At 37.0% G+C, this 57,671-nt stretch carries 46 protein-coding genes and 3 pseudogenes (2 of these 49 cut by a window edge); 33 read left to right on the top strand and 16 right to left on the bottom strand.

Annotated elements, in window-relative coordinates:
- A protein-coding gene (locus IEV17_RS13600) for a hypothetical protein (protein ID WP_004663671.1) crosses the window boundary here: on the top strand, window positions 1-620 show its 3' end. It extends 817 nt beyond the left edge of the window; 620 of the gene's 1,437 nt are visible here — the last part of the coding sequence; the start codon falls outside the window, past its left edge; its stop codon occupies window positions 618-620.
- 132 nt (window positions 621-752) lie between these two features.
- The gene (locus tag IEV17_RS13595) at window positions 753-1,811 is read left to right on the top strand and encodes a DUF6160 family protein (RefSeq protein WP_004663669.1); all 1,059 of its coding nucleotides are present in this window, start codon (window positions 753-755) and stop codon (window positions 1,809-1,811) included.
- A 149-nt stretch (window positions 1,812-1,960) separates the two neighbouring features.
- Here IEV17_RS13595 and IEV17_RS13590 read toward each other — a convergent pair whose 3' ends face one another.
- Window positions 1,961-2,887: a tRNA-dihydrouridine synthase gene (locus IEV17_RS13590; RefSeq protein WP_004663666.1), complete on the bottom strand. Its 927-nt coding sequence runs from the start codon at window positions 2,885-2,887 to the stop codon at window positions 1,961-1,963.
- Window positions 2,888-2,967: 80 nt separating this feature from the next.
- A complete protein-coding gene (locus IEV17_RS13585) occupies window positions 2,968-3,777 on the bottom strand; it encodes a cytochrome C assembly family protein (protein ID WP_004663665.1) in 810 nt (269 codons plus the stop codon).
- Between the two features lie 147 nt (window positions 3,778-3,924).
- On the opposite strand from IEV17_RS13585, the gene ffh reads away from it, so the two are divergent.
- On the top strand, window positions 3,925-5,331 hold the full coding sequence (ffh, locus tag IEV17_RS13580) for a signal recognition particle protein (protein ID WP_004663664.1): 1,407 nt from the start codon (window positions 3,925-3,927) through the stop codon (window positions 5,329-5,331).
- 157 nt (window positions 5,332-5,488) lie between these two features.
- Window positions 5,489-6,076, top strand: a complete 588-nt coding sequence (locus tag IEV17_RS13575) for an RBBP9/YdeN family alpha/beta hydrolase (RefSeq protein ID WP_004663663.1) — start codon at window positions 5,489-5,491, stop codon at window positions 6,074-6,076.
- Here IEV17_RS13575 and IEV17_RS13570 read toward each other — a convergent pair.
- Both IEV17_RS13570 and IEV17_RS13565 read right to left on the bottom strand, forming a co-directional pair.
- Complete coding sequence (locus IEV17_RS13570; protein ID WP_004663662.1) at window positions 6,046-6,789, bottom strand: pantothenate kinase; 744 nt, start codon at window positions 6,787-6,789, stop codon at window positions 6,046-6,048. The genes IEV17_RS13575 and IEV17_RS13570 overlap by 31 nt on opposite strands.
- Before the next feature lie 14 nt (window positions 6,790-6,803).
- Entirely contained in the window at window positions 6,804-7,556 is a 753-nt protein-coding gene (locus IEV17_RS13565) for a biotin--[acetyl-CoA-carboxylase] ligase (protein ID WP_004663660.1), read from the bottom strand.
- 29 nt (window positions 7,557-7,585) lie between these two features.
- On the opposite strand from IEV17_RS13565, the gene IEV17_RS13560 reads away from it, so the two are divergent.
- Window positions 7,586-8,386, top strand: coding sequence for a sulfite exporter TauE/SafE family protein (locus tag IEV17_RS13560; RefSeq protein WP_004663659.1), 801 nt, complete (start codon window positions 7,586-7,588; stop codon window positions 8,384-8,386).
- Here the strand turns inward: IEV17_RS13560 and IEV17_RS13555 are convergent.
- Both IEV17_RS13555 and IEV17_RS13550 read right to left on the bottom strand, forming a co-directional pair.
- A complete protein-coding gene (locus tag IEV17_RS13555; RefSeq protein WP_004663656.1) occupies window positions 8,383-8,925 on the bottom strand; it encodes a GTP-binding protein in 543 nt (180 codons plus the stop codon). The genes IEV17_RS13560 and IEV17_RS13555 overlap by 4 nt on opposite strands.
- A 14-nt stretch (window positions 8,926-8,939) precedes the next feature.
- Window positions 8,940-9,905: a hypothetical protein gene (locus tag IEV17_RS13550; RefSeq protein ID WP_004663654.1), complete on the bottom strand. Its 966-nt coding sequence runs from the start codon at window positions 9,903-9,905 to the stop codon at window positions 8,940-8,942.
- A gap of 346 nt (window positions 9,906-10,251) precedes the next feature.
- Here IEV17_RS13550 and IEV17_RS13545 point away from each other — a divergent pair, with 346 nt between their 5' ends.
- From IEV17_RS13545 to drt2, 10 genes and pseudogenes are all read left to right on the top strand, one after another.
- Window positions 10,252-10,947 (top strand): GntR family transcriptional regulator, encoded by a 696-nt coding sequence (locus tag IEV17_RS13545; protein WP_004663651.1) that lies wholly within the window; start codon window positions 10,252-10,254, stop codon window positions 10,945-10,947.
- Window positions 10,948-10,957: 10 nt separating this feature from the next.
- A complete protein-coding gene (gene smc, locus IEV17_RS13540; RefSeq protein ID WP_004663649.1) occupies window positions 10,958-14,407 on the top strand; it encodes a chromosome segregation protein SMC in 3,450 nt (1,149 codons plus the stop codon).
- Between the two features lies 1 nt (window position 14,408).
- Window positions 14,409-15,398, top strand: a complete 990-nt coding sequence (locus IEV17_RS13535) for a cell division protein ZipA C-terminal FtsZ-binding domain-containing protein (protein WP_004663647.1) — start codon at window positions 14,409-14,411, stop codon at window positions 15,396-15,398.
- A 71-nt stretch (window positions 15,399-15,469) separates the two neighbouring features.
- Window positions 15,470-16,489: pseudogene (gene ligA / locus IEV17_RS13530) on the top strand (NAD-dependent DNA ligase LigA); the annotation flags it as partial.
- Window positions 16,490-16,563: 74 nt separating this feature from the next.
- Window positions 16,564-18,501 carry a BRCT domain-containing protein gene (locus IEV17_RS13525; protein WP_004663644.1) on the top strand — a complete coding sequence of 646 codons (1,938 nt, stop codon included), beginning with the start codon at window positions 16,564-16,566 and terminating at the stop codon, window positions 18,499-18,501.
- A gap of 392 nt (window positions 18,502-18,893) precedes the next feature.
- The gene (locus IEV17_RS13520; protein ID WP_004663642.1) at window positions 18,894-21,593 is read left to right on the top strand and encodes a class I SAM-dependent DNA methyltransferase; all 2,700 of its coding nucleotides are present in this window, start codon (window positions 18,894-18,896) and stop codon (window positions 21,591-21,593) included.
- Between the two features lie 3 nt (window positions 21,594-21,596).
- Window positions 21,597-23,525, top strand: coding sequence for a DEAD/DEAH box helicase (locus IEV17_RS13515; RefSeq protein WP_004663639.1), 1,929 nt, complete (start codon window positions 21,597-21,599; stop codon window positions 23,523-23,525).
- A 3-nt stretch (window positions 23,526-23,528) separates the two neighbouring features.
- Complete coding sequence (locus IEV17_RS13510; protein WP_004663637.1) at window positions 23,529-23,816, top strand: hypothetical protein; 288 nt, start codon at window positions 23,529-23,531, stop codon at window positions 23,814-23,816.
- 4 nt (window positions 23,817-23,820) lie between these two features.
- Window positions 23,821-24,735 (top strand): GIY-YIG nuclease family protein, encoded by a 915-nt coding sequence (locus tag IEV17_RS13505; protein ID WP_004663636.1) that lies wholly within the window; start codon window positions 23,821-23,823, stop codon window positions 24,733-24,735.
- Between the two features lie 389 nt (window positions 24,736-25,124).
- A complete protein-coding gene (drt2, locus tag IEV17_RS13500; protein WP_004663633.1) occupies window positions 25,125-26,525 on the top strand; it encodes an antiviral reverse transcriptase Drt2 in 1,401 nt (466 codons plus the stop codon).
- Window positions 26,526-26,794: 269 nt separating this feature from the next.
- Here the strand turns inward: drt2 and IEV17_RS13495 are convergent, their stop codons facing one another.
- Window positions 26,795-27,274 carry a hypothetical protein gene (locus tag IEV17_RS13495; protein ID WP_004663631.1) on the bottom strand — a complete coding sequence of 160 codons (480 nt, stop codon included), beginning with the start codon at window positions 27,272-27,274 and terminating at the stop codon, window positions 26,795-26,797.
- A 93-nt stretch (window positions 27,275-27,367) separates the two neighbouring features.
- Between IEV17_RS13495 and IEV17_RS13490 the strand changes: the two genes are divergently transcribed.
- The 5 genes from IEV17_RS13490 to IEV17_RS13470 all read left to right on the top strand — a co-directional run bounded on the left by IEV17_RS13490 (window position 27,368) and on the right by IEV17_RS13470 (window position 32,854).
- Window positions 27,368-27,574, top strand: coding sequence for a helix-turn-helix domain-containing protein (locus tag IEV17_RS13490; protein ID WP_004663628.1), 207 nt, complete (start codon window positions 27,368-27,370; stop codon window positions 27,572-27,574).
- A 293-nt stretch (window positions 27,575-27,867) separates the two neighbouring features.
- On the top strand, window positions 27,868-28,911 hold the full coding sequence (locus IEV17_RS13485; protein WP_004663626.1) for a CBASS cGAMP-activated phospholipase: 1,044 nt from the start codon (window positions 27,868-27,870) through the stop codon (window positions 28,909-28,911).
- A gap of 2 nt (window positions 28,912-28,913) precedes the next feature.
- Window positions 28,914-30,164: a CBASS cGAMP synthase gene (locus tag IEV17_RS13480; protein WP_004663625.1), complete on the top strand. Its 1,251-nt coding sequence runs from the start codon at window positions 28,914-28,916 to the stop codon at window positions 30,162-30,164.
- Window positions 30,165-30,224: 60 nt separating this feature from the next.
- Window positions 30,225-32,336 (top strand): ThiF family adenylyltransferase, encoded by a 2,112-nt coding sequence (locus tag IEV17_RS13475; RefSeq protein WP_004663623.1) that lies wholly within the window; start codon window positions 30,225-30,227, stop codon window positions 32,334-32,336.
- A complete protein-coding gene (locus IEV17_RS13470) occupies window positions 32,333-32,854 on the top strand; it encodes a Mov34/MPN/PAD-1 family protein (protein WP_004663620.1) in 522 nt (173 codons plus the stop codon). The genes IEV17_RS13475 and IEV17_RS13470 overlap by 4 nt, the downstream gene beginning before the upstream one ends.
- Window positions 32,855-33,062: 208 nt before the next feature.
- Here the strand turns inward: IEV17_RS13470 and IEV17_RS13465 are convergent, their stop codons facing one another.
- The 6 genes and pseudogenes from IEV17_RS13465 to IEV17_RS13440 form a co-directional block, all read right to left on the bottom strand.
- Window positions 33,063-33,305: a hypothetical protein gene (locus IEV17_RS13465; RefSeq protein WP_004663618.1), complete on the bottom strand. Its 243-nt coding sequence runs from the start codon at window positions 33,303-33,305 to the stop codon at window positions 33,063-33,065.
- Between the two features lie 149 nt (window positions 33,306-33,454).
- A pseudogene (locus IEV17_RS13460) lies at window positions 33,455-33,571 on the bottom strand (IS5/IS1182 family transposase); the annotation flags it as partial.
- Window positions 33,572-33,660: 89 nt separating this feature from the next.
- The gene (locus IEV17_RS13455) at window positions 33,661-35,031 is read right to left on the bottom strand and encodes a site-specific integrase (RefSeq protein WP_004663616.1); all 1,371 of its coding nucleotides are present in this window, start codon (window positions 35,029-35,031) and stop codon (window positions 33,661-33,663) included.
- Complete coding sequence (locus IEV17_RS13450) at window positions 35,031-35,567, bottom strand: hypothetical protein (protein ID WP_004663614.1); 537 nt, start codon at window positions 35,565-35,567, stop codon at window positions 35,031-35,033. Before IEV17_RS13450 ends, IEV17_RS13455 begins: the two co-directional genes overlap by 1 nt.
- A 5-nt stretch (window positions 35,568-35,572) precedes the next feature.
- On the bottom strand, window positions 35,573-37,594 hold the full coding sequence (locus IEV17_RS13445) for a hypothetical protein (protein WP_004663613.1): 2,022 nt from the start codon (window positions 37,592-37,594) through the stop codon (window positions 35,573-35,575).
- A 5-nt stretch (window positions 37,595-37,599) separates the two neighbouring features.
- Window positions 37,600-40,500, bottom strand: a complete 2,901-nt coding sequence (locus tag IEV17_RS13440; protein WP_004663612.1) for a hypothetical protein — start codon at window positions 40,498-40,500, stop codon at window positions 37,600-37,602.
- A gap of 116 nt (window positions 40,501-40,616) precedes the next feature.
- Here IEV17_RS13440 and ligA (IEV17_RS13435) point away from each other — a divergent pair.
- Window positions 40,617-41,627 (top strand): annotated as a pseudogene (gene ligA / locus IEV17_RS13435) (NAD-dependent DNA ligase LigA); the annotation flags it as partial.
- Window positions 41,628-41,660: 33 nt separating this feature from the next.
- On the opposite strand, the gene IEV17_RS13430 reads toward ligA (IEV17_RS13435), so the two are convergent.
- The gene (locus tag IEV17_RS13430) at window positions 41,661-42,191 is read right to left on the bottom strand and encodes a TetR/AcrR family transcriptional regulator (RefSeq protein WP_004663606.1); all 531 of its coding nucleotides are present in this window, start codon (window positions 42,189-42,191) and stop codon (window positions 41,661-41,663) included.
- 149 nt (window positions 42,192-42,340) lie between these two features.
- Here IEV17_RS13430 and IEV17_RS13425 point away from each other — a divergent pair, with 149 nt between their 5' ends.
- Window positions 42,341-43,261: an alpha/beta hydrolase gene (locus IEV17_RS13425; RefSeq protein ID WP_004663604.1), complete on the top strand. Its 921-nt coding sequence runs from the start codon at window positions 42,341-42,343 to the stop codon at window positions 43,259-43,261.
- 63 nt (window positions 43,262-43,324) lie between these two features.
- Here the strand turns inward: IEV17_RS13425 and IEV17_RS13420 are convergent, their stop codons facing one another.
- Complete coding sequence (locus IEV17_RS13420) at window positions 43,325-44,380, bottom strand: SDR family oxidoreductase (protein WP_004663601.1); 1,056 nt, start codon at window positions 44,378-44,380, stop codon at window positions 43,325-43,327.
- Between the two features lie 352 nt (window positions 44,381-44,732).
- Here IEV17_RS13420 and ftn point away from each other — a divergent pair, with 352 nt between their 5' ends.
- Window positions 44,733-45,197 carry a heteropolymeric bacterioferritin subunit Ftn gene (ftn, locus tag IEV17_RS13415; protein ID WP_004663600.1) on the top strand — a complete coding sequence of 155 codons (465 nt, stop codon included), beginning with the start codon at window positions 44,733-44,735 and terminating at the stop codon, window positions 45,195-45,197.
- A gap of 52 nt (window positions 45,198-45,249) precedes the next feature.
- Here the strand turns inward: ftn and IEV17_RS13410 are convergent, their stop codons facing one another.
- Window positions 45,250-45,828: a peroxiredoxin gene (locus tag IEV17_RS13410; protein WP_004663596.1), complete on the bottom strand. Its 579-nt coding sequence runs from the start codon at window positions 45,826-45,828 to the stop codon at window positions 45,250-45,252.
- A 195-nt stretch (window positions 45,829-46,023) separates the two neighbouring features.
- On the opposite strand from IEV17_RS13410, the gene IEV17_RS13405 reads away from it, so the two are divergent.
- From IEV17_RS13405 to IEV17_RS13360, 10 genes are all read left to right on the top strand, one after another.
- On the top strand, window positions 46,024-46,746 hold the full coding sequence (locus IEV17_RS13405; protein WP_004663594.1) for an alpha/beta hydrolase family protein: 723 nt from the start codon (window positions 46,024-46,026) through the stop codon (window positions 46,744-46,746).
- A gap of 288 nt (window positions 46,747-47,034) precedes the next feature.
- Complete coding sequence (gene bioA / locus IEV17_RS13400; RefSeq protein ID WP_004663592.1) at window positions 47,035-48,330, top strand: adenosylmethionine--8-amino-7-oxononanoate transaminase; 1,296 nt, start codon at window positions 47,035-47,037, stop codon at window positions 48,328-48,330.
- Window positions 48,317-49,471 carry an 8-amino-7-oxononanoate synthase gene (locus IEV17_RS13395; protein WP_004663590.1) on the top strand — a complete coding sequence of 385 codons (1,155 nt, stop codon included), beginning with the start codon at window positions 48,317-48,319 and terminating at the stop codon, window positions 49,469-49,471. Before bioA ends, IEV17_RS13395 begins: the two co-directional genes overlap by 14 nt.
- On the top strand, window positions 49,468-50,220 hold the full coding sequence (gene bioC / locus IEV17_RS13390) for a malonyl-ACP O-methyltransferase BioC (protein WP_004663586.1): 753 nt from the start codon (window positions 49,468-49,470) through the stop codon (window positions 50,218-50,220). The genes IEV17_RS13395 and bioC overlap by 4 nt, the downstream gene beginning before the upstream one ends.
- Complete coding sequence (gene bioD, locus IEV17_RS13385) at window positions 50,217-50,858, top strand: dethiobiotin synthase (protein WP_004663583.1); 642 nt, start codon at window positions 50,217-50,219, stop codon at window positions 50,856-50,858. Before bioC ends, bioD begins: the two co-directional genes overlap by 4 nt.
- A 235-nt stretch (window positions 50,859-51,093) precedes the next feature.
- A complete protein-coding gene (locus IEV17_RS13380) occupies window positions 51,094-51,759 on the top strand; it encodes a hypothetical protein (RefSeq protein ID WP_004663581.1) in 666 nt (221 codons plus the stop codon).
- 162 nt (window positions 51,760-51,921) lie between these two features.
- Complete coding sequence (locus tag IEV17_RS13375) at window positions 51,922-53,709, top strand: ABC transporter substrate-binding protein (protein WP_051063529.1); 1,788 nt, start codon at window positions 51,922-51,924, stop codon at window positions 53,707-53,709.
- A gap of 10 nt (window positions 53,710-53,719) precedes the next feature.
- Window positions 53,720-55,534 carry an ABC transporter substrate-binding protein gene (locus IEV17_RS13370; protein ID WP_004663579.1) on the top strand — a complete coding sequence of 605 codons (1,815 nt, stop codon included), beginning with the start codon at window positions 53,720-53,722 and terminating at the stop codon, window positions 55,532-55,534.
- Window positions 55,535-55,601: 67 nt separating this feature from the next.
- A complete protein-coding gene (locus tag IEV17_RS13365; protein WP_004663578.1) occupies window positions 55,602-57,620 on the top strand; it encodes a M3 family metallopeptidase in 2,019 nt (672 codons plus the stop codon).
- A gap of 12 nt (window positions 57,621-57,632) precedes the next feature.
- Window positions 57,633-57,671 carry the beginning of an ABC transporter permease gene (locus tag IEV17_RS13360; protein ID WP_004663577.1) on the top strand. The gene runs 900 nt beyond the window's last position, so the window shows 39 of its 939 coding nt (coding positions 1-39); it begins with the start codon at window positions 57,633-57,635; its stop codon lies off the right edge, out of view.

Genomic DNA, 57,671 nt, shown 5'->3' with positions numbered 1-57,671 from the left:
AGGATAGTAATAGTGAAGATCGTGCAATATTTTGGCTAGAAAATAATTTGTTAAAGTATAAACAATTTATATTTAAAGATGCTAAAACGACATGTATTCCAGATATACAAAACTGGCAGAAGTTAACCGTAAACATGACCTATGATCAAGTCCGAACAATACTTGAGTGTGGTGATGGTACTTTACAGATGTTATATACTACTTCTGATGATGCTTCAGCTTTACAGTCTGTTTATACATGGAAAAATGTTTTAATGGATGATAATGGTAATGTACCAATCGGTGGGATTTCTTCTCAATTTGGTTTTGTTGGGGGGAAATTGCAGGAAAAAGAATACACCAATTATACTCAACCATTTTCAACCTGTACTCCAACTGAGATGGGATTAAATAATATTTCAATAGGTAAAAGTTGGACAAGTGCAGAAAATCAGCAAGCAATGGGCTGTAATCCTTCATTAAGTTATGCGTTGGTTAATATTAATGGTGGGGCTGTTAAACAGTATTCATGGGGAACTTTAGTTAAAGATACTGTTACAACTCGCGCGTATGTATCTGTGGATGCTGAAGGCATCGTTAGAGGAAAATATATCAGTCTTACGCCGCCAACTGGTAAGTAAATAGGAAGCTGACTTTTGTTTGTATTGCAGAAGTCAGCTTTATTTTATCAGCTATCGGTTTTATGTTGTGATTTGTTCAAACTATGTTAATCTAGTGAACATATTTTAAGCATTTGTCTATGGATCAGGGCAATGGGAAAAAACAAAAAATTAGGATGTTTCACATTATTATTGTTATTTACGCCATTTACGATGGCAATGCAGCCACTTGATGATCAAAGTTTGTCAATTGCAACTGGGCAAGATGGTCTTAATATTGGTGTGCAACTTTCAAAAATAGACTTTAATCAAATAGCTATTATTGATACGGATGGTTTTGCAAAAAAAGGTGAAACCGCGTTAACTCAAGCGGCATTAGTTATGGCAGCAAATCCTAATGCTGTGACTCCTACTCTGGGTGTGGATTTCGTTCAAACATTTAATGCTAATGGTACTATTCAGAATAATACATCACAGTTATTGCAAGCTGTTATTGACACTGACAAAGGTAATAGTGGTGCATTTGCGAATATTGCAATTAAATTTGGTAGTGGTGTCAATGGTATACGTATACGACCATTATCAGTTTATTTAGTACCGCATGATCCTGTAAATATCGATGCTATTTCAACAATAAATGCTTCAAACTATGTAAGAAAGTCTATATTTACAACAGGTACGACTTTAAAGCCGAATATTAAGGAATTATTGCGTACTAGCAATATTGACATTGAGTTCATGCCTAATAATAAGCCAACAATGAATTTTCAATTGGGTAGTGCTCCTCAAAGTCATATGTTGATGTTTGGCGGTGCGATTAAATCAATTTGTGGACCAACTACCTTAAACCCAGATGGTTGTTCAATTAATTTAGTGTCTGGAAATACAGGTGCTAAATTTAATTTACAGTTGACTGCCAATGATACTGACCCAACGGATACAACCGCTGGTTTTTCTTTAAGTGGGTTTTATGCTGGAATTGAAGGGAAAACGGGGACAAATCCAACGGAAACAGGTAGTGTTGTTTTTGGTAATATTGGTAAATCTGAAAAATTTGATGCTTCTATAAATAATCTTTGGCTAGGAGATACGATTCCTACTGGAAGTCTAGATTCTAATACGTTTAATGGCCTACAGAATGGCTCAATGGGGAATTGGGGAATTAAAGGTGCGAATATTACTGATCTAAAAGTGAAAATAAGTGGTTTATAGCTCTTTTAGTTAATATCATTTATGTTTTGATATTGTTTAATTTATTTTTTTATTTAAATAATCAAACAAGGTTAGTAAAGGAAATTTTCTCTATCTAACCTTTCATAAATGTTGGTATATAATTCAAGATGAAACTAATAATTTTTAATTCAGGTATTTAAATGGCTGATAATTAATTCCAGCTGTTTCTCTTTTTTTACTTTAGCCCAAAGCTCTTGAGCCTCTGGATAGGCTTTGGTCATCATACCTAACCATTGCTTATAACGACCGATCATTCCAATTTCAGTTTTGTACTGGCCACTTAAAAAGCGTTGCTGGAGTTGCACTAACTCTGGCCAAGAAAGGATTGCTTGATCACTATTCTCTCGAATACATAAGGTTAGATCTGGTGTAGTCACAGCACCTCGACCAATCATAATATCATGGCAATCTGACTGCGCTATACAAGCTTTGGCATCAGTATTATTCCAAATCTCACCATTCGCAATCACATTGATGTCTAAAGCTTCGACGATTGGCTGAATTTTTTCCCAATAGGCAGGTGGAGTATAGCCATCTGCTTTAGTACGCGCATGTACGGTAAGCCAATTTGCGCCAGCATCTTCTATCGCATGTGCATTATCTAAAGTGTGGTTTTCATCTAGATAGCCCAGACGCATTTTAGCTGAAACGGGTATATGTGCAGGTACAGCATCACGAACTGCTTTAACTAAGAGGTGTACGGTTTCAGGTTCATCCAATAGAACAGAACCGCCACGATGACGATTAACGGTTTTAGCGGGACAACCAAAGTTAAGATCAATTGCTGGAGCACCGAGTTCAACAACTTTCGCTGCATTTGCTGCTAACATTTCTGGATTATTGCCAAGAAATTGAACATGAACTGGTGTACCAGCCGCAGTTTTACCTGAGTTTTTGAGTTCAGGACAAAAACTATAATAAATATGATCTGGAAGAATACTATCGGTAATACGAATAAACTCGGTTACGCACCAATCAAAACTGCCAACATGAGTGAGTACATCACGCATGATCGGATCAGTTAGACCTTCCATTGGAGCGAGCACAAGTTTCACGATTATTATTACCTAATTAAAAGAATACAGCGTTATACGCATTTTCAGATAGGCTGTCTAGTTTATTATGAAGCTAGATATTAACGTCCCAAAATCATTTCTAAAACGAACTTACTGCCGATAAAACCAATTGCAAGTAAGACAAAACCTGTAATGGTAAAGCGAATTGCTTTGCGTCCGCGCCAGCCAAATTTGTAATGCCCAATTAAAAGCGCACCATATAAAAACCATGAAATAATACTAAAAGCGGTTTTATGAGCAAGATGCTGAGCAAAGAAGTTATCAATTGTAAAAAAGCCAAAGAGAAGTGCAGCAGTGAGTAAGCCAAAACCTGTAATAATTAAATCAAAGAGTACCGATTCCATCACTTGGAATGGTGGAAGTAAGTTAACCCAAATTCGTCTTTTTTGTTTCTTCTTAAGTTCTCTATCTTGAAACCAAAGCAATACTGAATGAATAGTTGCCATCAGTAAAACAGCATAAGCTGATAAAGAGAGGATGATATGAAGATCTAAACCTAAGCTATGTTGTTCAATCACTTGGTTCGGTTGACTAAAAGTATATCCTAAAATTAAACCAATTGCGGCAACAGGAGTGCCAATTAAATTTAATGGCAAGATTGGTCGAATTAAACTTAAAATTAAACTGAGTGCTAGCATCAGCCCCGAAGTGAATGACATCAGGTTAAATACATCATAATTCACGCCAATTGGTGTCATCATATCTTGATAGAGCACAGTACTATGCAGTAGTAGCCCTAGACCAATCATAATCGAATAACACCAAAGATTTGGAGTACGTTTTGACATCAAACGTATAAACAAATACCAAAAAGAACTGGTATAGGCTACAAGTGCCAAAATTGTGTAAACCAAGGGGAGACTGATCATGTCAAACCTTTTTCAGGGGGTTGAATAATATTCACTATATAAGATGTAAATTCGCTTCGAACTACAGTATCCTATAGCATCTTACGCATAAATTTTCTATTTTAAGAAAGATTTTTTTGCAACTAGCCATTTTAAGCGGATTTCGCAATGTTTGATACCTTAACAGAACGACTCACACAGAGTTTAAGAAATGTTACTGGCTCAGGGCAGCTGACCGAAGACAATATTAAAGATACCTTACGTGAAGTACGTATGGCACTTCTTGAAGCCGATGTGGCATTACCTGTAACTCGTGAATTTATCGCGAAGGTTAAGGAAGAAGCTCTCGGTCAAGAAGTCATGACTCAGCTTTCTCCAGGTCAGGCATTTGTAAAAATTGTCTATGATGAACTCACCAAAATGATGGGTGAGGCAAATGAGACTCTAGATTTAAGCGCAAAGCCACCTGTCGTGGTTTTACTTGCAGGTTTGCAAGGTGCGGGTAAAACAACAACTGCCGCAAAATTAGCGCGTTTTCTGAAAGAGCGCCAAAAGAAAAAAGTAATGACTGTTTCTGCTGACGTCTATCGTCCAGCCGCAATCAAGCAGTTAGAAACAGTATCCAATGAAGTTGGTGTGGGTTTCATTCCATCAGAAGCATCTGAAAAGCCAATTGATATTGTTAATCGTGCGATTGAACAAGCTAAAATCCAGTTTGCTGATGTTTTAATTGTTGATACTGCAGGACGTCTGCATGTCGATGAAGACATGATGGATGAGATTAAAGAATTACACGCTGCAGTTAAGCCAACAGAGACTCTGTTTGTTGTCGATGCGATGACAGGTCAGGATGCTGCTAATACAGCAAAAGCGTTTAACGATGCTTTGGCTTTGACTGGTGTTATTCTCACTAAAACTGATGGTGATGCACGTGGTGGTGCTGCACTTTCTGTTCGTGCGATTACAGGCAAACCTATCAAGTTCTTGGGTATCGGTGAAAAACTAGATGCACTTGAGCCATTCCATCCAGATCGTGTTGCACAACGTATCTTAGGTATGGGTGACGTACTTTCTTTAGTCGAAGAAGTTGAACGCAAAATCGACAAAGAAAAAGCCGAAAAAATGGCGAAGAAATTGCAGAAAGGCGGAACCTTCAACTTTGAAGATATGCTGATGCAATTTGAGCAAATGAGCAAGATGGGCGGTATGATGGGCTTCTTGGATAAGTTGCCTGGCATGAGTAACTCTGGTATTCAAGATGCGATTGCACAAGCAAATCCTGAAAAGCAAGTGAAAAAAATGGAAGCGATTATTCAATCGATGACCATTAAAGAACGCCGTAACCCAGATTTGATGAATCCAAGCCGTAAAAAACGTATTGCTGCGGGTTGTGGTATGGACGTTGCTGAAGTGAATAAATTAATTAAGCAACAAGCCCAAATGGCGAAAATGATGAAGAAATTTGCGAATCCGTCAGGAATGAGCAAAATGTTGAAGTCATTAGGTAATATGCAAAAACAATTTGGTGGCGGTAACATGGGACCTTTATTTGGTAGTAATGAACCAAAGAAATAACCTAAAGCTACTTAAAAAAGGCGCAAATTGCGCCTTTTTTGTTAAATCTTACTTGTGCATCTAAGTATCAATTTAATACAGAAAATCAATATGAAAATAAACAAATAAGGGACAAAATAATTTTAAGTATTTGTTTTATATTTATAAAGTGTTATATATGTCACATAATTCGAACGGTAAGGTATTTATACTACATTGTGAAAATGCAAATCCAGAGCAGCATTGGTATTTATGGTTAGAACAACAATTAAAATCTGAAGGAATTGCCGCTGAACGGATATTCCTTGCGGATTCGAATCACCCAGAAGCTGAAATTTGGCAAACTTGTTTAGAAACACAACTACAAGATTTAAATGAACAGAGTATTGTTGTTGCCCATGGATTGTCTTGTATTGCCGTGGCTCACTTTCTAGCAAAGCGTCTGCAACAAACTCAGTTGAAAGCATGCCTATTTATTGCTGCTTTTAATGAGCCTATACCCAAATTTCCTGAATATGATGAATTCATCAAGCATTCTAATTTTACCAGTGGCGTAATTCGAGCCAATGTTAAAAGACGCCTCGTTTTCTTTTCTACGAACGATCCTATTGTTCCAGTGCCTTTGACTTTTAAATTTTCAAATTTACTGAATGCCCAACTGATTGAAGCTGTTCAGGCAGGGCATTTTCGTACTGAAGATGGATATACGATGTTTCCTCAGTTGTTCCAGATACTTCAAACATTAGTTAATGCTGACTTAAGTTGAACGTAATTTTTTAGTCCTTTAAGTAAGAGATCAGATTCAATTAAAGGTTGATGATGTTGTAGAAATTTGGCAAATATCTCCGCATCTCCACCTGTTAAAATCAGATGTTTAGGTGACTGTTGCATAATTTGATCAATGGTACTAATTAGACCTAGCAAGATACCATGATGCACAGCATCAACGGTGTTGTGTCCTGGTTTCAAATTATCGAATGCAGAGTCAGGAATTTTAATACCTTTGGTATTTTGAATGAGTGAATCTCGTTGTAAATATAAATTTGGCAGAATATAACCGCCTAAATGTTGTAACCCTTCTACTAAATCGATGGTCAGCGCTGTACCACAGCCAATCACACAAAAGTTTTGATCAGGTTTTGAAATTGCTAAGACCTGTAACCAACGATCAATCCCGAGTTGACTTGGGACATCATAACCACAACGAAGCCCTGCATAATTAGCATGTACCTGAGCGAAGATAATTGGAATTTCCAAAATATCGAGGATCATTTGAATACGTTGATTATTTTCTGTATCTAAAACAGATGAAATTCCAACCTGACTTAAATTTTGATGCCTAAAATGTTGAATTAAACCTAACAGTAAATCGGCAGGTGACTGTAAGTGTAATTCTGCAGCATGCTCAAGCACTTGATCATTTTCGGTAATCCAATATTTTAAACGGGTATTACCAATATCCAACCATAGACTTTTCATAAAATGATCATTCCTTAAATTGGTGCGAGGCGTAAACGGCCTTGATAAAAGGGTTGAACATGATCGGTTTTAATTAGTACAGCACCATCATTGGAGATGCCTTGAAAACGCCCTTGAAGCTTACCTTGCGCATGTTCAAACTCAACTTGTTGATTGAGCCATATTGCATGATGATTAAAGCGTTCAGCTAAATTATAACTGCCATGTTCAAACCATTGAGAAGCCTGTTGAATCGCAGTATAGAGCTCAGCAATCAGCGTTAAACGATCAGTATGAGCTAAACCGAGCATCGCCAGAGAGGTAATTGGCTGATCCGCATTTTCTACAGGGGGCGTGTTTAAGTTAATGCCTACGCCAACAATCGCTTGATGAGGGGAAAGTGGTTCAACCAGAATACCTCCCCATTTTCCTTGAGCGCTATATAAATCATTTGGCCATTTAATTTGTAAACTTAGACCTTGTAAGCTTGGCATTTGTAGGATATTTAAAGCAACTTCCAGTGCAAGACGACCATCTAAAGCTGTTTTGGTTTGAATCAGTGTGCTTAAATAAATATTACCTTCAGGAGAAGACCATTGCCGTTGGTGCTGACCTCGACCTTGTGTTTGCTGTGCACTGCAAACTAATCCTGAGCTAATGCCTTTTTGTGCAATTTCACGCATATCATCATTTGTCGATGTTGTCGTCGTTTTGAGCAAGACTATTTCAGGAAATTGATTTTTTGCATTAAGTAATTGCTGAAGCTGGCGAGTTGCTAAATCTTCCATTGTTTTATAAGTAGAGTGGTCATGTGTTTATGGAGTTAATCATATATTTGCTGATTGGCGCAATTGCTGGATTTACTGCAGGTTTGTTTGGCGTTGGCGGTGGATTAATTATTGTACCAATTTTATATATTGTATTTACTCAAATGCATTATGATCCGAATGTGATCATGCATATAGCAGTGGGGACATCTCTAGCTACAATTATTGTAACATCAATTAGTTCTGTGACCGCTCACCATAAAAAAGGTGCTGTCTTATGGAATGTATTTCGTAATTTAGCACCAGGTTTAGTTTTAGGGTCTTTTTTAGGTGCAGGTGTGGCTGATTTACTCTCTGGGCAGCATTTACAGTTAATTATTGGTGTATTTGCAGTGTGGATGTCGTACAAAATGTTTAGCGGAGCGCATGCTGTTATTGATCCAAATCGCCACTTACCATCTGCACCATTACAGTTTATTGCTGGTGGTGGAATTGGAGTGGCGTCTGCGATATTTGGGATCGGTGGTGGTAGCCTAACAGTCCCTTATTTGAACCGTCATGGTGTGGTGATGCAGAAAGCAGTGGCTACTTCAGCGGCGTGTGGATTGCCGATTGCGATTGCTGGTGCAATCGGATTTATGTGGTTTGGTGCAAAAGAGCAAATTAATGTGCCAAATACGATTGGTTATGTTCATATTTATGCTTTTCTTGGTATTAGCGCGATGAGCTTTATTACAGCTAAACTGGGAGCAAAAGTAGCACATCGCTTATCAGCTGCGATGTTAAAAAAGTGTTTTGCAGGCTTATTAGTTGTTGTTGGCTGCTACTTTATTTATAAAGGTTTAATTTAAGTTATCAGCCCGTAATGTACTTCAATTGTTGCGATTAAGGTTTCGACCAATAGCAAAACATCATCTTGTTGACGTGCATCGACGAAAAACAGAGGGTAATTAACGCCTTGTGTTGCAAGCCAATCTCGGTACATCGAAAGCGTTCTTTCTGGTTTCCGGTCAATATGAGTAATCGCAATCACAATATTATTACCAAATGGTTTGAACGCTTCTACATATTGAGCTAGATCGAGTAGTGGATTTTCAGCAGCATGGTCAATCATGACAATCGTACCAATTGCACCTTTGCAAATTACAGCCCAAATAAACTCAAAACGTTCTTGTCCAGGCGTCCCGTATAACCCGACTTTGACGCCATCATCTAAAGTAATCTCACCATAATCGATACCGACAGTGGTGAGCATTTTTTCATGCGATTCAATATCAGTATTTAAAGCCTCGGTGCTGAGCACATCAATTTCCGAGAGGGCATTTATCGCCGTGGATTTACCTGACCCCATGGTTCCACCAAAGACAATTTTATATTGTTGTAAAATCATAGAATTATCCTAGGTTAGAAGCCTAAACGGTTACGTAATCGACCAAACAGTTTTTTCATAAAATTTTGTTCAGTCATATTTTGACTATTTTGCGGATGATAATTGGCTTGATGATCTTTGATAATTTTGCCGTAATTTGCACCTAAACTTGCTGCGACAAATTGCTTGACGCGCTGTTCAGGTAATTTTAATTGGCTGGCTACAACTGAAATTTCAGCCCCTTTAGCAAAACAAGCAGCCATACGTAAAATATCTTGGCGCTGAATTTTATTTATCGGTTGTGGCCAAATTTCTAAATAAAAACTTGATGCAGATGGAGGGCAAAGTTCATTAAAATCTTTTGATGCCCAAAGTAAATTCCATAACCATTGTTTTAAATCTTGTTGTGATGTCTCTGTGATCCAAAGTTGGTCATTTTGTGTGGCGTAGGTGTAATTCAAGCTTGGATCTGTATGTAATGTTTGTAGCATCGGATTTTGCCAAACCCATTCGTTACGAGGGTCTGCAATTGCAACTAAACCATTGTTATCAAATAACTGAATTTTCCCATTTTTAGGATTTAGGATTTCTTGTAGAACTTCCCTGATTTGTTTCCGATGAATTGTAGTATTAGTTGCTTGAGGTGGGGATATTTTCTCTATCGCAGCATTTTTAGATAAGCGTTCATTTAGCCATTGATGTAGGGAGTGAAGATGATTCAATGGTAGATATAGAATGTCATCTTCGATTGAACTATTTTTATCTGCATCATTGGCAATTTGTAGAACATTAATATGGTTATTTTTGATTAAGCTTTTGATATTCGGTGAATCAAAAAAGACATGATTGATCATCAAAATATCGAGCTGCGGTTCAGCAATATTGCTCCAATTGACTTGGATATGACTAGGAATAGCAGTTTGTACATGTTCTTTTAATTCATTCAATGTTCTGAGACTGAGCCCAAAAATTGCGATATTAACAGCTTGATGAACACTCATAATGCTACTCATAATTACTGAGCAATTCAGTAAAATTAATAAAAATGTGCTTATATTGGTAAAAATATTATTTTATGTGATTTATATCAATAAATTTTTGGTAAATAAACTAATTTTCAGATATTCGGTTAACACGATTTCGTAAGCTTAACTCATTGATCTTAAAGATAAGGAATTTAAATTTTTAATCAAATATTTCCTCAAAATATTGTTTTTATCTTTCGATTGACTTAAAAAGCAATAAAATTGTTAGACAATGATATAGAATTTATGCAGTGAGATCAGTTAAAACAAAAAAGCGCAAATAGCATTGGAATATGCGTATAACAACGATAGCGAGGGGATCATGAATCTCGAAGAGGCTGATAGTCTTTCTGAACAGATTGCAAAATATATTAGTGAACAAATTATTAGTGGTGAGCTGGTTGAGGGAGAGCGTATTCAAGAGCTACGTATTGCGAAAGAATTAGATGTGAGTCGAGGTTCTGTTCGTGAAGCTTTGCTACTGCTAGAACGTACTTATTTAATTGAAATTTTCCCACGACGTGGTGCAATTGTTTCTGAAATGTCAGCTCAACAAGTTAAAGCTTTGTTTGATACCAATGTCATGGTACTTGGGCATATTGTGCAACGAATTAGTGAGACTTGGAGAGTTAACGAGGCTGAACAGCTACAGACCTTATTAGATCAACTGGTTGAATTTGTACGTGCCGGGGACATTGAAAAATTCTACGATTCGATTTTTAAATATTTAGCAGATCAGCATGATATGGTGGCCAATCCCTATTTAATGCAATTTTATAAAGAACTGTTGCCTTCGTTACGTCGTAGCTACTTTTTAACCTTAAATACTTCACGTCGTGAATTACAGGAATCTTTTACCCTGTTTAAGTTAGTGATTGATGCTATTTTGATCCGAAAATCACAACAAGCTGCTTTATTTATGGAAGATTTTTGTCGACACTTACGTAACCTTGTGTTGGAATCTCTGACACGTATGAAACAGATTGAATTGGCTTGGGCTAGACGCTCACGCCGCTAGTTAGGGCAGTATGCGTTTAAGCAGTTTAAAACTTTCAGGCTTTAAATCTTTTGCCGATAGTACTACATTACATTTCAAAGCAAACCGTACTGCGGTGGTTGGACCGAACGGTTGCGGTAAATCAAATGTCATCGATGCTATTCGTTGGGTGATGGGTGAATCCAATGCACGTCAGTTGCGCGGCGGTAGTATGCAGGATGTCATTTTTACTGGGACGGCTAAACGGAAGCCTGTTGGTGTTGCCAGTGTCGAACTTCGTTTTGATAATACCTACGGTAAATTAGGTGGGTCTTATAATGCCTATAGCGAACTGGCAGTCCGTCGCCAAGTCACGCGTGAAGGTAAGTCTGAATATTTCTTAAATGGCACGCGTTGTCGTCGTCGTGATATCACCGATATTTTCTTGGGGACAGGCCTAGGGCCGCGTTCTTATGCGGTGATCGAACAGGGTATGATTAATCGTCTGGTCGATGCCAAGCCTGAAGAAATGCGTGTGTTTATTGAAGAAGCGGCAGGAGTGTCACGTTATCAGGCGCGTCGTCGTGAAACCTTACAGCATTTAGAACATACTGAACAAAATCTGGCACGTTTAGACGATATTGCGGCTGAACTAAAATCTCAACTCCGCAGCTTGAAGCGCCAGTCTGAAGCTGCAATTCAATACAAGACCTTAGAAGGGCAGATTCGAACTTTAAAAATTGAAATCCTTTCGTTCCAAGCCAATCAAAGTCAGAAATTACAGCAAGAATATACCGTTGAAATGACGGCACTGGGCGAAAACTTCAAACTGGTTCGTTCTGAGTCACAGACCATTGAGCACGATCTTGAAGCCACCAGTGCTTTATTCCAGCGTTTAATTCAGCAGTCTTCGCCTTTGCAGCATGAATGGCAACAGGCCGAGAAAAAGCTGTCTGAATTAAAAATGACCTTAGAACAAAAACAGAGTTTATTCCAGCAAAACAGCAGTAGTTTGGTTCAACTTGAACAGCAAAAATTACAAACCAAAGAGCGTTTACAATTATCAGAGTTACAGGTCGAAACTTTAACAACTCAATTTGATGAGCAAAATGAAAGCTTACTTACCTTAGAGCAGCAGACACAAACGTCTGAGCACAATTTTACTGATGTTCAAGCTCAACATAAGCAAGCACAGCAGCAATTTGAACAACTGAAAACTCAAGTCGATCAGCAACAGCAAAAAAAGTTGCAGATGGCTGCGCAAATTGAACAGCTCGGTAAAAACGTGCTGCGTATTGAACAGCAAAAGCAGACCTTACAAACACAAACCACTCAGATCCGTGCTCAGGTTCAGGATGATGAACAGGCGCAGTTAGAACAATTGCAGCAGCAACTGCAGCAGGAAATTATTGCGTTAGAAACTGCCATTGAGCAATTACAGCAGGATGTTCAGACTAAGCAAGATCAACAACAGTTGCACAAGGCTGATGTACAGAGCCTCAAAACTGAGATTCAGGTTTTATTGGCTGAACAAAAGAACTTAAATCAGCTCGTCGCCAAGCAAAGCCCGAAGCAGGATCAACATGCAGTTCGATTGATGCAAAGCCTACGTTTAAGCGCTCAAGCTAAAGCGCATGCAAGCATTATTGAGAAGTTCTTAGCCAAATGGTTACAAGCGCGGTTGATTGAGAATGGGCAAGCCTTCCAAGAGGGCATCTCACGACAGTTAAAATCATCACCACAGCAGCCTATTCAAGTTGCAGAGCTGACCTGTTTGAGTGAATGGATCGAGGCACCACAATCTTCTTTATGGGCCAATGTCGCCGTTGCAGAAGATTTAACCACAGCTTTGCGATCTCAAGTGGATCTCGAGCAAGCACAATCCATTTTAACGCTGGATGGTTATCATGTCGGCTCAGATTGGGTGATTGCACTGCACTATGATGAAGACAGTCAAACTGCGCAGGGGATGCTCAGTCATCAAGTCCGTTTAGAGGAAATTGAACAGCAACTGGTACAGAAGCAACCGCAACTGCTTGATCTGGAACATCAGTTTTCTCAACAGCAGGAAATGTTGCAACAGCAGCAACAGCACTTGCAGCAGCAACAGCAAAACCTGAAGCAAAAGCAAAAAGAGCAGCAACAGCTGGATGTACAAATTGCTAAACTACAAAGTACGGCACAGGCATTTGTGTTGCAGCAACAGCAATTGGCAGATCAACTAAAACAGCTTGATCTACAGCTTGAAGAAGATGCCATGCAGCGTGATGATCTGGAGATTGATCTGCATGCACTGGCATTGAAATTAGAAGCGGTGTTGCCGAACTATAAGACGCTACAGTTTCAGGTGGAAAACTTGAATGAGCAGTTGGATGAGCAACAACAGCAGTTGATTCAACAACAACAGCAACGTGAAGCTTTGCGTCGCCAGACCTCGCAAGCCAATCAGCAAATTGAGTTATTGGAAAAAGATATCTCGTTCCTAAAAACACAATATCGTCAAATCATTGAACAAATCGAACAGGCCAAGAAGTTTGTTGATCCGATTCAGCTTGAGCTGCCGAACTTGGAGTCACAATTCCAACAGCAATTCCAGCAAACAGAAAAACTGCAAAAAACCTGGAATGAATGGCAGTTGGAACTGAATCAAGTACAAGAGAAGCAGCAGCAACTCACAGAACAACGCCATCAAGCTCAACAGAAAGACGAGCAGGTGCGTGAGCAGTTGGAACAAAAGCGTTTAGCATGGCAGGCAGCAAAATCAGATCGTGAACATTATCTGGAACAGCTGAAAGAATTAAATGCGGAAGCTTTATCTGATGTGTCGATTGAAATTAAAGATCATCAGCAGAAACTGGAAAAAGCCCAGCAGCAATTTGAGAAAATCGGTGCAGTGAATTTGGCGGCTTCACAAGAATACGAAGAAGTGTCGCAACGTTTTGATGAACTGAGTCACCAGATGCAGGATCTACAAAATACGGTTGATCAACTCAAAGACGCGATGAAAAGTATTGATCAGGAAACACGTAAGTTATTTATGACCACCTTTGATCAGGTCAATCAAGAGTTACAACTGTTGTTTCCAAAGGTATTTGGTGGTGGTGAAGCGACTTTAAGTCTTGAAGATGATTGGCAGTCTGGGGTGAAACTGATGGCGCGTCCACCCGGCAAGCGTAACAGCTCCTTGGCCTTGCTTTCAGGCGGTGAAAAGACGCTAACGGCTTTGGCTTTGGTATTTGCCATCTTTAGATTGAACCCTGCACCGTTCTGCGTATTGGATGAAGTTGATGCACCACTTGATGATGCCAACGTACAACGGTATTGTAATTTGGTAAAAGAGCTTTCTGAACAAGTGCAATTCATTTACATTACACATAATAAATTGGCGATGACCATGGCAACTGATTTACTTGGAGTCACCATGCCAGAGCCAGGCACATCAAAATTAGTGACTGTCGATTTAGAACAGGCAAAAGAATACGGGTTAGTTGCGGAGTCTTAGTATGGAAATGAATACAATAATAGGCATTGTTGCCGCCGTTGCGATTATGCTCGTTGGTTTAATCATGATTTTAAGAAAACCAAAACCAGTAGAGCCATCATTAGAAGCAGATTTACATATTAATCCTGAAAGTCAGCAACCTGTGATTCCACGTCATGTGCGAGATCAACTTCTACAAAGCAATGTCGCCGTTACAGTTGAACGCGTTGAACCAAGTTTTAACACAGCACCGATTGAAGCAAAAGCGCCAGTTGAAACAGTTGCTGCAGAAAATATTGTAAAAGCGAGTGAAACTGATGTTGTGATTGAACCTGAGCCAGTCGTTGAGTTCACTCCGAGTGCAAATAAACAAGAGACAATTCTTGAATCGCAGTCTCAAGACGAAGTTGAAGCGCTTTTAGAAACGCCAGAAAAAGCTGAGGATGAGAAAGCTGAAACAGAGCTCAGCTTAAATCCCAATATTGAAACTGTTGCGATTGAAGAATTCGATGGAGAAAGTAATATTTTAGATGTGCATTTGCATGAACAGCAACGCTATGATGATGAAAGTGCTTTGGCAACAGCAGAGCAAATTATTGCTTTGAATGTTTATCCAAACCCACGCCGTGCTTTGTCTGGTGATAAAGCTCTCAAAGTATTGTTGAAATACGGTCTGCGTTTTGGAGAGATGTCTTGCTTCCATCGTTATGAAAATACCGATGAGCCAAGCCCATTGATGTTCTCTGTATTACGTGTCACAGATAATGGACCTGCTGGTTTTGATTTGGAAAGTTTGTCGGGAGAACAAGTACAGGGATTAGCTTTCTTCCTTGCCTTACCAAATAGTAAAGCTGTTACAGGCTATGACATGATGACCAGTATTGCAGGCTTAATTGCACGTGAAGTTGATGGCAAAGTCTATGATGAAAATAATTTAGAGTTTACGCCGCAGTTGAAAGAGCATTGGCGTCATCATGTGATTGATTATCGCCCAAATCAAGCAACCGTCTAATGAATCTTTTATAATAAATTTAGTAAAAATTATAGGGCGGTTTTTCCGCCCTTTTATATGGTGAAATTTAAATGGAACACAACTCAGTTATTGAGCAAATGCGTCAGTTAATTCAACTGATTGCAAAACATAATCATGCTTATTATGTGATGGATCAACCTTCCATTTCTGATAGTGAATATGACCATTTATTTCATCAGCTGAAAGCCTTAGAACAACAACATCCAGAATGTATTCAGGCAGATACACCGACCAATAAAGTCGGTGGTCAAGCGTTGTCAAAATTTGAAAGCGTGACTCATGCAGTGCCGATGCTGTCTTTAGGTAATGTTTTTAATCAGGAAGATCTGTTTGCCTTTGCACGTCGTATTGATGAACGTTTACCCAATCAAAAAGTCCAGTATGACGTTGAACTTAAACTCGATGGCTTAGCGATTTCACTGTGGTATGAAAATGGTGTATTAGTTCGTGGTGTAACACGCGGTGATGGTGAGACTGGCGAAGACATTACCCAAAATGTCAAAACCATTCGCAACTTGCCAAAAGTTTTAGCGAGTCAGCATCAAGCGATTCCAGATTTCTTGGAAGTGCGTGGCGAAGTGTTGATGCCGAAGCAAGGCTTTGAAAAGCTCAATACGGATCAGGAAGCGAAAGGGGAAAAGACTTTTGCTAATCCACGTAATGCCGCAGCAGGTAGTTTAAGACAGCTTGATCCAAACATTGCAGCCTCACGTCCTTTGGCGTTCTATGCTTATGGTATTGCTCAGTGTCAGCCAAATCATGGTCTTGAGACCATGCATGACAGTCTGCACTGGTTAACTAAATTCGGTTTTGAAATCGCAGAACGTCAATTTCTCTGTGCCTCGATTGAGGAGGTGCAGCAACGCTATGAACAAATCCAACAAGAACGTCCAGATCTTAAAGTTGAAATTGATGGTATGGTGATTAAGGTGGACAGCCTTAAACAGCAACAACAATTGGGCTTTTTAAGTCGTGAACCGCGTTGGGCAACAGCTTATAAATTCCCAGCACAGGCGGCGCTCACTAAAGTCGAAAATATTGACTGGCAAGTGGGACGTACTGGAACACTAGGTGTCACCATGAACTCAAGTGTTTCAAGTAGAACTCAATTAGATTTTCAAATGGCAGTATAAGGGTAGCAGTAATGTCTAACTATAAATTTAACGACAACCAAATCGCCATTATTGAAAAGCTCGGGCTTAATTTAAGTATAGACGATGTAGAGAAGCTCTTTTTTTCAAATAATCACAGTTGGGAAGAGTTGGAAATATTGCTTAAAGTTGCTAATGCTCTTTACAGATCCGGTTATCCGATTATTGAAGATAAGCAGTATGATGAATATCTTAACTACTTCAAAACTCTTGATCCAGACAATCCATTCTTATTAAGTGTAGAGCCTGAAGTTTTAATCGATAGTAAGACTGTTCCACTTCCAAAGAAAATGCTTTCTACCGATAAAGCATATTCTTTTGAAGAAATTAAAAAATGGACGGAAAGGATTGCTAAAGCCGCTTCAGAAATTGAATTTGATCAAAATTTGATTGAGATTAAGGTTACACCAAAACTTGATGGTTATGCTGCTTATGATGATGGTACAACTCTCTACACCCGAGGTGATGGGACAAGAGGTCAAGATATTACTCGTGCATTTGAACGAGGACTTAAAGTAGCAAAAAATGCAGGAAGAGGTTTAGGCCCGGGCGAAATCGTAATCAAGAAAAGTTACTTTAATAGGGTGTTGATAGAAAAGTTTGAAAACTCACGCAATATCCAAGCAGCAATTATTGCTGAAAAGAAAGTTGATGAAGATGTCCAAAAGGCAATTGATAAAGGTGCCTGTGTCTTCTACCCTTTTTCACTATTAGATAACTGGACGGGAAGTATTGAAGAGTTATTGTCAAACTTTGAGAGTATTCTTGAAAGTATGTGGAACTCAGTTGATTTTGATATTGATGGATTAGTCTTAGAAACTACAAATGCACCGATCAAAGAGCATATGGGCTCTACGAGAAAGTTTCATAGATGGCAAATTGCTTTTAAAGTGAATGAAGAATCGGCTGAAGTTGAAGTATTGAAAGTTGTTCCTCAGACTTCAAGGACTGGTCGAGTTTCACCAGTAGCTGAATTGGTTCCGACAAAACTTAGTGGGGCTACTCTAAGCAGGGTAACTGTTCACCACTATCATATGGTGAAGACAAATGGAGTTGGTCCTGGCGCAATCGTTAAGCTAGTCAGAAGTGGCTTAGTTATTCCAAAAATTGAAGAGGTTATCAAACGAGCAGAGCCAGAATTACCTGAAAATTGTCCTAGTTGTGGTGCTCACCTTATTTGGGAAGGTGATCATTTAATATGCCCGAATAAATCAGACTGTCCTGCCCAAACCGAGAATACACTGATTCATTTTTTTAAAACATTGGGTAATGTAGATGGCTTTGGGCCAAAGGTGATTGAAAAAATAACTAATCAAGGTATTAAGCACATTCACGAAATCTATCAGATTGCTAAGCATCAATTTGTAGAGTTTGGATTTGGAGATAAAACGTCACAAAATCTTATCGATCAACTCCAAGCAAGTAGACAGATTGAAATAGAAGATTGGAGGTTTCTTGCTGCATTTGGAGTTACCCGATTAGCTGGCGGAAACTGTGAGAAATTACTTCGGCATCATGCCCTAGTTCAGGTTTTCGAAATATCAGTCGAGGATATGGTTAAAATAGATGGATTTGCACAACTAAGTGCTGAAGCTATTGTCGAAGGTTTAGCAAACGTTAGAGAAGAGTTTTTCAAAGTATATAACCTCGGTTTCAACTTAAGTGTTACACCCAAGGAATCTGATAGAGAAAGTTCAGATTCGCCTATAGCTGGAGCAATCGTTGTATTTACTGGCTCGATGCAACAAGGTTCCCGTGACGATATGGAAAAGAATGCAAAAGCACTTGGAGCTAAAGTGGCTAAATCGGTGACTAGTAAAACTACCTATCTGGTAACTGGCGACAAGGTCGGTGAAACTAAGATTAATGCAGCTCGTGATAAAGGCGTTAAGGTATTAACTGAACAGGAATACCTTAACTTAATTGGGTAACTTTAAATATTTAGTTGTACTAGCTCAGGCCTAAGCTGACAGCTACCCAGTTTTTCTGGTGCCAGCGTCAGATCAGGTTTGAGCTAATACAGATAATTTATTTAATACCATTCGAGCATAAATCTCATTCACTTGACGATGAATTGCCTAATCGCTCATTAGATGAATTCTATTGGCAGGGATTTGATATGCTTAGATCAAGATTAATAAATGATTTTAATGAAAAGGAATTCATTCAGAATCATTGGAATGATTCAGAATTCCACATTAAGCACCCTATGACTTTCGATTGACTCCACGTCAATTTGTGTCGCATATACAAGAAGTTTCATTCAATTTAACTTATTGTTTCTATAAACTAATTATTAGCTTTAATACGGTCATCTATACAAATGAATATCGTCCAAATCGAAGAAAATATTAAACAGCTCATCCATAGAATTTCTAAAGGCGAGCTACATCAAAAAGAATTTATCTATGAATTGTTGTTGGCTTATGGTTTGCGTAAGTATTCAATAAATAAACTGCGCTCAGGGGATACTAATTTAGCAGAGGATAAAGAGAATACTTTATTTTGGAAGCTGAAGGTTTATTTTAAAATTGCAAAACAGCATGATTTGCATGGTTTGATTGATCAAATGAAGAATGAAAAGCGAACGGAAAGCAATAAGATTCGCTTCTTGATCGTAACTGACTTCAAAACTCTATTGGCAGTAGATACTAAAACACAAGATACATTGGATGTTCCTTTTGGTGATTTAGCTAAAAAATTTGATTTCTTCTTACCATGGGCTGGGATGGAGAAAGCTGTATATCAAGGTGAAAACCCTGCGGATGTTAAGGCTGCTGAAAAACTAGCAAAGCTATTTGACGAAATTAAAGCCGATAATTTCAATGAAGACGACTTAAACAATAAAGAGAACTTACATCACCTTAATATTTTCTTATCTCGACTGCTATTTTGTTACTTTGCTGAAGATACAGAGATTTTTAAGGACAAACAGTTTACTTCGGCAATATCCAAGAGTAATGAAGATGGATCAGACTTATCGGCTTTAATAGGACGTTTGTTTAAAGTATTAAACCAATCATCTGAAGATCGTGAAGCAGATTTACCTGACTACTTAGCAGATTTTCCGTATGTAAATGGCGGTTTATTTAAAGATGATATTCAAGTTCCAAAATTTACTCGTAAATCACGTAGAATTTTGATTGAGTGTGGTGCAGAACTGGATTGGTCCGATATCAACCCAGATATTTTTGGTTCTATGTTCCAAGCGGTTGTTCATACTGAACAACGTAGCACCATGGGACAGCATTACACCTCTGTTCCAAACATTATGAAGGTGATTGAACCATTATTCTTAAATGACTTGTATGAAGAATTAGAGAAAAACCAAGACAGTGTTAATAAACTATTAAAATTACAGCAACGTTTAGGTCAACTTAAAATTTTTGACCCTGCTTGTGGTTCAGGTAACTTCCTTATTATTGCGTATAAAGAGCTTCGTAAGTTTGAAATGGAGCTTTTGAAACGTGTTCAAGAACTAGAACTTGAAAAAACAGGTCAATTTTCAAAACCATTTTCAGTGATTCAGGTTTCTCAATTTTATGGGATAGAAATTGATGATTTTGCTCATGAAGTTGCAATTCTGTCTTTATGGCTAACAGAACATCAAATGAATCTTACATTTAAAGATGAATTTGGAGAAATACTCCCTTCTTTACCTTTAAAAAATTCAGGAAATATATATTCATATAATGCTTTAAGATCAGATTGGGTAGAAATATGTGAGGCAAGAATACAAGATTATATTTATATTTTAGGAAACCCTCCTTATAAAGGTTCACGAAATCAAACAAGTGACCAAAAAGAAGATCTCAAAAATATTTTTAAGACTAAATATAAAAGTTTAGATTATGTTTCAGGCTGGTTCTTAAAGGCTTCTCAATTTATAGAAAAATTTCCATCGACTGCTTGTGCATTCGTATCTACCAATTCTATTACTCAGGGTGAACAAGTTGCTTTATTATGGCCAAAAATTCTAAAAAATATTCTAGAAATTAGTTTTGCACACACCTCATTCCAATGGAAGAATAGTGCTAAAGATCCAGCTGCTGTTATCGTGGTAATTATAGGAATCAAATCTAAATCGTCCTCCGAAAAAATTATATTCGAAGAAAAAGTAGTAAAGAGAGTGACATATATTTCACCTTACTTAACTGAAAATAAAAATATTAATATATTGAGAAGAAGTAACCCTATATCTGACGGCTATCCTCAAATGGTATATGGAAATTTAATAAATGACTCTGGTTTTTTAACTTTATCCTCTGAAGAATATTCTGATCTAATTCTAAGATTTCCAGACCTCAAGAAGTTTATTAAAAAATATATTGGTGCAAGAGAATTCCTTAATGGAATTGAACGATATTGCTTTTATATAAAAGATACAGATTTAGATGAAGCTAAGAAGTATTTTGAAGTAAATCATCGATTAGAGAAGGTCGCAGAACATAGATTAAATAGCACAGAATCTAGTACTAGGGCTGCTGGCTTAACCCCACATAGATTTTATTTTCAATCATACAATGAAACTAGTTCGATTATTGTGCCTAGAACTACTTCGCAAAGAAGAAACTATTTACCAATAGGTTACTTAGCTTCAGATACAATCATTTCAGATGCAGCCTCAGCAGTATATGACGCCGAACCTTGGCTATTCTCTTTAATTTCATCATTTATGCATACATTATGGATTAGAACTGTTGCAGGGCGATTAAAATCAGATTACAGATATTCTTCTTCATTAGTCTACAATACTTTCCCGTTCCCAAAGCTTTCAGATATTCAAAAAAATGACCTAACTGAATTAGCATTTGAAATATTAAGTGTTAGAGAAAATTATCCAAATAAGACTTTAGCTAAGCTTTACGATCCAGATTTAATGCCTAAGGATTTAAAAGACGCTCATAAAAAAAATGATGATTATGTAGAACGTTTGTATAACAAGAAAGGATTTGATAGTGATAAGAGCAGATTAGATTTTTTAATTGAACTTTACGAAACTAATTTATTAGAGGGTGAATAATTTATGAATCTTGTAGATATTACATATCAACAAACTGGGGAAAGCACCTCAATAAATAATATGGGCATGAGAGCGATGCAAGCTCGTGCCTTTCAATCTCGTAATAGCCAGTATTTACTCTTAAAAGCTCCTCCTGCATCAGGTAAGTCTCGTGCATTAATGTTTTTAGGTTTAGACAAGATACACAACCAAGGGTTGAGCAAAGTTATTGTAGCTGTACCTGAACGCTCAATTGGCGGTTCATTTGCTAGCACTAAGCTGAGTGAAAGTGGCTTTTTTGCAGATTGGGACATCAAACCTGAAAATAATTTATGTACTGCTGGTGGCGATAAAAGCAAAGTAAAAGCCTTTAAACGTTTTATGGAAGGTACAGATCAAATTTTAGTATGTACACATGCAACACTAAGATTTGCTTTTGAAGAGTTAGAAGATCATGTATTTGATAATACATTAGTGGCAATTGATGAATTCCATCATGTTTCAGCAGATGCTGATAATATTCTAGGTAATGTTCTTAAAGCTTTAATGGACAATACCACCGCTCATATTGTTGCGATGACGGGTTCATACTTCCGTGGCGATAGTGTTCCTGTACTTACGCCTGAAGATGAAGCAAAATTTGATAAAGTTTCTTTTAACTATTACGAACAACTCAATGGCTATACCTATTTAAAGTCATTAGGTATTGGCTACCACTTTTATAAAGGACGTTACTTTAAAGAAGATGACGAAGGGATTATTGCTCTAAAAAAAGTTCTTGATACTGACAAAAAGACGATCATTCATATTCCCCATCCTAATTCAGGTGAATCAAGTAAAGATAAATATGATGAAGTTGACGCCATCCTTGAAATTATTGGTGAGTTCATTATTAAAGATGATCAAACTGGAATTATTACGATAAAACGGTCAGATGGAAAACTTTTAAAAGTTGCAGATCTAGTTGAAGAAGATGGTCGTGATAAAGTTGTTGAATATCTGCGTAATATTAAAACTGTAGATGATCTTGATCTTATTATCGCAATTGGTATGGCAAAAGAAGGCTTTGACTGGCAATTCTGTGAGCATGCTTTAACAATTGGTTACCGTGGATCTTTGACTGAAATTGTGCAGATTGTGGGACGTTGTACACGAGATAGTTCGAACAAATCACATGCGCAATTTACCAATCTTATTGCTCAACCAGATGCACAAGATACAGAGGTAAAATTTGCAGTAAATAATATGCTGAAAGCTATTACTGCATCTTTATTAATGGAACAAATACTCGCACCAAACTTCAAGTTTAAAACTAAACGTGATGATGAAGATATTGTTCCACCGGGTACACTCACAATCAAAGGGTTTAAAGAACCAAGCACAGCAAAAACAAAGGCAATTATTGAAAATGATCTTGTGGATCTAAAAGCAGCGATTCTTCAAGATGCTAATGTAATTGCAGGTTCAGCAGGTAAGGTTGAGCCTGAAGTAGTGAATAAAGTTCTTATCCCTAAGATTATCCAAACAAAATATCCTGACTTAACAAAAGCTGAACTTGAAGAAGTGAGTCAATATTTAGTCGTGGACTCAGTGATTAGCACAGCAGAAGTCAAAGAAGTCGGTGATAAAAAGTTTATTCGAATGGCAGATAAATTTATCAATATTGAAGACCTGAATATTGATTTAATTCAATCTGTTAATCCATTCCAAAAAGCATTTGAAATCCTATCAAAAGAAGTCACAGTCAATGTGCTCAAATTGATTAAGGAGGCAATCGAAGCAACTAAGATTAGTATGACTCAAGAAGAAGCCATTGAGCTATGGCCTAAGTTAAAAGCCTTCAAAGTTCAGTTTGGTCGTGAGCCTAGTCTAGAATCAAATAACTTAATTGAAAAACGATTAGCCGAATGCCTAATCTATATTCGTGAGCAACGTAGACGAGCTGGAGTGTAAAACATGGAAGATTTAAGCTGGCTTCAAGATATGATTGCTGATGATGACTTAGGTCTTTTAAACGTTAAGAAAAAGACGTCTGGTCTAACGGCTGATGAACAATTGGTCTCTAAATTTAATGAAATTAATAATTTTGTGACACAGCATGGGCGTGTACCTGCTAAGGATATGAAAAACATTTCTGAGTTTATGCTTGCGAGCCGTTTAGAAGCAATTCAAACCAATCCAGAGCAATACATGGCTTTAGCAGATTATGATGAACATAATTTGCTGCCACAACATCAGGATTAAAGATATGTCAGATATTAAATCACTTGAAGATATTTTTAACGATGATGATCTAGGTTTGCTTGATGATGGTAAAGATGGTGACATCTTTAAAATTAAGCATGTGCTTGTCCAACGTGCAGCAGCGGATGAAGTTGCTAAACGTAAACGTTGTAAGGACTTTGATCAGTTTGAGCATTTATTTAAAAATGTTCACAGAGAGCTTCGAGAAGGGAAACGTAAGCTCTTACCCTTTAATGATAAGGGTTATCAACTGGTTGAAGGTAATTACTATGTTTTAAACGGCTTATTAGCTTATTTAGCAGATATTAATTTTACTTCCGAAGCGAAAACAGTTGATGGTAAACGTTTTCGTAAAGATGGTCGAACACGTACTATCTTTGAGAATGGAACTGAATCAACCATGCTGTACCGTTCATTGGCTAAAGCATTATATAAAGATGGACGCATTGTTTCAGAGACCAACGAACAAGAAAACTCTAACTTTTATACTAATTTTGGCGGTATCACTGAAGATGATACATCGACAGGTTATATTTATATTCTGAAATCTAAAAGTACAGATCCACGTATCCAATCATACGATCATCTTTACAAAATTGGTTTCGCCACGACAACTGTTGAAAAACGTATTGCGAATGCAAAAAAAGAGCCGACTTATTTGATGGCTGATGTTGAAGTCATTGCTGAATATCAAGCTTTCAATATTAATCCACAAAAATTTGAATATTACTTACATGCCTTTTTTGGTGAATCTTGCTTTGATTTATTGGTCGCAGATAAAGATGGTAAAAATCATCAACCGAAAGAGTGGTTTATTGCACCTTTAGAAGTAATTCAGCAAGCCGTTGAGTTGCTAGTAAATGGGCAGATCATGGGTTATCAATACAATAAGTTTAAGAAAGAGATTGAGTTGAGATAGTGGTATTCTCAAAAGATAGTGATAAAATTATGTATTGATTTTAATAAATTTTTTGTGTAAATTCACTATGCCTTTGGAGTGGATATTATCCAGCTCGCAGAGGGATGCAGTTTGAACTGTCCAGCAGTTTATTGAGAAATATTGTAATAAAGAACTGAACCATCAAGGTTGTAAGTTGTTCCAATAGTATCAGTACACAGTTGTTCATCATACTAGCTCCAATAGTATAGCATATTAAGTTAATGCGTTATCCGAAGATGTTTTTCGGTAAAATTAGTGCTGGATTTGAAGAAGTAAGAACATTTTCAGATCAAAGTTTAAAGACTCCGTAAGGGCGTAACGTGGGACGCGACACAAGCCCTTACGGATCTGCTAAATAGGGATTAGCATTGAATTTTGAAAAATATAAAAATGAAATCTATGATAAAAAACATATTCTAAGAGTTCAGAATAAGAAAATCCCTAAATCAAGAATTCATTTTGATACACCACTTGATGCTCAAGACGCTTATTCTCTTGTTTCTCAGCCAGATAATGTAGTTAAACATTGGTTTTTACCTTTTATCGGATTTGAACAACGTACACGAAAAATTAAAAGTCATAATGGTTTAAGTCGTAGAGCTGCTAAAAAACGACCTTTAAGATATGCAGCTAACCAAGACGGTTATATTTATGCCTATTATTCGCATCTTCTCACTGAAAAATATGAAAATTTCATAAAAGATACTCCTCTACAAAACTCAGTATTAGCCTATCGTCCATTGGGTAAATCAAACATTGAATTTGCTAAAGAGATTTTTGATTGGATCAGTCAAATAAAAGAATGTAATGTACTCACAATTGATCTATCAAGCTTTTTTGATACTTTAGATCATGGAATACTGAAAGAACAATGGCAGCGTGTTAATGGCGTACCTTGCTTATCTAAAGATCATTATATTGTTTTTAAATCTTTAACTAATTACTCATTTTTAGATATAGAAGAAGCTCTGGTTGCTTTAGGATGGCCCGATAAGTCAAAAAGAAAAGAGAAAGATGAAAAAACTCCAAATCCTTTGAGAAAAAAAACTAGCAAGCCTTACCAAGCCCTAGGTGATTTTCGAAGTATTCGAAAAAAACAAGTTACTTATGCTGATGGTGTTGTTAGATACCTAATCCAGAAACCAAATAAAATCGATGGGAAAAGATATGGAATTCCTCAAGGTTCTCCTATGTCCGCCATACTTTCAAATATTTATATGTTGGACTTTGACAAATATTGTTGTGAGTTAGCGAATAATATGGGTGGAATATATAGACGTTATTGCGATGATATTATTCTAGTTTTTCCACAGAACATTCAAATGAGCGATGTTTATAAAATGCTTGAAGAGCTATTGCTTAATCATGGAGGAAAGGAGTTAAAGATAAATCCAAGTAAGGTTGAAAAAATAAAATTTACTTGTATTTCAGGTAAGCTGCAAGCTATTGATATAGATACTAAAGTGGACAAGCCTCTACAATATCTTGGCTTTATATATGATGGTCAAGAAATTTTGATCAGGTCATCTAGCCTATCAAATTATTATCGACGTTTAATTTCCAAAATTAGAGCATCGAAAAATAAAGCTCGAAGAAATAAATCAAAAACTTATCGTAGAAAAATCTATCGAATGTATAGCCATTTAGCTCGTAAACAACGAAATTTTATAACTTATACATATAGAGCATCGGAAGTGATGAATGATCTATCAGTTAAGAAACAGCTATCCAATCATTGGAAGCGCATCCATGATGAGCTAAAAAAGTAAATGAGTCATACTTAAATTCCGAGTAATCAGTTTTAAAGATGTCCAAGTAAAATAAGAACTATTGTCCAAGTTACTATACCAATGAGTGATCAATTAGATAAGAATATGCAGTCAGGATTGTACAAGGCATAGCGAGAAGTAGATTTGGTTTGGCGATTGAATTTTACTTTCTCGCTATTTTTTTGCACAGTAAATGTCAACACACTCTAATTTAGTCAAGCGTAAAAATATTAATTTAATATTATGATTTCATTATATTATTGAATCTTTTAATTTAAAAAATCATCCATTAAATTAATGTTTGATTTAATATTTTTAATTTCAATCTCAATTTTATTTTTGTATTTAATAAAATACTTTTCTAATGTTTTATCATCTTTAAGTAATGATTTTATAAAATTAATATTATTCTCTTTGTCTTTTATTAGATCTGATAACTCTATTTTTTTAGAATTAAAAACTTTTTCCAGTTTTTGTTTTTTATGTCGTTCTCTCAGTTCATTCAAGCGAGAAGTTTCATTATAACTGAATGAGGTTTTAGTTGATTTTTCCTCATCAATTTCCAAATATTTACATTCTAAAAGCACTTTCAAACCAGCATACATCTGGTTTTTGTAACGCTTATTCTTATAACAGTTTTCAAGTTTGATGTTTTCCCAAAAGTGTCTTGCGCGCCAATTATTAATTTGATGGTTATCAAAGATTTCTAAGAATTCATCATACAGAGGTAATTTAACGTTTTTCTTCACAACTTAACTGCCTAACCATAAAAGAGGATTATAATCCGTGGATATATAGTCCTCAATTGGTGATATTTCTGTTTTTTGAGCAATTAGTTTCAAATGTCAGAATTATCAGTAGTAATTGGTCAATTAATACGCACTAGACGAACACAACAAAAAATCACTCAAGAATCTCTTGCACTTCAATGTGGGATTGATCGTAGCTATATGGGACGTATAGAACGTGGTGAAGTTAACTTAACTGTTGAAAAGCTTTATGAAATTTCAAATGCTCTAGAGATATCAGCAAAAGACTTACTCCCTTGATACCACTGTTTTTCAGAACATTGATTAATCATATCTAACTTTTTAAGAGAACTATCGATTACTATTGTTTCAATAACAAATCACTCAGTACATCTGAAAGGTTTTAGGGCATCGTCTTTCTTACACTATATTTTTCTTTACTCTCTCCTGACATAAAAAATCGTTTTTTTATAATAAATGACTTGAAATCATACAAAAAAACTCCACATCATAAAAAAATGCGGTAGGCTTTATTTTATAAAATTATAAGTAAGCCACTGTTAGGAATAGCATAATTAAATTGCGGACATAAAATGAGTATAGAAACTAAGCCGTTTCAAATTTTAGCGTTATCTGGTGGTGGCTACCGAGGATTATATACAGCACAAGTTCTTGCTGACCTAGAAGAACAATTTGGTACACCAATAGGCCGACACTTCGATTTGATTACAGGTACATCTGTAGGAGGAATCATTGCCTTAGCTGTTTCACTTGAAATCCCAATGAAAGATGTAGTGGAACTGTTTGTGAAACATGGTCATGAAATCTTTAAAAAACGTTCTTTTTTTAAAAGATTATTTGGTATCCGTAAATCACCTTATACTGCTGATGGCTTAAAGACTCTTTTACAAAATGATCATTTGTTTGGCAATAAAATTCTTGCAGATGCTCTTCATCCTGTAATCATCCCTTCAATTAATTACACTGAAGGTAAACCTGTTGTATTTAAAACCCCTCATCATTGGAAATTCAAAAGAGACTGGACAATGTCTTTAGTAGATGTTGCTTTAGCAACATCAGCGGCACCTACTTATTTCCCTAGACATATCTATCAAGATCAACAATTTGTTGATGGAGGATTATGTGCGAATGATCCTTCAATTATTGGGCTACATGAAGCAGACAATTATTTTAATGTTGGTCTTTGTTCAATTAGGCTTTTGTCAATTGGAACATTATCCTCTAAAAGAACAGTTAATGATTCTACTAGTAATGAAGGTGGAATGATTGATTGGGCTGAATCTAATTACAACATCCCTAAGGGGGTGAAAAATATCATAGATTTAACTTTATCTAGTCAACAATTATTAATGAGGCAAATAGCCGAACATCGACTGGACTTACATAAGGGTATGGCCTATGTCATAGATGAGTTATTAACGGAAAGTGGGGCTAAATATGTTGCTCTAGATCAAGTTAACTCTGCTGCACAACGAACGTTAATAGGTAATGCACATGCCTCATCTAAAAAAGCGGTTTCAGATCCTAAAATTGAATTAATGATGAAACATTTGGCACCTCAACCTGAATGGTTTCATGGACCTTATAAAAATACTGAAAGTTCGGGAGATAATTAACAATGGTAAATCAACGATCTGCAAATCTACACTTAGTTTATCAAGATACTACTGATGGGTATGCTACCAAATTATTACCCCCTCCAAATCTTGTTGACAGGCTGAAAGCATGCCAGATAAAGGTTAGAAAAAAAATGGAGCAAGCTCTGATAGAAGAATACGGGATTAAACCAAAATTTCGTGTACAAGGCTCCTTTGCTTATGGAACTTGTAATCTCCCTGCTCAACCACAGAAAGGGCAAGAACTTGATTTAGATTACGGTGCTTATCTTCCTGTTAGCGTCTTTACTCTTAATGAAAATGAAACACCAAATTCCTCAGATGAAGCAAAAAGATATATTCAGACGGCATATGATGCATTAAAGGATCTTTCTCAAGAGAATAACGGTTGGAAGGTTGAGCAAAAACCTAGTTGTATTCGCATTAGTGGAGTAGCTCAATTTGCACATATGGATGTTCCGTTATATGCAGTTCCCAATGAGATGTTTAATCATCTAGAAAGCCAGCATCAATTAGTAACTGACTCAATGCAAAAGGCTCAAGGGTCTTTACAAGAAAGATTTGAAAGTTATAAAGCTTCAATGGAATCTTATGACACAGCTTTATTTGAAGAGATTTCTGAAAACGAATCTCCGATAGACTTAGAGTCAATTGATATGATTCATATGGCTAAAGATGATGGTAGTTGGTTCCCTTCTGATTGTGAGAAAGTACGTAATTGGTTTAAAAAACAATGCCAAAAATACCCAAATGCAGGTCGGCAGCTACGTTATATTGCCCGCTATCTTAAAGGATGGAGAGATCAACAATGGGAAGAAAAAGGACCAACATCTATTGTTTTAATGATTGCTGCAGTTAAAAGTTATACTTATGTCCCAGGACGTGATGATCTTGCATTATCTATAGTAACTTCAAATCTTGATACTATTCTGGCAAATAATATCTTTGTAGAAGATATGGAAGATCATGAAACAGAAGATTTTAATAGAGCAAATGCATCTCAAAGACTTGAGAATGCACAGGCTGCAAGAATTCTTCATAAGAATATTATGCAAGCCCTCCAACAGGGTGTAATAAGCCCATCTACTTCTCTGGCATATTTAACGGCTAGTTTTGGTAATCGTATTCCTACTGATACTTCTCTAGTAAGAAATGATAATCAGAACTCTGAAGATAGTATTTCCAATATTCTTCAGACGCCTTCTATTCGTCGCGATAGTTCAGTGAAACTAAAATCTCAATCTAGTGGTTAATTATATATAGACCCTTATCTGCTACATGGATATGTAGCAGATAGTTTTACTGGAGTAGTCGTGTTACCAACTCAATTAAAACAAAGAACTAAACTAATAGAGCTCATTAGTACATACCTAACTTCTAAAGGTTATTGTCATTCTTTATTTCCTTGCCCGACCTCCGCAATCCATTTATCTACTATCTCTCCCGATACATTTAAACCTGTATTCATCGATACATGGCATGGTGAATTAAACATACCTCTACCAAATGATGAAATTGCTAAGGTAGATATAATCATCCAAATTATTGATTGGAACTTTATTTCTCTTCCTGAAGTATATATAAAGGGCCCTCTTTGCAGTGAACTCCAACAATTAATTGGATTAGCTCACTTTTTACCTATGCCTTTTTACAACCCCTTAGCCACTGAGGAAGAAAGTTCGCAATACTACATAAAATGCTGTTACAGCCTACATAATGAAATTTCTCTACCAAGAACCAATCCTATAGCTATATTTGAATGGATTTTAGAACAATGTATTAAGTTATTTAATGAGTCACTAGTTGATGTAAGTTCTCGTGATGAGGATATCAGAAGAGACTTGAACATTATGTGGGCACAATTAAGTGATATTCTGCATTTCAGTGAAATTGACTTTAATTATGCTAAAAGGACTGAATTAGATAATCTATTTGAAAAAATTAATAATAACTTGAAAAAAAGTGGGATAAATCAACTACCTGATGAATTAACAGAAGAAGAAAATAATTTACTACAACATTTCAATATTTACGTGTTAAGCGCCTATTCATATGTACACTTAATAGAAAGTTCAACTATTAAGTACGAATCCTTTATAAGTTTTGTTCCATGGAAAATTAAAGAAAAGGATACCTTCCAAAAGATAAAGACTCTTTTTCTAGTTTTAAACTCTCCATCTAGTAATAAACCTTTACCGAGTTTAGCAATTTTTTCTAGAAGAATTTTTGATTATCAAGCAAATGTCCATGAAAGTAAAAATCATATCGTCAGCCAAGATGTACCTATACTTAGGTTAATAGACTTAATATTTTGGTTACGTGTGTGGCAAAGATCATCTTTAAAACTATGGAAAGACTTATTTTATGAGTTATTCAGGCAATCAGATACATGTGCTAAAAGAGAGTTTTATTGCTGTCTTCTTATAGATGGTATCCCTCTTTCTTTTTGTTTAGTACTCCCTAAACCATTAAAAGAGTTCTCAAGCTACAAAGCTCTATCTAAAGAAATCAATTTATTGGGAGTAACTAGTGACTTAGAAAATATCCAATCTTCAAGTTTATTAGCACAGATTGGTTTAGTGCCTACAAGTACAATTAATACTACTGCAGAATTCATTTTTAATAGGAATATAAAGGCAATGGAACAAGAAAATCTATCTTGTCGAACTATTGTTGTAGTGGGGACTGGTGCTATTGGTGGATACCTCGCGCATAACTTAGCTAGGCTTGGTGCAGGATCTGAAACAGGAGAACTAATCCTCATTGATCCTGATAATTTATCTGAAGATAATATTGGTCGACATTTCTTAGGTAAAAATTACATAGGTCGTCCTAAAGTAGAAGCACTGAAAGATCAACTTCAAAATGATCTTCCGCAACTTAATATTAAAACTTTCAAAAACTCCATTGAGCAGTTCATAGGCACAAAAGTAAATGGTTTTGATTTAACTGAGGCTGATATTATTTTTGATGCTACAGCTAAACCAAGCATAGGTGAGCTTTTATCTGAATGGAGGTTAAATTTAGACTATCCTCAACCATGTTTAATACATTTGTGGATCAGAGATAATGGTGAATGTGTACAAGGTTTATTGAGTGAGCCAAATAGAAAAGACTCAGCCTCTAATTTTGCGTGTCGAAGTTGCTTACAAAATGCAGGCAGTGTCTTCCTCGAGCAATATGATGCTTTAAAAAATAATACACCTACTCATGCATATGCCGCATGTAGTGATTTCACTCCTTATTCTGTTTCTGCAAGCATGTCAGCAGCAGCACTAGGAACTGATATTGTTCTTGATTATGTTAATGGCATTTTGTCGCCAAGATATAGAACAAGATATTCTGAACGATGGCAAGGTAGTAAAATAATATCCAATGATGCTCCAAAAGCATCGGATTGCCCATGTTGTAGTATGCCACAATGAGTGATCTTATTATTTGGAAAACTATTATTGATCATACGATTAGAGATGAGATATTTATTATCATAGATAAAATTGCTTTTGATCAAATTAACTGTTTTAGACAAAAAGAAGTCTCTCAACTAGAAGCTTGTGGTGTGATTATTGGCGAACGAAAGGATAAACATTTTTTTATTAGAAAATTCACCCCTCCTATGCCAACTGATAATCGAACTAGATATTCTTGCAAAAGGAATAATGACGGTCATCAAGAACTAGTTGACCAATTACATTTAGAGAGCAAAGGTAGCCTTCAATATTTAGGCGAGTGGCATTCACATCCCCAAATAACAGCAAAACCCTCTACAAAAGATAAAAATGAGTGGCCGAAAACATATAATTACCTATCTAGAGAAGAAAATATTAAAGAGATGATCTGCTTAATTTTGGGAACTGACAGTGACTGGCTAGGAATTTATCATCAAGATATCCTTTATTCAGCTTCTATAGTGAACAATATACACATGGTAGAAAATCAGTAAGAATATCTCGAAAATAGATGAATTGATAAGTGCCTTGAATGAATTAAAAAGTACTTATGAGGAGAAGCTAACCTCGTAGTTTAATAACTTCCAAGTAAGATAATAACAGGTGCTCAAATAAACATAAGATTACCTTGTTTAAATTAGTAAGATTATGCAAATATTAGTGGTAAAGTGTTTACTGTATTGATTTATAATTATTTACTATCTAAACATTCCGTTTTTTAATTTTAAACGTTCCGCGATTAGTAATTCTTTTGGAAAGACTAGGATTTCGATCAGACAATTTTTTAATGAAAACTGGTTGACCATGTGGAGTCTTACTCCAGAGAATATCATTCTCTACGTAAAGTACTTTTCCGCTATGGGCGGCTTTAATAAAGCTTTCTTGCAATATATAAGCAGCTGCTTTAGCGATATCACGCTCAAATGTTGGCTTTCTAGTTGGCATATCTAAAACTCCCATAAGTGCTAATTTTCAATGCTATGGCCAATTTCTGTTATAGAAAATGATTGATGCTTATAAGCATAGAGTTTTTTTTGGCCAAATTCTAATGTGAACGATGCATCTAACTAAGATATGCTAGCTTTTTGGTCGTGAGCATACCATTGTGTTTTGGAATTAAACCAAATGGCAATATTCCCACGATTAATGAAAGTTCGGATATATGTGGAACGGTTGGTTGTACGATAAATTTTAGGTGTAGGCTTCTTCATTCTGAAATTATATTCCTGAATCAGACTTTACAAACAGCTTTGTGAAACAAAGCCGTTTGTAATCACAAAGTCAGAGCGTTCTTAACACTTCAATTGAATGTAGCGATATTTAATTTTTTTAGCTCGTGTATTTCACTCAATAAGAGGGATAATGCATCGGAATTACTTAACGAGGAGGATTCAAACCTGTCCGATATATTGACTAACTTTGCTATTCTTGAACGAACATGGCTAGATAGTGATTCATTACTTTCATCTTCTAAGTTGTTGTACTGGTTGATCTCACATGCTAAGTGAACATAGTGTGCTAAGGTTTTATCCGAAGCATGCATGGTTAGTTTTCTGCACGCCTCTGCAGCGACACTGAGTATATTAGAAAAATTTCCTTGTTTAGAAAGTTTGTTAATTGCTTTTGCAATATTCAAAGTAATATATCTATGTCTAAAAGAATGGTTCACAATATGTCTTAGTGCTTGGGCATGGGGTGAGTTATTAATAACTTTTCTCGCGTAATTCTTAAGATATGATTGTTTTAATTTCTCTCCCGTTTTCGCATCTACAAATATACCATCATGTTTAATATCAGGGAATCGTTCCTCTACTTTATTCAGGTATATTAAAATGACTTGCAAATCGTCCTTGGTCACAGGGACATTACGACTTTTTCCTTTGTACTTTCCTTTAGCAATCTTTAAGTCTCTAATAATATGTTTTACTGAGGGATTTAACATGTCAGCAGCGGCATTTTGTATCATTTTTTTTGTGATTTGACTTACCTCCGAAATCCTTGAACCAGTTATTTCCATTAAAGTTCCTAGGGCTTGCCATCTCGCAATTAAAAAATCATCTACTTCTGGATGAAGCGTTGTCGAATTTATAGCATCTAACCACATTAAATATTCATGATCTCTAACAAACTCAGCTTCTGTTTTTATATGGATGAGGCCATGAAGACATCTATGTGATAAATAGCTCTTTTCAAATCTACCGTGGATATACTTGTGATTAGAATAGTGAACTTTATAATTTGTATTATGGTTGATTTTATTTGTAGCCAAATGCCATTTTGGATATCGTACATTGAGGTGAACAACGTATCCTAAAGCTGTGCGAACATGGGAAATTATAGTTGCATCTGTGATATTCCGTTCTTTTAATCTCTCCACATATCGATACATTGTATCATCATTTATGTAATTCAATTCCGTATTACTTTCCTCCAGAAAATCACAAAATAAATTTAAGCTGTAAGCCTTTTTTGACACAGACGTTGCAAGTGGTTTTATATTATAGGTTCTTGCTCCTCCAGCGTAGTGTGTTAAATACTCATTAGCGTCCCAATCGAATTGTCCCATTTTCTTGAGGATTATAGGGAGAGGCACTGAGTCCTCAAATGCACCTTTTTTACCGACAGTTAAAAATGATAGATTCGGGTTCTTTGCGATTACGACTCTTGTCATTATTTTAACTGCCAAATTCGTTGTTTGCCGAGTATAAGAGCTTGGTTTCTAAGAAGCGACTGGAGTACTTCATTGACAGTCTTATCTTCTTTGATGTTTTCGAGTGTTTGAATATATGCGCGGTAAACCTCTGCTAACGCATTTCTAAGTTCTTCATTTTCCAGCATGAGTAAATTCAAGTCTTCTTTTGAGATAGATGAAGAGCCAGTTTTAGTCGAAACCTGTTTACCGGACTGTTCATTAATCAAATTTAAATTAGCTAAGTCGATAGCTTCTAACAGTGCTTTTAGAACTTGTGTGTTATGTGCCTCGTGGGCGGTATTCCAAACACATTTTATCACCCCTAATTCATGGTCTTCCCATTGTAAAACAGAGGAAAGGGATATTGTTTTGCGCTTTACTACTAATGAGGGATAAATGTCATTCTTACTACTAATCTTTCTTATCAAGTTTGCTTTTTTTGATAGGGATTCAGTCTTGGCTTCTTTTTCAGCTAAAACTGCTTTCGAAGTTTCTCCAGTTATGAATTTGGGCATTTAATTTACCTCCCGGGGTTGCAGAAGTAGAAAAATATATCTTTGCCATCAATTCTACTAAAGCGAACTTCTTCTCCTGTTTTTTGTTTATGCTCATTAATCATTTGCTTAATAAGTGGTTCTAGAACAGCGACTATTTCTGTTGACTTTTTTGCTTGACTTACTATCTCAGTAATAGCGTTGTCTGCTTGTAATTGTTTATGTAATAAAGAACCGATTCTAGCTATTGCTATCTCAGCCTCTTCTAGCCATTCATCCGACGGAGAAATTTCTGCATAGTGAAAAGTTTGCTCAAGTGACGAGTGTCCCATAAACCATGAAAGTTCCTCCAAACCATTATCATCTGAAAAGTTAAAGTATAAAACAGCGAAAAGTCTTCTAAATTGGTGCTGTGCTGGATACCATCTCTTGTTCTCTATCAATGGAGACTGAGACCAATCTTGAAAAAAACACAGTGCTTTGTATATTGAATCTCCACTTAATGGGAATTTATAAAAGTCTGTTTTTTCAATATGGTGTTTTGCATGATTGAACGAGCTTGATGAATGCAAAGAAAGTACTTTGCCAAATAGATACACGTCATGCTCATTAAAAAAGTATCCTTGCCGTTCTTCTAATTGTGTAACAAATAAAGAAAATTCTATTCCATAATCAAATATTAAATCAGGAATAGGCCTATGGACATCTTCTAATTCAAGTCTTTCGGAACTTTTCGGTATTCTCAGTGTTATATCAAATAATCCATCTATAGGTGATAAGCGGAAACAGTTTCTTTTTAAAGTGTTTAATGATTGTCTTCGACCAGAAGTGAAACTAGCTAGAAGTATCCACATGGAAGCAACATAAAGTAATATGGCTGCTTCAACTGATAGGTTGTTTCTTATCCAGTTGTGATTTAGTTTGTTAAATGCTTCTTGATATTCCCAAGTTGTAATTTTTAGTTCCTTTCGTAGTGCGTCCGGCATACAGGTGTTAGCGAAAGCATGCGCCCGTATCACTTTTGTGTTTCTAAATATCCGTGATGGAGATATTTTTAGTGCGTCAATGGCATTTTTTTCCGCAGCCCAAAGTGAATGTAAATAACCCCTAAGCTCAGGGCCAAATTGTCTTACAAAATATAGCGCGTTAGACATAGCATGAAGTGCGATATGAGCAGGGATTAGTTTTGTTTTTTGGGGTGGGTTTAAACTATCTAAGATGGAATGACCGTCAGAAAATAATTCTCGGGGTGAATGATTAAAAGAATGCTTTTGAATAACTCTACTGGTATAAAGTAACTCCAATTTCAAAATTTCGTTTGAAATGGTTTTTTCCTTAGGTTTAATGTCGGTTTCGACATCAAAGAAAGGCTTGGATGCATTAAGGTATTCGGAAGTATAATGTGAAGCTTTGTTATTAGTTTTATTGCTTAAATAATTTTTTAGCTTGCTCTGTAGACTAATAACTTTTCTAGTGGTAATTGATAGCTCTGATTGAATTTTTTGCCAATCCTTTTTTGATAAATTATTGTTCTGCTGAGAAGATATTTTTAATACGTGTGAAAAATGTTCGTCAGTTACTCCAAAGGATTTTAAATATTCATTAGTATCAGTGAAACTAATCATTTTTAAATGTCGAATAATTGGTTTGTCTTGATTAATCCTCAATTCATTTGTATGTTTAATTAAGCTTATTATCGAATTAAAAATATCTAAAAACCGTTGAGGTCGTGAGACTGCGTCACTGAAGCTTAAATAAAGAAAGCTGATCTTTAAATCATGTAGCAGCTCTGAGTTTTGTGCGTTGGTAAGGAGCTCACCAAGTGCAATTTCTTTATGAAATGATAGTATCCGGTAACTTTCTCTTTTGTATGGTTGTGAAGAGGGAATATCAAATCCATTTCTAGCAATATGCCACTCATCGTCTTCTATAGAATCATTCAGCATCCATCTTGGCTTTGGATACTGCCCGGATTCAGCCAGTTTTAACCAGTCTTGTTCTGAAAGTTCTATCGCCAAGGAGGTTTGAGTTAAGTTTAAATTTCCCATATCTATCAACCTTTCAATGCTTTGTGCGCTTTTCTAAGCATGTCTTTTAAATGAGTTGAACCTTCAGATAACTTTCTAATTACATCCTCACAATCTGCTTTTAGTTGATCGTCTGTACCTTCTTTTATGTACTTTAAAGCCAAGATAATGTTTTCTTGGGATAGACAAAAATAAGTCGGGCTCGTTTCTTTCGACATCGTCGACTGTATTGTTAACTTTGAAAAAAGTGGTCCCCCCATATCGGGATTTTTGAAAGCTTGTTCTAGTCGGGCTATATATGATTCTTTAGTTAAATTTAGTATATCAAATGAGCTATCGTGTTCGCTCAGAGACATATAAAGCAATATGTTCTGAAAAGTTCTTATTTTTACTCGGTATATCAATTCAGATAGATATTTTGGAATATAGCTCTTTAAGGCGGTCTTTACCTGATTTCCAAAATAGTTTGTTGCTTTCAAAGTGTCACCTTTAGATTCAAGATAGATCAGCACCCCTTTTGAACAACGTACTTTTTTTAACGTAGCAGCCTTTAACTCTTCTGAGCCTGATTTTTCGTATGCTAGGTGTCTTATTTTATTGAAAGCACCTTGGAAGGTAGTTGACCAAGGAAGAGCTGCAGGAGTTCCTAATAAGAGGCAGGTCCATAAGTACTTAGAGTTCAGTGACTTTCTTGTTCTTTCGCTCATCTCTAAAGCCATCTTAAAACATGCCGCCGCGTCGATTTCTTCTGGTTGTAGCTGGTTCAAAGGTTTATTGCTACCTTTGGCTGAAACCTGCCTAATATGTTTTGCTCTTTTCTTATAAACTTTTACCCTGACACTGCCTTCATCATTGACTAAAATGAAAACCTCTCCCCGGTGAGGGGATGAAATAGCTGCTTCATAGAGTGAATGGGGATTAAATCCAAGTTCTTCTGTGATTACAATTTGCATAGCAGAAGCAATTAAGGGGGTTAAACCAAAATATTCAAGTATATCAGTACCAAATTTAAGGTTTTCTATATTATGAGGCCTTTCATTGCGAACTAATTCGTCAAAAAAATAATCGAAATACGCAACTTTATTTTCTGTGGGATAGATGTTAAAAGACTTAATATCAAAATAATCTACTGGATGTTGATTTTCAAAATTACTTTCTGGACTAAATTTTGTAATTCCTTTACTTCTAGAAATCACTTCATCTTTACTAAGATATTTAGCATATCCTCTTGCTATGATTTCTCTTGAAACCGTGACTAGGTAATCTAAGTTATTCGACAAACTTGATTGAACAAAGGTTATAAACTCCTTGCTGCTCGAAAAGTGTTGATGATTTTCTTCATCTCGTAAATTAACCTGCAAGATAAGTGGATTATTATTATACTTTTCAACATTGGAGGATTTTTTTATATTTTTTGGTATGTATGTAGTTGAAGCCAGTAGCCCGTGCTCGATAAGCACTTTTAATGCATTTGTTAGGTTGTTATACCTTTGGTATGCAGTGCTTCTATCAACTTCGCTTAGTAGATTATCTCTATAATTCATTAACTCACTTTGAATTTTTTCGGGGCTTTTTTCCCAATCCATTGAACTGTCCGAAACTTGGTTCAAAAAATCAATTAATGGTTTTCGATAAGCTTTTCTCTCTTTAGGTTTGTAAGAATTGACGAAATCAAGCAATCTTTGTCTTACTTTAGTCGAGCAGTATTTATTTAAAGCTTCCTCCAAAGCTTCTGCACTAGAGAGCTTGACAGCGATTTTCTGCATTGCCAATTTAGGGAGCTGATTTTTTCTTAGTTCGTTGTAACGAAGTTCAGTAGTTAGTCTAGGTAGTATTACACTTTCTCGGGATACCTGTTCAATTATTGTTGCAAGAGTGTTTATTCTATTTTTGGCACCTTTAAAAACATATATTTTTGAAATGTGACACGATATTGTATGGAATTCATTTAAAACTAGCTTGTTGTCACGATTATTGATAGGTTTTTTTATTAGCTCAATGTACTTAATTAGGTCATTAGCAACGTCAATTTTAAACCTAGCATTACAAAGGTTACCTATTTCTTTTTCTATTATTCGATAGGACTCAGGGTTTAGATGGGATTTAATTACATCGATGGACTTATTTAATCTTCGAGAATTCTTGTCAGCTAATTTTTCAGAAAATAAAGATCTCGCTCGAGGTTGGTAGAGCGGTAAATCGACTTCACGTGGAATTTTTCCAGTGTCAAGTAAATAAGAAAAGAAACTGTACAAGCTATAATATAGGGATTTTGAGGTTGGCCTGTCTTTTGTTGATCGTAGGTTTAATTCTATATTGTATTTAGCGAGCGTATTCTCAATATAAGTTTGTGATTTACTCCATTCATAACCAGATTTAATTGAACTAAAAAAAGATGTTGCAGACATCCTGAAACTCTGTAAAGCATTTTCATTTAAAGTCTTCATATAACTGTTTATATGAGTTTCTAATTCTGGGGTGCAGTGTTTTTTAATTAACAATGCTAGTTTTTGACTATTATTCTGTGTTGCTATTTTTTCTAAAATCTCAGTAGAAAGTGGAGCCAATTTTAGTGATTCATATTCGGTTTTGTTCGCTATCTTGGTTGGAGGTAAAAAGCTCTTACTAATATAGTTAACACTCTGAAAGAAATAAATGACGTCAAGGATATACAAATAGTACTGTTTGGCAGAGTCAAAAAGTAATCGAGTACATAGATGAATTCGAATTTGCATCAAGGCAGTGTATAAACCAGAACTGTCGCCATTATTTAAAGGAATACTTAGAAGATGAATGTACATAGACAAGCAACTAAGCAATGTTTGCTGTTTATGAACCGGGCATGTTTTGATGTAATTACATAAATGAGCATATGTAATACCTTCTAATTCATTTTTCAATACATCCCAATTTTGAGGTAGGCTCAATTTTATTTTCTATTTGTAATATTCAATAAGAAAAACATAGCTTATAATTTTAATAAATTCAATAAAAACAAGAATATTATCTATATGAAATAAAAGTTTTAGTGTTACATTTAGTGGTTACCCCAGTTGCACGTTTAACGCCCGTCTTTGTTGGTGGTGTAACGGTATCTAATGTGACCTTACACAATATTGGTGAAATCCATCGTTTAGATGTGCGTGTAGGCGATACTGTCAGCGTCTATCGTACTGGCGATGTGATTCCAAAAGTTGAGAAAGTTTGGGCTGAGTTCCGACCTGCCGATGCGGAGATGGTAAATCTTCCGACGAATTGCCCTGTATGTGAATCACCTGTGGTAATGCCAGAAGGTGAGGCGCTTGCGCGTTGTTCGGGTGGTCTGTATTGTGCAGCACAACGGATTGAAGCCATTCGTCACTTTGTTTCACGTAAAGCTTTGGATATTGAAGGCCTAGGTGATCGTTGGGTAGAGTCACTTCTGCATCTCGACTTACTTAAAGATGTCGCTGATATTTATCATTTGCATGAACATCGTGACACCTTATTGACCATCGAGAAAATGGGTGAAAAATCCGTTCAAAATCTGATTGATGCAATCGAAGCAAGTAAGAAAACAACCTTGGCACGTTTTATTTATGGCTTAGGTATTCGTGGTGTAGGTGAAACTACAGCACGCATGTTAGCCAATACCTTCCAAACTTTGGATGCTTTGAAAGCAGCCGATGTTGAAGCACTCAAGAAAACGCCTGATGTCGGTGATATTACAGCGGAGTGGATTGCTGACTTTTTCCAAGCACCACATAACATTGAAGTACTCGATCGTTTATTGGCAGCAGGAATTCATTGGGATGCACCGACTGCACCAACACGTCAACCATTGAATGGTGAAAGCTGGGTAGTAACAGGTACACTGGAAACCATGGGGCGTGATGAGGCGACACAAAAGTTACAAGCTTTGGGTGCACGTGTCAGTGGTAGTGTTTCTAGTAAAACCAAATGTGTCGTTGCTGGTGAAAAAGCGGGAAGCAAATTGGATAAAGCACAAAAATTAGAAATTCGAGTGATGAATGAACAAGAATTTTTAGACTTTTTGGCGCAATATCCAGTGTGATGAAATCAATAGTGTGGACTTCTGGATGAATTTTTACATCAGAAGTTCACAGATTTGATATTTAGCTTCATCGGTTAGCTGATGGGACAAAATACCTTCTATAGTAAAAATGATGATTTGAGTGGTTGCATCTATTTTTGCTGCAGATAAGCCCATTTTTTGCAATTCTATATACAATAGACTTTCGACAATTCTATGAAAGTTTTCATGTAATACTCGAATTTCCTCAGAATAATTCAAACGGTTATGTACCGTCGTAATCAGGTGCTTGACACTTTCCAGTTGTTGAATGACCCACAATAAGCGCTGAGTATGGTTAGCAAAAGATTGATTGTGATATTCATTTAGGCGCTCAATCAGTTCTGAACTCAGAACTTGTGTTAACACTTCATCTTTATCTTTAAAGTACCAATAAATCGTATTAGGAGTAATCTTTGCTGTTGCTGCTAATTTGGACATCGATGTTGCATCGTAGCCAATCTCAAGAAATAACATCCGTGCAGCGGCAATAATTTCAGCTTTCTTTTCATCCGTGTTTTGAATAATACGTTTATTGCGCGCCATTGTGTGGACTCAAAATATTTCAGAACTGATTTTACAGCGATTTGATCATTTTTAGAAATTTGAAGATAATTTCATTCTTATCTTGAATGGTATTTAAGATTTAAGTATATTTCTTGAATGATATTTAAGATAAGTTGGGAAATAAGTTAATGGGAACATTTCAACATGTGCTTGATCAAAGTGTAGAGGCAAGCTTTTATTCACCTAATGGCAATAAATGTGCTGCAAAAATATATTATCCAAATGCTGAGACTGCACAAAAACATCCAGTCATTTTGATGGTGCATGGTTGGGGTGGAACACAAGATTTGTTGACTTTGCCTTTTGTTCAAGCATTTATGCAAATCGGTTACGCCGTCATGACTTTTGATTACTCGACTTGGGGTAAAAGTGAGGGAATGCCTCGAAATCAAATTTCCCCATGGCTACGTGTCCGTGAAGCTGAGCAAGCGATTCAATATTTACAGAATTTAGAAAAGATTGATGCAGATAAAATCGTGGTTTGGGGGACTTCCTTTGGTGGTGGGCATGCGATTGATCTCGCAGCAAAATATCCCCATCTCTTAGGGACGATTGCCCATGTTCCAATGTTAGATGGGGTACAAGCCGTTCTTGCCAATCCTGTTAAAGATATGTTGAAAATTGGCTTAAAAGTGATTCAGGATTATTTACCATCTCCGTCACGGACTTATATCCCTGTGATCGCACCCGAACATCAATTTGCCACGATGAATCGTGATCAGGCTTATGCATTTTTTATGAAAAATTATAATGATGCAGGAAAGTCTATTGATGATTATGATAACCGTGTCACTGCACGTTCAGTGCTGACAATTGGCATGTATCGACCGATTCGCCATTTAAAAACCATTAAAATACCGACTTTATTGATTGGTGCGACTCGAGATTCTGTTGCACCTTTTGATCCCGAGAAAATCAACAAAATAAATAATCCATATATTGAATATCAGTTATTGGATGCGAATCATTTTGAGCCGTATTTTGAACCAATTTTTCAACAAAACATTCAGTATCAACTTGAGTTCTTAAAGAAATTAATTTGCTGTTAAATATCACTGATCATAAAGAGTATTAGAACCGTTCAAGCGATTAAACTTGAACGGTTCTTGGTTTTAAGCTCGTTTTTTTACAATACCATCATCGAGTAATTGCTGGAAATGCTCACAAACACTTTCCCGAATATCACGATATTGAATACCTAGCTCATTTACACTACGCTTTGAATTAAAGTAGATTGGATAACCCATATTGAGTTTTACAAATTGGCGTGAATGACCAAATACGGGTGCAACTAAAGAAAAAGCTGTTTTAGGTACAGTGAAATGTGGGAATGGGTATCTATAACCGAATTTTTGCGTTAAGGCTTTGCCCATGTCGAGCAGACTTAATGTGCCACCACAAATGATATAGCGACCTTGTGCTTTAGGATTTAGTGCCGCAGCAACATGCGCATCTGCAACATCACGGACATCTACGATTCCATTCCACATCGGCGGCACACCAAATAAGGTCGTACCATTACCGAATTGTTGTAATACTTCGATGCTGCCTGATTGACTGGCATCAGTGAGTGATGGCCCCATCACTAACGCTGGGTTAATACAAACTAGGCTCCAACGATTTTGTTGCTCGGCCATTTCCCAAGCTTTACGTTCAGCCGCGACTTTTGAATATGGATAGGGTTGGTGTGTTTCACTACTCGTATTGTTCCAGTGACTTTCATCAAACTCGTTATTTGCTGTACTTTGGATCTCAATCGCATCGCCATAGGTTGATGCAATACTTGAAGTGAGAACCACACGTTTGACTGATTCTGTACGATTTACACTATCTAAGACATTTTCTGTGCCTTTAACTGCAGGTTCAATAATGTCTTTGACGGCATCTTTATAGTTAGTGACTACAAAAGGTGATGCAGTATGAATAACAACTTCACAACCTTGCATAGCTTCATCAAAGGAATTTGGTTCGAGTAAATCTGCTTGGTAAAACTGGATTTGTCCTGATGATTTATCTGCTAGATCATACAGGTGCTGAATTTTATTTTTCTTAGATGGATCTCGAACCGTGGCATGTACGTTGTAACCCTGCTTCAGCAGTCGTTCAATAATCCAGCCTGCAATATAACCCGTAGCACCAGTGACCAAGATTGGCTTACTTTTATCCATTGTTATTTCCGCATTATGTTTTTGTGATTGCTGTTATTTACCGAATTTTGTTCAAACAAACAACAGCCGAGCTGTCATTTTTTATGATTTTTTGATCAAAATATATTCGGAATAAGAAGCATTGCTAATCGTTACAAAAAATCAAACAAATGATTTTCAATAAGATTATCTATTTTAAAAGGTTAAAATGATATGCAAATGCTTCTTTTATTTAGATAAATTAGGCGAATTAAAACTGTAAATGCGTATGTTTCTCATTTTAATTTTATAAAAATCATAAACTTACACAATTTAATTTTGCAAATATGATTTAAGTTCACCATAATATTATTATTCGATAGGAGTAAGTATTATGCGTGGCAATCCAGAAGTCATCGACTATTTAAATATGCTCATTGGCGGTGAATTGGCTGCTCGTGATCAATATTTAATTCATTCAAGAATGTACGAAGATTGGGGCTTAAGTAAAATTTACGAGCGTATTGATCATGAAATGCAAGAAGAAGCTTCACATGCTGATTCAATCATTCGCCGTGTTTTATTTTTGGGTGCTCAACCTAATATGAATCGTGAAGACATCAATGTGGGTACAGATGTCGTAAGTTGTTTAAAAGCTGATTTAGCACTTGAATATCATGTGCGTGAAAAATTAGCGACAGGCATTAAGCTTTGTGAAGATAAAGGTGATTACATTAGTCGTGATATGTTGCGTCAGCAGCTTTCGGACACAGAAGAAGATCATACGTATTGGTTAGAAAAACAATTGCGTTTAATTGAATTAATTGGTTTGCAAAATTATATTCAATCGCAAATTTAAGATTTACGAATAAATAAAAAACTCAGCATCTGCTGAGTTTTTTATTTATGAATTATCTTTTAGTTTGGGCTTCTTTTAAATCTTTTAATACTTGATCCGCATGCGTTTGCGTATTCACACTCGTGTAGTGATACATAATTGCACCTTGAGGATTAATCAAGAAACTCTCACGTTTAGCAATTTTTGTAATCCCGAGGTTTCTAACAATGCCAAATTTTCCAGCAAGTTCGCCTTTTTCATCTGCCAAGATTGGGAACGGTAAACCGAGCTTTTGTGAAAACTTCTGGTGTGATGCAACATCATCCAAGCTGACACCCAATACTACTGCATTCGATTTTAAGAATTGAGGATAAAGTGATTTAAATTGATTCGCTTCTTGAGTACATCCCGCAGTGTCATCTTTAGGGTAGAAATAAAGTACAATCCACTTGCCTTTATATTGGTTCAAAGTGTGCCATTTCCCACTTTGATCTTGTAGTTTGAAATCTGGCGCAGACTGTCCCACCCATTCTTTTTGAGCTGTATTTTGCTTAGAAAAAATAGAAGTTTGCGCTGTACTAAGGCTAGGGATACCAAGTAAAAAAAACGAACTGCATAAAATAATAACTTTGGACTTTATCGTATTCATCATGTTGATCTCAAAGTGTAATAAACTCTACTTTAGCAAATTTCGAAATCATATGGGTTAGAAAATTCTTTAAAGAATTTTGATCTGTTTTATGGTGTCTTTTGAGCAAAGCATAATAAAAGGGATGGATTAGGAAAATAATGACTCGTATAAATCGGAGAGTATACTGCATTCAGGTTTTTGGAATTGAGCAAGCGCGTGAATTATAGGATTCTACTCATCACGGGATGGGGCGGTGGTGCCGAATTATTAAAACCTTTACATGAGGCTTTAGAACAAAAGGGATATAGCGTTGAACGGCTTAATATCTTTAATGCGCTGGATGGTGATATCTTGCAACAGCATGTTGAACTTGCGGTTAAATATGATGTAATTGTGGGGTGGTCGCTTGGCGGACAACTGGCAACAATCTTGGTCAATCAAATACAACAACAATATGCAGAACAGAAAGTTTTAATCACTTTAGCGTCGAATCCATGTTTTGTGGCTCAAGCAGATTGGTCAGCAGCAATGCCTGTAGAAACCTTTATGCAATTTAAACAATCATTTGAACAGGATGCCATTACCACGCTAAAACGGTTTGGCTTATTGGTCTGTCAAGGTACAAGTTCGGCAAAAAAAGACTTCGTGGCTATGCAGAGATTGATTAATCCACAACCGATTGCATTGCTTCGGCAGGGATTGCAGTTGCTGGAGCAATTGAACTTGGTTGAGTTGTATGAAAATTATCAGGGCAGACAGTTACATGTCTTTGCAGAGTATGATGCTTTGGTTCCTTACCAAGTTATACAAAAAACTAAAGATTTAGCTGCAAAGAATCTATGTGTTATTTCGATTGATGGAGCTTCGCATGGTTTTCCATGCTTTATGGTGGAGCAGACTGTGCAAAAAATTGAAAATTTTATTCAATACACGGTTTAATCTTGCTTGAATTGAGAGTTCTCGCAATTTATTTTAGATTTTGACAAGTTTAAGATTATGCATACAAATTTTAAATCTGTTAGGGCGGAGTCATGCTGAGTGTTAATTTAATTTCAGGATAAGCTTTCAGCTAGACTTACTTTGGTTTCGCCCAAAGTAAGCAAAGGCACTTGTTAAGCTGATGGTACATCCTTGATACCACAGCTTAACAGGCGGCATCCATGCCGCCTCCATGATCGTAGGTACTGCCATGAATTTAATTGGCTTAGGATGAAGAGTAAATAACGGATGACAGACTCATTTGATTTAGAACATATATGGCATCCCTATACTTCCATGTTAAATCCATTGCCAACCTTTAAAGTCAAACGTGCTTATGGCGCGACCATCGAATTAGAAGATGGGCGAACTTTGGTTGATGGCATGTCGTCATGGTGGTGTGCGATTCATGGCTATAACCACCCTGAACTAAACCAAGCAGTTTCAGATCAATTACAGAACATGGCGCATATCATGTTCGGTGGTTTGACCCATGAACCTGCGATTGAGTTAGGCAAATTATTATTAAAAATTACGCCGCCCAATTTAGATAAGATTTTTTACGCAGATTCAGGCTCGGTTTCAGTAGAAGTGGCATTAAAAATGGCAGTGCAGTATTGGGCTGCATTGCATCGACCAGCCAAAACCAACTTTATTACCACCCGTTCTGGTTATCATGGTGATACTTGGAATGCGATGTCTGTATGTGATCCTGTAACAGGAATGCATCAGATTTTTGGTAGCAGTTTACCCAATCGAATTTTTGTTCCCGCGCCACAAAGTCGTTTTGATGGGGAGTGGAATCCACAAGATATTCAAGAACTCACACAACAGATTGAACAGCATCATCACAGTATTGCTGCCCTGATTATTGAGCCGATTGTACAGGGTGCAGGAGGGATGCGTTTTTATCATCCTGAATATTTGCGCCAAGCCAAGGCCTTATGTGAGCAGTACAATTTGCTGTTGATCTTTGATGAGATTGCTACAGGTTTTGGACGCACCGGTAAAATGTTTGCTTGGGAACATGCGCAAGTTGAACCTGACATTATGTGTATTGGAAAGGGCTTAACAGGCGGCTATATGACGCTGTCAGCAACTCTAACCACTAAACAAGTGGCTGAAAGCATTAGTCGTGGTGAAGCGGGTGTGTTTATGCATGGCCCAACCTTTATGGCGAATCCACTGGCCTGTGCGGTTGCATTAAGAAGTACTCAACTGCTGGTGGAACAGGATTGGCAAGCCAATATTCAACGAATTGAAAAGATTCTGACTGAACAGTTAACCGATTTAGCCCAGCTTGACCACGTTGCGGATGTACGGGTTTTAGGGGCGATTGGCGTGGTTGAATTAACCACTAATGTTGATATGAAAACCTTGCAGCAACAGTTCGTTGAACGGGGTATTTGGGTACGACCATTTGGAAAATTGGTCTATGTGATGCCGCCGTATGTGATTAGCGATGATGAACTCCATTATTTATTAACACAGATGAGTGAAGTGGTAAAAAATATGCAAGGAGTAAATGCCAATGTCCTTGCTTGATCATTATGCCGAGCAGCTTGACTTACTTAAGCAACAGGGTAATTTCCGTCAATTCACTGCAAATCAGCAATCTGGACGATGGATCACGATTCAAGATCGAAGCATGTTGAATCTAGCATCCAATGATTATTTAGGCTTGGCCGCTGATTTAAGTTTAAGAGAAGAATTTCTGGATACGCTAAAAATTGAACGAGCGCTCTTTAGTTCATCTTCTTCACGCTTACTGACGGGTAATTTTGCAGAATATGAACAATTTGAAAATAGCCTAAGCAAAGCCTTTGGTCGTGCTGCCTTACTCTTTAATAGTGGCTACCACATGAATATCGGTATTTTGCCTGCTTTGTGTGATAGTAAAACCGTGGTTTTGGCCGATAAGCTGGTGCATGCCAGTATGATTGATGGGATTCGTCTGTCGACTGCTCAATATATTCGTTATCGTCATAATGATTTGCAACATCTGGAACAATTATTGCAAAAGTATCACCAAGATGAGCAAGTTGAACGCATTATTGTGGTGACTGAAAGTATTTTTAGTATGGATGGCGACGAGACGAATTTAGCAGCCTTGGCGCAGTTAAAGCAACGCTTTGCCAAAACCATGTTGTATGTCGATGAAGCTCATGCGATTGGGGTCAGGGGGGAGCAAGGTCTGGGTTGTGCTGAACAATATGGCGTATTGGATCAGATTGACTTTTTGGTTGGAACCTTTGGCAAAGCAATTGCCTCGGTGGGTGGCTATATCATTTGTGATTCGATTATCCGTGACTATCTCATTAATAAGATGCGTCCATTGATTTTTAGTACCGCATTACCACCGATCTCAATGGCATGGTCAGATTTTATTTTTAATAAAGTATTGAGCATGCAGCAACAGCGTCAGCACTTGGCCGAGATCAGTCAGTATTTACAGCAAGCGGTGATTGCAAAAGGTTTTTCAAGCCCATCGAGCAGTCATATCATTCCAGTTATCGTAGGTGAAAGCCAAGCGGCCATTGAAAAAGCACGCTATGTACAACAACAAGGTTTTTATGCTATGCCAGTACGCCCACCAACAGTGCCACAAAATAGTTCACGCCTGCGAATTTCATTAACCTCTTTGGTGCAAAAAAATGAATTGCAACAATTGGTGGAGTTTTTGTGAGCATCAATAAAGCACTGGTTGCCCAACGTTTTGCCAAAGCAGGGCAAAGCTATGTCGAACATGCTGTGGTACAGAAACAGATTAGTGTGCAGTTATTTGAATACCTTAAAGTGTATTGTCCGCAGAACTTAGCCTCTGTGCTTGAGATTGGCTGTGGTTCGGGCAATCTCACCCACTTACTCCAATCCCACTTTCAAATTGAGCAACTGTTTTTAAATGATTTATATGCAGATGTGGATCAGCATTTTCTCAATTTTAAACATGTAAATTGGTTGATCGGAGATATTGAACAACTGAATTTACCGCAGTCCTTAGATGCAGTGCTTTCCAGTTCGGCATTACAGTGGATGCTTGATCTACCTGCTTTATTGCAACGGATTTATGCTGCGTTAAAGCCGAATGCGTACTTCGGGTTTTCTACTTTTGGGCCAGATAATCTCACTGAAATTAAACAGCTGACTGGACAGGGCTTAAATTATGTTGGCTTAGAATCTTTAAAGCGACAGCTTGAACAGCAAGGCTTTGAAATTCTATGGATACAGCAAGATCATAAGCAGGTTTATTTTGATCATCCCAAATCGGTATTGCAGCATTTGAAAGCAACTGGCGTGACTGCAACAGCGAAATCGCATCGCTGGACCAAGCAATCCTTGCAGCAGTTTTATTCAGATTATCAACAGTTTTATGATGAGCAGGGTTTTCGCCTGACTTATCACCCGATTTATGTGATTGCGTGGAGAACAGCATGAGTGCAGCAATTTATTTTGTCAGTGGTATTGATACTGAAATTGGTAAAACGTATGCCACAGGTTATCTCGCCAAGCTTTGGACTGAACAGGGACAGCGTGTCATTACCCAAAAATTAGTACAAACGGGGAATGTAGATATCTCCGAAGATATCGAAAAGCATCGTGAAATTATGGGCAGTGGCTGGTTTCAGGAAGATCATGAAAAGCTGACCATGCCTGAAATTTTTACTTATCCTGCCTCGCCGCATTTAGCCACATGTTTGGATGGGCGTGATCTGGATTTTTCCAAGATCGAAGCAGCGACTAAAGAATTGGCGCAGCGATTTGAGGTGGTGTTGTTAGAAGGGGCTGGCGGTTTGATGGTGCCTTTAACCACAGCGTTGTTGACCATTGATTATATTGCTCAGCATCAATTTCCTGTGATTTTGGTGACTTCAGGACGTTTGGGCAGTATTAATCATACTTTATTGAGTTTAGAGGCATTAAAGCAGCGTGGTTTGAGTTTGCATACTTTGGTGTATAACTTAAAGGATGAGTCGAAAGATCCACTTATTTCGAAAGATACCGCAGATTATTTAAAAGCTTATTTGGCAAAGCATTTTCCTGATGCTCAATGGATTGAATTGGAAAAATTCTAATTTAATTCATTAAGTTTAGAATTTTATTCAATAGGGGAAACCGCAGTGTCTTCCCGAGTTTTCTCAAATGAATACCGCATGGTCTTACTTTTCAAGGATGAAAAGTAACAAAAATCCTTTGTAGGGCTGACGGTATATCCTTATACCGCAGCCCTACGGGCGGCATCCATGCCGCCGTCACGATAGCTAATAGATTTTGGAAGCCATTTAACTAATAAATTTAAGGTGACTAACAATGGATAAAAATAATTTTATTTGTATGGCTCTGTGCCTATCAGGCCTAATCTCGACAACTCATGCTGATGTACCCACAGATAAAACCATCATCAGTTGGATTACTAACTTTCAGGATTCAAATGCCAACCCACCTCAAGCCATTCAGATCGATTCTACCGAAACAGTGAAATTGATCTCGGGAGAAGAAGCTTATCTATCGGGTGTGAGTTTTGAAAATGCAGGACGTAATTTTTGGGCTGGCTATGTATTAACCCGTCCAAAATTAAAACAATCTCGAATTTTAAAGGAGTTTGGTGGTCAATCGAATAGCTTTAAAGTGCATCCAACCGTTTATAAAGGCAAACCGATTCAACTGATCGAAATCGAAAGTGCAGGTTCAGGACAAGGCACAGTCGAATCGAGTAAAAGTTTGGTTTATTTCACTCAATGGACAAGTAAGCTGATTGCGGAGGTCGAAGAATCTTCTTATAACGGACGGTACGATGAAAAGTTAGGAGAAGAAGATTGTCGTACAGGGCGAGAAAATTCAGGCTATTTAAATGTGATGCCTTATTCACCTTATGTGATTCGAACGACTGTCACAGGAGATGCATGTAATAACAAACCACAAGGCTATAAGGTGGGCAGTAAACTGATTCCAATTGTGATCAATGAAATAAAATAGATAAAACAAGAGTATGTTTTGATTGCTTGTTAAACTTTTCAAAAGAAATAATGATTTGATAAAAATACTGAATTATTAAATAGTTAAATCAAGTTTGTATCTACGGTTGAATACAATCTTAAAGTCGAGTATTTATTAAAAAACAATGATGTGAGCATTGAGTTGAAGTCAATATTTTTTAGGGTTGCCTTGGTATCAACTATTGTTGTAGCGATGCCGATTGGATTTGCAAAAACGCCTGCTCAAGCAGAAAAAGTGCTTCGTGTTGCTTTTCCTGCGCCTGATGATGGCTTTGATATGGTCAAAACCTTTAATTTCTATAGCGGTAATGTTGCTGATGTGATTTTTGAACGCTTGGTTCAATATGATTATTTAGCAAATCCAGTGAAATTAGTTCCTGCAACTGCTCAGAGCTTACCTATCATTGAAAAAAATGGGCAAATTTATACTTTTAAAATAAAGTCAGGCATTTACTTTACCGATGATCCAGCCTTCAAAGGAAAGCGTCGGGAGTTGGTTGCAGAAGACTATGTTTATTCGATTAAGCGCATTTTAGACCCTAAAAATCATGCACCATCTTTTTCTTTTATTGATAACAAATTAGTTGGGGCAAATGCTTTGGTTGAGCAAGCCAATAAAACAGGGCGCTTTAATTATGATGCTAAGATTGAAGGTGTAAAAGCCTTAGATAGATATACAATTCAATTTAAGCTGACCCAACCTGATTATAATTTTCCTTATATTCTTGCCTATAGCACATTTGGAGCGACGGCTAGAGAAGTAGTTGAATATTATAAAGATCAGTTAGGCATGCATCCTGTTGGAACAGGACCTTATATGCTGAGTCGATATGTCCCGCGTAGCAAGATTGAACTGATTGCCAATCCAGATTATCGAGGTTTTGTTTGGAATTTTAAATCGACAGGTACAGCGTGGGATAACCAACTCGTCAAGCAAATGAGTGGTAAGCGTATGCCGCAAATTGGCAAAGTGAATATTAGTATTATTGAAGAAGAACAATCGCGCTGGTTAGCATTTCAATCGAAACAATTGGATTTCGATACTTTAACTTCAAGCGCTATCCCTAAAGCGTTAGATCAAAACAATCAATTGAATGCTGCGATGCAACAAAAAGGGATTAGTCTTTATGCCAACAAAGAGGCAGAAGTCACTTATACCATGTTCAATATGCGTGATCCTATTGTTGGCGGAAATAGCTTAGATAAGGTCGCGTTAAGACGTGCAATTGCGATGTCTTTTAATCTGAATGAATATATTCGCATTCTAAGAAAAGGGCAGGCTGTTAGGGCTGAAATGTTAGTGCCTGCAGGTGTGAATGGGCATAACCCGAATTATCGCAGTAGTGTTGGTTATAACCCTGTTTTAGCCAATAAATTGCTTGATCATTTTGGCTATAAAAAAGGAACGGATGGCTATCGTCGTTTTCCAAATGGCAAGGTTTTAACTTTAAAAATCAATACAGAAAGTGGTTCTTCTTCAGTAATGTATTCTGAACTTTGGAAGAAAAATTTAGATGCGATAGGGATACGAGCTGAGTTTAAAGTGAGTAATTTTGCCGATAACTTAAAAGCAGCAACTCAATGTCAATATATGATGTGGAGTGGCGCATGGCATGCAGACTATCCTGAGGGCGAAAATTTTACTCAGTTATTGTACGGTGCAAATATTGGTCGTGGAAATCAATCATGTTATAAATCGGCTGCTTATGATGGCTTATATCAGCAAGCGATGAAATTAGCGCCTGATCAACGCACGCTATTCTATGAAAAAATGAGTCGACAAGTTGAAGCCGATAATCCTTGGATTTTGCAAGATACACGCATTAGAAACTGGGTGATTCAACCAGAGGTTCAGGGATTTAAAGCGCATCCCATTATGAATACCAATTGGCAATATTTAGATATTGTGCCCTCACAGCAAAATAAATAACGAGTTCAGGATGAAGCAAAATTTTAAATATTCGATGCCAAGTCATGCTCTAGCTCTGGTATTGGGCACAACATTAAGTTTAGGTGCATCTTATACACAAGCAAAAAGCCCAGCTAATCCGAATAAAGTGTTACGTTATGCTTTTCCAGTGGCTGAAACTGGATTTGATCCTGTTGCTGTACAAGATTTATATTCAGCACATATTTTGTATTCAGTGTTTGAAACGTTATATACCTATGATTATTTAGCTTCACCCGCAAAACTTGTTCCAAATACGGCGGTGGCTTTGCCAGAAGTAAGTACCGATGGCTTGACCTATACCATTCGAATAAAAAAAGGGATTTATTTTACTCCTGATCCTGTATTTAAAGGCAAAGCGAGAGAATTAACTGCAGCAGACTATGCCTATTCTTTTAAACGTTTGCTCGATCCAAATCTACATTCACCCAACAGTTGGTTGTTTGAGGGACGTATCTCAGGAATGGATAGTGCTATCCAGCAAGCAACGAAAAATGGAAAATTTAATTACGATCAGCCGATTGCAGGGCTACAAACACCAGATCGTTATACTTTGGTGATTCGATTAAAAGAACCAAATTATAATTTTCCAATGCTACTTGCACATCAGCCAACGGGTGCAGTCGCTCGTGAAGTGATTGAACATTATCGTGATAAAGCAGGCTATGCGATGGGACATCCTGTGGGGACAGGTCCTTATGTTCTCGCACAATGGACACCAGGTTCGCGTATTATTTTGAAAGCAAATCCTGATTATCGCGGTTACACATGGAATTTTAAAGCGACCAATCCTGAAGATCAGAAAATCGTACAGCAAATGCAAGGCAAAAAAATGCCGCAGATTGGTGTGGTCGATATTCAGGTGATTGAAGAATCACAGTCAGGATGGTTATCGTTCCAAAAAGATGGGCTAGATATATTTACTTTAGATGGTGAATTACCTGCACAAGCTTTAAAAGACGGTCAGTTAAAGCCAGAATTAGCCAAGAAAGGCATTCAACTTTCACGTATTGCTGACCCTTCGATTGATTATTTGTATTGGAATATACAAAATCCTGTGGTGGGTGGTTTCAGTAAGGAGAAAATTGCTTTGCGCCGTGCAATGGCAATGGCAATTTCCAAAGAGAAATTTATCAACATTCTAGCCAAAGGCAATGCCAAAAAATTAGAATCACCAATTCCTTATGGTATCGCGGGGCATGATCCCAATTATAAAAGCAGCATACCTTATTCCGTCAAAGCAGCAAATTTATTACTTGATCGTTATAACTACAAAGTGGGCAAAGATGGTTGGCGGATGTTGCCGAATGGCAAGCCACTGGTGATTGAATTTATGCCATCGAGTAGTAGTGCACGCAGTATGCAGATGGCTGAACTGTTAAAGAAAGAATTAGCCAATATCAAAGTCAATATGGTCTCTAAACCTGTGCCTTTTGCAGAAGGTTTAAAGGCTGAAAAACAATGTAAAACCATGTTTAAAGCTTCTGCTTGGATTGCAGATTATCCTGATGCAGACAATTTTGTACAGTTGTTTTATGGCAACAATATTCATGCTACCAACCATACTTGTTTTAAATTGCCAGAATATGATCGTTTATATGAACAGTCATTGAAACTTGCTGATGGCCCTGAACGTGATCTGCTCTATCGTAAAATATCACGTCTTTTAGAGTTTTATGCCCCTGTACAATTTATGTCGACTCGTTACCGTACTGTCGTGGCACAACCTCGAGTGATTGGCTATAAAAAGCATCCAATTCTGCCCGCAGAGTGGATGTACATCGATATTCAACAAAACAAACCATAGTGTCGAAAGAAGGTTCGTGAGAAACCTAAACAATATATGAATGAAATTAAATTGGAGAGAAATAATAATGGCGAAGAACATGTTGAAACAATCGACGCTGGGTCTGTTATCTATGGTAATGACAGGGATGAGCCAAGGTGTATGGGCAGAGAATACAACTGCGACTCTACCTCTTTTCAAACTGAATGATAGTGCAGAATGGTGTGATGCGAATTTACAAAAGTTACAACAGCGTATTTCTCAATTAGAAAAACAATCTATTCAACCGCAATCTACAGCTGCACCTATTCTAGCTGAATGGGATCAATTGATGGCGAGTTTTGAAGACTTCGCAGGACCAATTAGCTTATATAGCAATGTGGATCCCGATACGGAATTTCGTAAGGCTGCTGATGATTGTGAAGTAAAAATCAATCAGTTGCAGACTGAAATTTATCAGAACCCAAAATTGTATCAACGGATTAAAAATATCAAAACAACAGATCCAATTGATCGTAAATATCGTCAAGATATTCTTGATCAATTTGAAGATACAGGCGTGCAGCTTGTACCTGAAAAACGAGCACGTTTAAAACATATATTGGATGAGCTCACCAAACTTTCGCAAGAGTTCTCTCGTAATGTCCGCGACAATCCTGAAAAATTAGAATTCACACCAGCCGAATTAAAGGGACTACCTGAAAGTTATATTTCAGGCTTAAAGAAAAATGATAAAGGCAATTATTTATTGGGTTTTGAATATCCTGAATATCAACCTTTTATGGAACTTTCAGACAGTGATGATGCAAGAAAACGTTATCAAACGGCATTTACACGTCGTGGTACAGAAAAGAATTTAGTCCTCCTTAAACAGATTATCGATTTACGTTATGAACTGGCACAGTTATTTGGTCAGCCAAGTTATGCCGATTGGGCATTAAAGAAACGTATGGCGAAAACGCCAAAAACAGTCAATAACTTTTTGGCTGATGTGCATAAAGTCGTGGCACCGTTAGAGCAAAAAGAAGTGGATGAGTTACGTGCATTTAAAGCAAAAACTTTAAATGCCTCTTTGGATAAAGCTGAAATTAATCGTTGGAATGTGGGGTATTGGAGCGAAAAACTACGCAAAGATAAGTACCAGATTGACCAAGAAAAACTGCGTGATTATTTCCCAACACTCGCCGCACAGAAATGGTTGTTTGCAATTTCTGAGAATTTGTATGGTATTCAGTTTAAAGCTGCCAAAGTGGATACGTGGCAACTAGAAGTCGAATATTACGATGTTGTAGACCAAAAAACAGGTGAGATATTGGGTAGCTTATATATGGATAAGTTCCCACGTGAAGGTAAATATGGTCATGCAGCAGTATGGGGCGTATATGGTGGCAGTACGCTGAGTAAACGTAAACCAATCTCAGTATTAGTGACCAATTTTAATCGTAAAGGTTTAAACAGCAATGAGCTTGAAACTTTTGTGCATGAGTTTGGTCATGCTTTACATGGAATTTTGTCAAAAACCCGCTATTCGGGTCAGTCAGGAACATCTGTAGAGCGTGATTTTGTTGAAGCACCATCGCAAATGTATGAAGAATGGGCGCGCCGTAAAGAAACTTTATCTAAAGTCGCTGACTATTGTGATCCTGCTTGTCCGAGAGTGGATGATGCACTGATTGGACGATTAAAAGCTGTGCATAATTATGGACGTGGATTAGGGTATGCACGTCAAACGCTTTATGCACAATATGATATGGCATTGCATGGCGCTGATGCACTGAAAGTACAGCCGATGGCAGTTTGGAAAAAAATGGAATCAGCAACCGCATTGGACTATGTCCCAACGACTGAATTTCCTGGGCAGTTTGGACATCTGATGGGCTATCAAGCGGGCTATTATGGCTATATGTGGTCTGAAGTCTTGGCGCTCGATATGTTGTCAGCTTTTGGTGATAATTTAAATAACTCAGAGGTGGGGCAACGCTACCGCCAAACCATTCTGTCACAAGGCAGTCAAAAAAATGCGGCACAACTGGTCAAAGATTTCTTAGGCAGAGAACCAGATAACAAAGCTTTCTTTAGTGAAATTACAGGTCAACGGGTCAAATAAGGATTTGCCATTATGCTTGCTTATGTCGTGCGTAGATTATGGCAAATGATC

It is taken from the genome of Acinetobacter modestus (assembly GCF_014636095.1).
Classification (GTDB): domain Bacteria; phylum Pseudomonadota; class Gammaproteobacteria; order Pseudomonadales; family Moraxellaceae; genus Acinetobacter; species Acinetobacter modestus.
Note: the sequence above shows the minus strand (reverse complement) of the source record. Positions and strands in the feature narration are given on the sequence as shown.

Bases quoted from the DNA above. Each gene is read 5' to 3' on its own strand.
- IEV17_RS13450 (WP_004663614.1), bottom strand. From the start codon at position 35,567: ATGCCCAAATTCATAACTGGAGAAACTTCGAAAGCAGTTTTAGCTGAA.
- IEV17_RS13510 (WP_004663637.1), top strand. From the start codon at position 23,529: ATGGAAGATTTAAGCTGGCTTCAAGATATGATTGCTGATGATGACTTA.
- ffh (WP_004663664.1), top strand. From the start codon at position 3,925: ATGTTTGATACCTTAACAGAACGACTCACACAGAGTTTAAGAAATGTT.
- IEV17_RS13575 (WP_004663663.1), top strand. From the start codon at position 5,489: ATGTCACATAATTCGAACGGTAAGGTATTTATACTACATTGTGAAAAT.
- bioD (WP_004663583.1), top strand. From the start codon at position 50,217: ATGAGTGCAGCAATTTATTTTGTCAGTGGTATTGATACTGAAATTGGT.
- smc (WP_004663649.1), top strand. From the start codon at position 10,958: ATGCGTTTAAGCAGTTTAAAACTTTCAGGCTTTAAATCTTTTGCCGAT.
- IEV17_RS13480 (WP_004663625.1), top strand. From the start codon at position 28,914: ATGGTAAATCAACGATCTGCAAATCTACACTTAGTTTATCAAGATACT.
- IEV17_RS13410 (WP_004663596.1), bottom strand. From the start codon at position 45,828: ATGATGAATACGATAAAGTCCAAAGTTATTATTTTATGCAGTTCGTTT.
- IEV17_RS13525 (WP_004663644.1), top strand. From the start codon at position 16,564: ATGTCTAACTATAAATTTAACGACAACCAAATCGCCATTATTGAAAAG.
- IEV17_RS13560 (WP_004663659.1), top strand. From the start codon at position 7,586: ATGGAGTTAATCATATATTTGCTGATTGGCGCAATTGCTGGATTTACT.
- bioA (WP_004663592.1), top strand. From the start codon at position 47,035: ATGACAGACTCATTTGATTTAGAACATATATGGCATCCCTATACTTCC.
- IEV17_RS13505 (WP_004663636.1), top strand. From the start codon at position 23,821: ATGTCAGATATTAAATCACTTGAAGATATTTTTAACGATGATGATCTA.
- IEV17_RS13455 (WP_004663616.1), bottom strand. From the start codon at position 35,031: ATGACAAGAGTCGTAATCGCAAAGAACCCGAATCTATCATTTTTAACT.
- IEV17_RS13425 (WP_004663604.1), top strand. From the start codon at position 42,341: ATGGGAACATTTCAACATGTGCTTGATCAAAGTGTAGAGGCAAGCTTT.
- IEV17_RS13520 (WP_004663642.1), top strand. From the start codon at position 18,894: ATGAATATCGTCCAAATCGAAGAAAATATTAAACAGCTCATCCATAGA.
- IEV17_RS13555 (WP_004663656.1), bottom strand. From the start codon at position 8,925: ATGATTTTACAACAATATAAAATTGTCTTTGGTGGAACCATGGGGTCA.
- IEV17_RS13565 (WP_004663660.1), bottom strand. From the start codon at position 7,556: ATGGAAGATTTAGCAACTCGCCAGCTTCAGCAATTACTTAATGCAAAA.
- IEV17_RS13420 (WP_004663601.1), bottom strand. From the start codon at position 44,380: ATGGATAAAAGTAAGCCAATCTTGGTCACTGGTGCTACGGGTTATATT.
- IEV17_RS13585 (WP_004663665.1), bottom strand. From the start codon at position 3,777: ATGATCAGTCTCCCCTTGGTTTACACAATTTTGGCACTTGTAGCCTAT.
- IEV17_RS13550 (WP_004663654.1), bottom strand. From the start codon at position 9,905: ATGAGTGTTCATCAAGCTGTTAATATCGCAATTTTTGGGCTCAGTCTC.
- IEV17_RS13370 (WP_004663579.1), top strand. From the start codon at position 53,720: ATGAAGCAAAATTTTAAATATTCGATGCCAAGTCATGCTCTAGCTCTG.
- IEV17_RS13445 (WP_004663613.1), bottom strand. From the start codon at position 37,594: ATGGGAAATTTAAACTTAACTCAAACCTCCTTGGCGATAGAACTTTCA.
- ftn (WP_004663600.1), top strand. From the start codon at position 44,733: ATGCGTGGCAATCCAGAAGTCATCGACTATTTAAATATGCTCATTGGC.
- IEV17_RS13545 (WP_004663651.1), top strand. From the start codon at position 10,252: ATGAATCTCGAAGAGGCTGATAGTCTTTCTGAACAGATTGCAAAATAT.
- IEV17_RS13470 (WP_004663620.1), top strand. From the start codon at position 32,333: ATGAGTGATCTTATTATTTGGAAAACTATTATTGATCATACGATTAGA.
- IEV17_RS13535 (WP_004663647.1), top strand. From the start codon at position 14,409: ATGGAAATGAATACAATAATAGGCATTGTTGCCGCCGTTGCGATTATG.
- IEV17_RS13430 (WP_004663606.1), bottom strand. From the start codon at position 42,191: ATGGCGCGCAATAAACGTATTATTCAAAACACGGATGAAAAGAAAGCT.
- IEV17_RS13395 (WP_004663590.1), top strand. From the start codon at position 48,317: ATGTCCTTGCTTGATCATTATGCCGAGCAGCTTGACTTACTTAAGCAA.
- IEV17_RS13595 (WP_004663669.1), top strand. From the start codon at position 753: ATGGGAAAAAACAAAAAATTAGGATGTTTCACATTATTATTGTTATTT.
- IEV17_RS13465 (WP_004663618.1), bottom strand. From the start codon at position 33,305: ATGCCAACTAGAAAGCCAACATTTGAGCGTGATATCGCTAAAGCAGCT.
- IEV17_RS13515 (WP_004663639.1), top strand. From the start codon at position 21,597: ATGAATCTTGTAGATATTACATATCAACAAACTGGGGAAAGCACCTCA.
- IEV17_RS13570 (WP_004663662.1), bottom strand. From the start codon at position 6,789: ATGAAAAGTCTATGGTTGGATATTGGTAATACCCGTTTAAAATATTGG.
- IEV17_RS13490 (WP_004663628.1), top strand. From the start codon at position 27,368: ATGTCAGAATTATCAGTAGTAATTGGTCAATTAATACGCACTAGACGA.
- IEV17_RS13365 (WP_004663578.1), top strand. From the start codon at position 55,602: ATGGCGAAGAACATGTTGAAACAATCGACGCTGGGTCTGTTATCTATG.
- IEV17_RS13380 (WP_004663581.1), top strand. From the start codon at position 51,094: ATGGATAAAAATAATTTTATTTGTATGGCTCTGTGCCTATCAGGCCTA.
- IEV17_RS13485 (WP_004663626.1), top strand. From the start codon at position 27,868: ATGAGTATAGAAACTAAGCCGTTTCAAATTTTAGCGTTATCTGGTGGT.